Genomic DNA, 56,634 nt, shown 5'->3' with positions numbered 1-56,634 from the left:
GACAGGGCGTAGGCGAGTCCCAGACCCGTGTAGCGCACGGTAGTGGGGAACATCTCCGCCAGCATCGCCGGTCCCGGCCCGGCCATCAGCCCGACCACGGCACCGGCACCGAGCACCGCCGCGCCCTTCGCCGCGTTCGAAGTCCCCGCGTCCTGCAGGAGGTTGAGCAGCGGCACCGCGAGGACCACCACCAGCACCGCCCCCGTCAGCATCACCGCCCGCCGCCCGATCCGGTCGCTGAGCAGTCCCGCCGGGACGATCGTGAGCGCGAATCCCAGATTGGCCAGCACCGTGGCGATCAGCGCCTGCTGGAAGGTCGCGTCCAGCGTGCTCTGCAGATACGAGGGCAGCACGACCAGGAAGGTGTAGCCGGCCGCCGCCCAGCCCATGATCCGCCCGGCACCCAGCGCGACGGCCCGCGCCACCTCGCGCGGAGGCGGACTCGTCCGCTCCACCGCCTCCCGGAACGCCGGCGTCTCGTCCAGCCGCAGCCTCAGCCACAGCGCCCCGAGACCCAGCGGCAGCGTCAGCAGGAACGGCAGCCGCCACCCCCAGTCGCCCAGCTGGTCCTCCGTCAGCACCGTCGCCAGCAGAGCCGCCGCACCCGCCCCGCCCAGCAGCCCCAACGCCACCGTGAACGACTGCCACGACCCGTACAGCCCGCGCCGACCCGGCGGCGCGAACTCCGTCATCACCGACACCGCACCCCCGAACTCCCCGCCCGCCGACAGCCCCTGAAGCACCCTCAGAAAGGTGAGCAGCCACGGCGCCAGCGCCCCGACCGTGGCATACGTCGGCAGCACACCGATCAGCGTCGTCGCCCCCGTCATCAGGACGATCACCAGGATCAGCACCGGACGCCGCCCGATCCGGTCACCGAGCCGGCCGAACAGGGCCGCGCCGACCGGCCGGAAGAAGAACGCCAGCGCGAAGGAGGCGTACGTCTTCACCAGCGCCTCGGCCTCGCTGCCGCCCTCCGGGGTGAAGAAGCGTGCCGCGATGATCGTCGCGAAGTAGCCGTAGACCCCGAACTCGTACCACTCGATGAAATTGCCCACCGAGCCCGCCACCAGGGCTCGCCGGGACCGACCGGTGCCCCGCTCCTCGAAAGTCACCTTCATTCCCACGAGTATTGACGGTCCGTTACCTTCACAACAGCAGGTGGCACGCCGTTCGCGTCGCCCGCGGGCCCGCACTGTCACCCGTCCCGGGAACAGCTCCCCGGACCCGCCCGCACCGCGACGACCGGAGGGCTACGCTCGGGTTCGGTACGTCGTTCGGGCGACTTGGGGAGGTAGCGGGATGACGGAGGTACGGCCCACGCCGGCCGCCTCGGCTTCCCTGTGGGAGCGCGACCGGGAGGTCGCCGCCGTGGAGGAGGCGATCGCCACCCTGCGCGCGGACCGCTCGTCCTCGGGCAGCCTCCTGGTGTTCCGGGGCGAGGCCGGACTCGGCAAGACCGCGCTGCTGGCCGAGACCCGCCGCATCGCCGAGGCACGCGGCTGCACGGTCTGGTCGGCCCGCGGCGGCGAGACCCTGAAGTCCGTCCCCTTCAATGTCGTACGACAACTCCTCCAGCCCGCGCTGGTGTCGCTGATGCCGGAGGAGGCACGCGAATACCTCGGCGACTGGTACGACATCGCCGGCCCCGCCCTCGGCATCACGGACCCCGGCGACCGGCAGGCCGACCCGCAGGGCGTGTGCGACGGCCTGGTCGCCGCGGTGCGCCGGCTGGCCCGGCGCGACTGGCCGCTCGTGCTGCTGATCGACGACGCCCACTGGGCCGACCAGGAGACCCTGCGCTGGCTCGCCGCCTTCGCCGAACGCCTCGACGACCTGTCCGTCCTGGTCGTGGTGGCCCGCCGCCCCGGCGAGGTCGGCGCCGACAGCGCCCGCTACCTCGACGCGGTCGCCGCGGCGGCGGGCGCACCGGTCACCAACCTGAGCGCCCTGACACCGGACGCGACCGCGGGCCTCACCCGCGTCACCGTCGGCCCGCACGCCGACGCCCCGTTCTGCCGCGAGGTATGGGCCGTCACCGGCGGCAACCCGTACGAGACCGTCGAACTCCTCGCCAAGGTCCAGGACAGCGAACTCGAACCCGTCGAGGCACAGGCCGCCGAACTGCGCGCCCTGAACCGCTCGGCCCGCGGCGGCGGCCTCGTCGCCCGCCTGGAGGGACTCGGCGTCGACGCCACCCGGTTCGCCTGGGCCGCCGCGATCCTCGGCGCGGACATCTCCGTGGACCTGGTCGCCCGGCTCGCCACCATGAGCCACGACCAAGCCGTGCGCTGCGCCGAACTGCTGTGCAACGCCCGCATCCTCACCGAACCCGACCCGGCGACCGCCCGCACCGGCGACAGCGGCCTGGAGTTCGTGCATCCGCTGATCGCGACCGCCGTCTACAACTCCATCCCGCCCGCCCTGTGCACGGCGATGCACGGCATCGCCGCCCAGGTCGTCACCGACTCCGGCCGGGGCGCCGCGGCGGCCTCCCGGCATCTCCTCCAGGTCCACCCGGACGACGACGAGGAAGTCGTCGAGCAGCTGCGCGAGGCGGCCCGCGAACACCTCGCCGTCGGTGCCCCCGACGCGGCCCGCCGCTGTCTGGATCGCGCCCTGGTGGAACCGCCGCTGCCCGAGGTCCACGCGCGCGTGCTCTATGAACTGGGCTGTGCCACCCTGCTCACCGCGCCCGCCACCACCATCGACCACCTCCAGTCCGCGCTCGCCATGCCCGGCCTCGACGGCGCCGAACGCGTGGACGCCGTCTTCCGGCTCTCCCAGGCGCTCCTCCACAACGACCAGCTGGAGGAGGCCGTCCGCACGGTCGAGGCAGAAGCCGCTCGGCACGAGGAGGGCCCGGCCAAGCTGCGCCTGCAAGCCGTGCAGTACATGTGGGAGGGCATCTACGCGGGCGAGACGACCACCCCGGGCCGCTCCGAGCGGCTCGCCGGGCTCGCCGCGACGTGCACCGGCAAGGACAACTCCGAGCGTGCGCTGCTGATGCTGCGCGGCTTCGACGCCATGACCCACGGCGAGAACGCCGAGGAGGTCGTCGAAATGTGCGACCGCTCCCTCGTCAACGGCCGTCTCGCCCCCGGACTCGGCTGGACCGACACCGAGTGGGGCCTCGAACTGCTGCTGATGCTGGCCAACGCGTACGCCTACACCGACCGCCTCGACCGTGCCGACGCCCTGTACACAGAGGCCCTGCGCGCCTACGAGTCCGCGGGCTGGAGCGGCGGCCACCTCGCCCTGGCGCACGCCTACGTCGGTCTCGGCCATCGCAGAAGGGGCCGGCTCAGGGAGGCGGAGACATCGCTGCGCGAGGGGTTGCGGCTGGCCGAGCGCGTGGGCCGTGGTCTTCCCCTGTACTGGACGGCGACCTGCAACCTCGTCGACACACTGCTCGCCCGCGGGCATGTCGACGAGGCCTGGTCGATCGCCGAGCAGCACGGCTTCGGGCCGCCCTACCCGTCCACCATCGTCATCCCCGAACCGCGCTCCGTACGCGGCCGTCTCCTCCTGGCGACCGGCCGCACGAAGGACGGCATCAACGAGCTGGAGGCCGCGGAGAAGGCCGCGAGCGCGCGGGGCCACCACAACCCGGTGATGGTCCCCTGGGCGGTCGACCTGGCCCGGGCCCTCGCCACCGAGGACCCGGCCCGCGCCGCCCGGCTCGCCTCCGAGGCGCGCCGCCAGGCCGAGCGGTTCGGCACGGACACCGCCATCGGCGAGGCCCTGCGCTGCGCCGCCGCCCTGGAGACCGGCCAGCGCGCGGTCCGGCTGGCCGCCCAGGCGGTCGCCTACCTGGAGGCTTCGCCCTGCCAGTACGAGCATGCCGCCGCCCGCGTCGAGTACGGCATCGCCGCGCGGTCCGTCGCCGAGCTGAACCGGGGTCTGGCGCTGGCGCGTTCCTGCGGCGCCGATGGATTGGTGGCCCAGGCGCGCGAGGTGCTGGAGACGGGACGCGGGTTGCGCTGAGCGCGCCGCGGAAAGTGCGGCGAACGGCTGTCGAGCGTCTGCGGCACCATCGTGGCTGGTCGCGCAGTTCCCCGCGCCCCTTTGGGGCGCGAGTCAGGTGCGCAGCAATTGGTCGGTGACCGCCGCCAAGCGCTTGCGTACCTCGTGGTCGTACGTCGCCGCGTTCGCCCTTGCCGGGCGCGTTCCGTCGAAGTAGCCGCCCGTGCCCAGGTCGCGGGTGGCGAGGGCCAGCACGCCGGGTGCGCCGTCGGCGATCGAGGTCATCGGTGCGATGCCGCCCTCGCGGACCATCGCCGTGTCCATGAAGGTCGCGGGGTGCAGCACGTTGACGGACACGCCGGTTCCGTCGAGTTCCTCGGCGAGCGTGAACGTATGGGCGGCGAGCGCGAACTTGGCGCGGCAGTACGCGGCGAAACCGTCGTAGCCGCGGGTGAACTCGGGATCGTCGCAGTCGAGCGGCTCCTGGCCGGCCGATCCGACGTTGACGATCCGGGCAGGCGGGTTCGCACGCAGCACCGGCAGCAGGGCGCGGGTCAGCTCGACCGGCGCCAAGTAGTCGACCGCCAGCCGCAGTTCGTGGCCGTCGGCGCTCAGCACCCGTCCGGAGCCGCGCGGCCCTGAGCCCACACCCGCGTTGTTGATCAGCACGTCCAGCTCGGGGTGGGAGGCGGCGACCCGGGCGCCCAGGTCGCGCACCTGGGCCAGCGAGGCAAGATCGGCGACGAAGCCCTCGGCGGTGCCCTCCGTGCGCAACTCGGCGACCAGCCGCTCCGTACGGCCCGGATCGCGGCCGTGGGCGAGGACCAGGTGTCCGGAGCGGACCAGTTCGAAGGCGATGTACCGGCCGAGACCCGAGGTGGCGCCGGTGATCAGGATGGTGGACATGCCTCCACCGTAAGCACACGGGCCGGGCATCTGCTTGGTGCCGTTGAAGCTACGACCGGCAGGGTCACCCTCAGCCGGTCTCGTCCTCCTCGGCCAGCGCCCGCTGGGCCGCCGCGAAGGCCGAGTTCGCCGCCGGCACCCCGCAGTACACCGCCGTCTGCAGCAGCACCGCGCCGATCTCCTCCGGGGTCAGCCCGTTGCGCCGCGCCGCCCGCACATGCATGGCCAGCTCGTCGTAGTGCCCGTGGGCGATCAGCGCCGTCAGCGTGATCATGCTGCGCTCGCGGCGCGAGAGCGTCGGGTCGGTCCAGATCTCGCCCCAGGCGTAGCGCGAGATGAAATCCTGGAAGCGGGCGGTGAAGGGGGTCTGGCGGTCCTGCGCCCGGTCGACGTGCGCATCGCCGAGCACCTCGCGCCGTACCTCCATGCCACGCGGGGCGGAACCGCCGAAGTGCGCCCGCAGGGCGGTGAGCACCGCCTCGGGGCATTGGGCGGGCGCCAGATGCGAGGCGCCGGGGATCTCCACCAGCGCGGCACCCGGCACCGCGTCCGCGATCTCCCGCAGATCCGCGGGTGGCGTCGCCGTGTCCTCGCGCCCGGCGATCAGCAGCGTGGGCGCGGAGATCTCGGGCAGCCGGTCGCGGATGTCGAAGGCGGCGAGCGCGTCACAGAGGGCGGCATACGCGCCCGGATCGCTCTCCCGCATGTCCTGGACCAGCCGGGGCACGGTGAACCCCGCCGTGAACCACCGCTCGTTCGCGCTCTCCGCGAGCCCCGCCACCCCTTCGGCCCGCACCAGCGCGGCCCGTTCCTCCCACGGCTTGGAGCCGCCGTAGTGGGAGGACGAGCAGATCACCGCGAGGGACTCCACCCGCTCGGGGTGGTGCACCGCGAGATGCAGCCCCACCGAACCGCCGATCGAGACACCGGCGTAACGGAACCGCTCGATGCCGAGCGAGTCGGCGAGGGCCAGCACCAGGTCGGCGAGATCACCTATGGTCGCCCCTGCCGAGATGAGATCGGCCGCCGAGCCGCCCTGCCCCGGCAGATCCCAGCGGATCACCCGATGCGTGACGGACAGCTCGGGCGCGACCTTGTCCCACAGGGCGTACGAGGTGCCGACCGAGGGTCCGAGGAGCAGTGGGGGTGCGGAAGCGGGGCCTTCGACAAGGTGGTTGAGGAGATTCAACGTCGCTCCAAAGCGCGGTCGGTGAGGGCTCCGGCGGAGCCGGTGTAGTGGGTCGGGTCCAGGTCGACGTCCCGCAACTCCGGTGCCTCGGCGAGCGGGCGCCCCTCGGACGCCAGCCGGGTGAGCAGTTCCTTGGCACGGGCCCGGCCCAGCACCGGGGCCAGCTCGGCGGACAGCCGTTCCGAGACGATCAACCCATGGGTGAGATCAAGGTGTTCGCGCATGACATCGTGCCTGACCCGCAGCCCCTCGGCCAGCTCCACGGCATCCCGGGCGGCCCCGCCGACCCATCGCAGCAGCTCCCTGAGCGGCTCCCACTCGGCGTGCCAGGCCCCGGCCGGCCGCTCGTCCTCCGCCGCCAGCGACCCGTACAGCGTGGCGGCGAGCTGAGGTGCCTGGCGCGCGGCGGCGGCGATGAGGGTGGACCGTACCGGATTGGACTTGTGCGGCATGGCGGACGAGCCCCCGCCACTGCCCTCCGCGACCTCGGCGATCTCGGTGCGGGAGAGGGTGAGGACATCGACGGCGACCTTGCCGAGCGCGCCCGCCGTGAAGGCGAGACAACCGGCGAGGTCGGCGATGGGCGTCCGCAGGGTGTGCCAGGGCAACAGGGGCGCCCGCAGGCCGAGTTCGCGCGCGTAGGCCTCCGGGAGAGACACGGAGTCCTCGGCTCCGTACGCCCCGAAGGCCGCCAACGTCCCGGCGGCGCCCCCGAGTTGCGCGGGCAGCCCGTCCCGTACGGCGGTCACCCGGTCCCGTGCGTCGAGCACCAGCGACCGCCACCCGGCCGCCTTCAGCCCGAACGTCGTCGGTACGGCGTGCTGCGTGAGCGTCCGGCCCGGCATCGCGCTGTCGCGGTGCTCGGTGGCCAGCCGGGCCAGCGCGCGCTCCGTGCGGCCGAGGTCGGTGAGGAGGAGGTCCAGGGTGCGGGAGGCGACCAGCATCGTCGCCGTGTCCATGATGTCCTGGCTGGTCGCGCCCCGGTGGACGTAGGGGCCGTACTCCTCGCCGACCGCCTTGGTCAGATCCGCGACCAGGGGGATGACCGGATTCCCGCCGCCCCGCGCGCGCTCGGCGATCGAGGCCACGTCGAAGTGCCGGGCATCCGCCGCCTCCGTCACCGCGCCGGCGGCCTCGGCCGGGGCGAGCCCCAGTGCGGCCTGGGCGCGCGTCAGCGCGGCCTCCGCGTCGAGCAGCGCCGTCAGATAGGCGCCGTCGCCGGTGGCCGCGGCGGCGGGGGAGCCTGCCCACCCGGGGGCGAGCAGGCCGGTGTCGGGTTCGGCAGCTGTCACTGGAACTCCAGGAAGACCGTTTCGCCTTCGCCTTGAAGGCGGATGTCGAAACGGTATGTGCCATTGCCCCCGTCCGTGGCGATCAGCGTGTCGCGTCGGTCCTGGTCCAACCGTGCCAGCAGCGGGTCGGCGGCCAGCGCGGCCTCGTCGCCCGGCAGATAGATCCGGGTGAACAGATGCACCAGCAGCCCGCGCGCGAAGACGCACACACTGATGTACGGCGCACTCTGCCCACGCGCCCCGGGCCGCAGCGTCCGCGCGCTCCAGTGGCCATTGGCGTCCGTCTGGATCCGCCCCCAGCCGGTGAACTCCACGCCGTTGCGGCCCAGGAAGCCACCGCTCGCCGGGTCGCGCCGCATCGAACCGTCGACCCGCGGCACATGGCCGTCCGGATCGGCGCCCCACAGCTCCACGAACGCGTCGGGCAGCGGCTTGCCCTCCCCGTCCAGGACGTACCCCTGCAGCGCGATCGTGTCCGGGTGGCCGATCGGCGCGATGTCGCCGCCGCCCGGGAATGGCAGGGCATGACCGTAGAAGGGGCCGACCGTGTGCGACGGGGTCGGGAGCACGGCCTCGGGATTGCTCGTGTCGATCTTCGTCATCGTGGGTCAGCGTCCCTCTTCGATCCAGGTGGCGTTCGGCCCGTCGAGCACGATGTCCCAGTGGTAGCCCATCGAGAACTCCGGCACCGACAGACTGTGGTCGTACGTCGCCACCAGCCGCTGCCGGGCCGCGTCGTCCGTCACCGACTGGATGATCGGGTCGTACGGGAACAGCGGATCGCTCGGGAAGTACATCTGCGTCACCAGCCGCTGCGTGAACGCCGACCCGAAGATCGAGAAGTGGATGTGCGCCGGCCGCCAGGCGTTGACGTGCTGCCGCCACGGGTACGGGCCCGGCTGGATGGTGGTGAACGAGTAGAAGCCGCTGTCGTCGGACAGCGTGCGGCCCACACCCGTGAAGTTCGGATCCAGCGGCGCGTCGTGCTGCTCACGCTGATGCGCGTACCGGCCCGCCGAGTTGGCCTGCCAGATCTCGATCAGCTGCCCCCGGATCGCGTGCCCGTCCCGGTCCAGCAGACGCCCGGAGACGGTGATCCGCTCCCCGATCGGCTCACCGTTGTGCTGCCGTGTGAGGTCATTGTCGATCTCGGTGATGTCCCGCTCGCCGAAGGCGGGGGAGGCCAGCTCCACCAGCTCCGGGTCCTTGGACACGTCGATGGCGACCGGCGGCTGCTTCGGATGCCGGAGAACCGAGGACCGGTACGGGGCATAGCCGCGGCGCGGCTGGTGCTCGACGGGAGCACCGTCGGCGACACGCTTCTCGTAGGCGGCGTGCTCGGCGGCGATTTCAAGGTCGATGTCGTGCTGGGTGAGAGTCATGGGGGAGTTCCTGAAGCTTCCTGACGGTCCAGTGAAAACGGGAGGCGAGGGGTACGCCCCTTTAGGGGCGCGGGGAACTGCGCGACCAGCCACAACGGGCCCGCAGCCTCCGGACAACCAGAGGACCCTCTACCGTTCGAGGACGAGGGCAAGACCCTGGCCCACGCCGATACAGAGCGTGGCGACACCAACCCCACTCCCCGCGCGCGCAAGCTGATGGGCAACGGTCCCCGCGAGCCGCGCCCCCGACGCCCCCAGCGGATGACCCAGCGCGATCGCCCCACCCTGCGGATTGAGAATCGCCGGATCGAACTCGGGCCACTCGGCGACACACCCCAACACCTGCGCGGCGAACGCCTCGTTCAACTCCAGCACCGACAGATCATCAAACCCCCTGCCCGCCTTGGCCAGCGCCCGCGCAACCGCCTCGACGGGGGCGAGTCCGAAGTAGTGCGGATCGAGGGCGTTGACACCGGTCGCGGAAATCCGGGCGAGCGGCTCACGCCCCGTGGCCTTCAGGCCCTCCTCGTCCACGAGAAGCAGCGCCGCGGCACCGTCGTTCAGCGGCGACGCGTTGCCTGCGGTGACCGTGCCCTCGGAGGTGCGGAAGGACGGCTTCAGCTTCGCCATCGCGGCCAGGGAGGCGTCCGCGCGGACGCACTCGTCGGTGCCGAAGACGATCGGGTCGCCCTTGCGCTGCGGGACCGGCACCGGCGCCAGCTCGGCGTCGAACAGCCCCGCCTGCTGGGCGCGCGCGGCCTTCTGATGGGAGGCCAGCGCGAACTCGTCCTGCTGCTCACGGCTGATCTTGTGCTTCTCGGCGATCAGCTCCGCGCTCTCACCCAGCGGCACCGTCCACTGCGGCTCCATCTTCGGGTTGACCATGCGCCATCCGAGCGTGGTGGAGTACAGCTCGGCGTGCCCGGCCGGGAACGGCTTGTCGGACTTCGGCAGCACATAGGGCGCCCGGGTCATCGACTCCACACCACCGGCCACGGCGATGGACGCGTCCCCGACGGCGATCGCCCGGGCCGCCTGGATCACGGCTTCCAGACCCGACGCGCACAGCCGGTTCACGGTGACGCCCGGCACGGACGTCGGCAGTCCGGCCAGCAGCGCGGCCATGCGGCCCACGTTGCGGTTCTCCTCACCCGCGCCGTTGGCGTTGCCGAAGTAGACGTCCTCGATCCGGGAGGGGTCCAACTGCGGTGTGCGGGCGAGGAGTTCGCGGATGGCGTGGGCGCCCAGGTCGTCCGGGCGCACGCTCGCCAGACCGCCGTTGTAGCGGCCGACCGGCGTGCGCACCGCGTCGACGATGTAGACGTTCTTGACTGCGGACTTCACTTCAGGCCCTCCGCTACGGTCAGCTTGGCGTCGGTCTTGCCGGTGATCTCGTCGACGCTCACACCGGGCGCCGTCTCGACGAGCACCAGGCCGTCGTCGGTCACGTCCAGCACACCGAGGTCGGTGATGATCCGGTTCACACACGCCTTCCCGGTGAGCGGCAGCGCGCACTCCTCAAGGATCTTCGGGGAGCCGTCCTTGGCGGTGTGCGTCATCACCACGATCACCGTACGCGCGCCGTGCACCAGGTCCATCGCGCCGCCGATCCCGGTGATCATCTTGCCGGGGATGGCCCAGTTGGCAAGGTCCCCGCGGGCGGAGACCTGCATCGCGCCGAGCACCGCGACGTCGATGTGCCCGCCGCGGATCATTGAGAAGGACAGTGCCGAGTCGAAGTAGGAGGCGCCGGGCAGGACCGTGACGGTCTCCTTGCCCGCGTTGATCAGGTCGGGGTCGACCTGGTCCTCGGTGGGGTAGGGGCCGGTGCCGAGGATGCCGTTCTCCGACTCCAGGATCACCTCCACGCCCGGCGGGAGGTAGTTGGGGATCAGGGTCGGCAGGCCGATGCCGAGATTGACGTACTGGCCGTCCTGAAGTTCGCGCGCGGCGCGGGCGGCCATCTGTTGCCGGGTCCAGGCCATCAGATGCTCACCGTCCGCTGCTCGATCTTCTTGTCCGCCGCCTGCTCCGGGGTCAGGGCGAGGACCCGCTGCACGAAGATGCCGGGCAGATGCACGGCGTCCGGGTCGATCTCGCCGGGCTCGACGAGTTCCTCGACCTCGGCGATCGTCACCCGGCCCGCCATCGCCGCGAGGGGGTTGAAGTTCCGCGAGGACTTGTTGAAGACCAGGTTCCCGTGCCGGTCGCCCTTCGCCGCCCGCACCAGCGCGAAGTCGGTGCGGATGCCGCGCTCCAGCACGTACTCGGTGCCGTCGAACTCCCGCACCTCCTTCGCCGGGGAGGCCAGAGCGACGCCGCCGGAGCCGTCGTAGCGCCAGGGCAGCCCGCCCTCGGCGACCTGGGTCCCGACACCGGCGGGGGTGTAGAAGGCGGGGATGCCGGCGCCGCCGGCCCGCAGCCGCTCGGCGAGGGTGCCCTGCGGGATCATCTCGACTTCCAGCTCGCCGGCCAGGTACTGCCGGGCGAACTCCTTGTTCGCGCCGATGTAGGAGCCGGTCACCCGGGCGATCCGGCCCGCGGCGAGCAGCACGGCGAGACCGGACTCCATCGCCCCGCAGTTGTTGGACACGACGCCCAGACCGCTCACGCCCCGCTCGTACAGCGCCTGTATCAGTACGTTCGGCACACCGCTCAGCCCGAATCCGCCGACCGCGAGGGTCGCGCCGTCCGGCACATCGGCCACCGCCTCCAGGGCTGTGGCGACCACCTTGTCCATCCGCGCAGCCTCAACTTCCATTTGCTCAGTACACTGAGTATTTCGGCGAGCTTTCTCTTAAGCTGCCACTATGGGAGTCTGACGTCAAGGCTCGCTGGTCTTCAGTGCACCAACCAATACGACTCGGGAGCGCACATGGCCGCGGTGGACCTCACCACCCACCCCGGGCACCTGGCCCGGCGCCTCCAGCAGGCTCACTACCTGCTGTGGAACACCATGGTCTCCGAGGAGATCACGTCACCGCAGTTCGCCGTCCTGAACGCGCTCGTCGCCGAGCCGGGCCTCGACCAGCGCACGGTGGGGGAGCGTGTGGGGCTCGACCGGTCCACCATCGCCGAGGTGATCAGCCGGCTCGGCCGCCGGGGTCTGCTCGACAAGGTGCGCGACCCGCAGGACGGCCGGCGCTTCCTGCTGCGGCTGACGGACGAGGGCACCCGGACCCACCGCAAGCTCACGGTCCGTACGGCCCGGATGAACCAGGTCTTCCTGGCCCCGCTCTCCGCCGAGGAGCAGACCGTCTTCTTCGACCTCCTCCGCCGTGTCTCGGACGCGGCGGAGGGGCTGCGCAATCCGACGGAACCTCTTACGGCGTCGAAGGCGGGGTAGAGGCGTCTCTTCGAGGGTCGGCTACGAGGGTCAGGCCCCCGTGAAGACCACCCACACCTGGCCTTCGGCGAAGTTGACCGGCATGTCGTTGCCGGTGGTGAATTCCGTGCCGTCGGTGGCGCTCGCGCGCTTCCAGTCGGCGTCGAAGGCCTTGCCGTCGCGCAACACCTCCGCCCTGCCCGCGCCGACCGTCTCGGTGTACGGCGTGGTGTTGCCGAGGGAGTCGTGGAAATCGGACTCGCGCACGTTCACGTGCTGGATCACGACCGTCGCCGGTGCCACCCGCGCTCCGTCGGTGGTCACCGTCGGCGAACCGTCCATCGACACCAGCCAGCGGTCGCGGCTCTCGGACCAGGTGAAGGTGAACCGGGCGGCCGGGTAGCGCACGGTCAGGGACGTCTCGGGTGTGCCGCCCGAGGGTGCGGCGCCGTAGCGGAATCCGGTCGTCAGCGCGTCCGCCCCGGGCGCGGAGGTCATCAGCCGGTCGGGCCGCAGATAGAGGTTGTGCGGGGCGGGCGTGGCCGTGCCCCGGTAGTAGGCGTCGGACGCCTTGCCGGGCGGCTGGGCGTTCACCGGCTCCTCGTCGATCAGCGGGAGCAGCCTGCGCTGGGCCCCCGAGAAGGCGAGCGTGGGCCGGTCGAACTGGCGCAGCAGCTCCAGGTCGGACTCGCGGGCGCTGCGCACCGGGCCGATCACCGGCGGCAGCTTGGTCGCGTACACCACCATCAGCCGGCTCAGGCCGCCCTCGACCTGCTCGACGTACACGATGTCCGCGGAGTCGAGCCCCGTGTGGGGGCGGGCCGAGCGGACGTTGTCGATCTTCACGGCGAGCACCGAGCCCTCGGCCGCCCGGCTCTGCGACGGCCGCTCGCTCTGCTCCTGGCCCGGTCCGCGTCCGTCGTCGCCCGACGAGGTGCAGCCTGCCGCCAGGGAGAGCGTCATCAGGGCGGCCAGGACCGCCACCCCCGTTGTGGCGCGTCGCGTGCGCGCCTTGCGTCCCATGCCCACCGTTGCCACCTGTCTCGTGTCAACGATTGTGCACGTATAGGTCGATTGTTAGCCATACCTGATCGGATCTGATCGGGGTTACAGGCCGTCTGGGGTTGGGCGCGTCGGGGTTTCAGTCCGTCGAGGTTTCCGTCATGGGGCCGAAGATCTCCGCCAGGTCATAGCTCACCGGCTCCTCCAGCTGCGCGTAGGTGCAGCTGTGCGGCTCCCGGTCCGGGCGCCAGCGGCGGAACCGGGCCGTGTGCCGGAAGCGGACCCCGTTCTCCATGTGGTCGTACGCCACCTCGACGACCCGCTCCGGCCGCAGCGGCACCCAGGACAGGTCCTTCTTGCCGGACCAGCGGCTGGGCGCACCGGGCAGCCGCGCCGACTCGTGCGCCGCCTCCTCGGCCCAGGCCGCCCAGGGGTGCCCGGCGACATCGTCCATCCGCAACGGCTCCAGTTCCTCGACGAGTTCGGCCCGGCGCTTCATCGAGAAGGCGGCGGAGACGCCCACGTGCTGGAGGGTGCCCTGATCGTCGTAGAGGCCGAGCAGCAGCGAGCCCACGACCGGACCGCTCTTGTGGAAGCGGTAGCCGGCGACGACGACATCCGCCGTGCGCTCGTGCTTGATCTTGAACATCGCCCGCTCGTCCTGGAGGTAGTGCACCGCGAGCGGCTTGGCGATGACGCCGTCGAGGCCCGCCCCCTCGTACTGGTCGAACCACTGCCGCGCCACCTCGATGTCGGTCGTCGCCGGGGCCAGGTGCACGGGTGCCGTCACCCCGTCCAGCGCCCTGGTCAGCAGGGCCCGGCGGTCGCTCAGCGGGACGTCCAGCAGCGACTCGTCGTCCAGGGCCAGCAGGTCGAAGGCGACGAAGGAGGCCGGGGTCTTCTCGGCGAGCATCCGCACCCGGGAGTCCGCCGGGTGGATGCGCTCGGTCAGCGCGTCGAAATCGAGCCGCCCTTCACGGGCGATCACGATCTCGCCGTCCACGACACAGCGCTTCGGCAGCCTCTCCCGCAACGCCACCACCAGCTCCGGAAAGTACCTGGTCAGCGGCTTGCCGGTGCGGCTGCCGAGCTCCACGTCGGTCCCGTCGCGGAACACGATGGCCCGGAAGCCGTCCCACTTCGCCTCGTAGTGCATGTCCGGCGGGATCTTCGCGACCGACTTGGCGAGCATCGGCTTCACGGGTGGCATCACAGGGAGGTCCATGTTCTGATTCTGCGCGCGTGAAGCCGCGAACGCCCGGTGTGCGAGGGACGGGTGTTGGGCCTACCGTGGCTCGCATGGGTGAAGCGGTGCAACTGGAGGCGGGCGGCCGGACGGTACGGCTGTCCAGCCCGGGCAAGATCTTCTTTCCGGAGCGCGGTTTCACCAAGCTGGACCTCGCCCAGTACTACATCGCCGTCGGCCCTGGCATCCTGCGCGCCCTGCGCAGCCGCCCCACCACCCTGGAGCGCTACCCGGACGGCGTGACCGGCGAGAACTTCTTCCAGAAACGGGCCCCGAAGAACATGCCCGACTGGATCCCCACCGCCCACATCACCTTCCCCAGCGGCCGCAGCGCCGATGAGATGTGCCCCACGGAGGAGGCCGCCGTCCTGTGGGCCGCCCAGTTCGGCACCCTCACCTTCCACCCCTGGCCGGTGCGCCGCGACGATGTCGACCACCCCGACGAACTCCGTATCGACCTCGACCCGCAGCCCGGCACCGACTTCGACGACGCCGTCCGCGCCGCCCATGAACTGCGCGCGCTCCTGGACGAGTTCGGCGGCCTGCGCGGCTTCCCCAAGACCTCCGGCGGACGCGGCCTGCATGTCTTCGTGCCCATCGAACCCCGCTGGACCTTCACCCAGGTCCGCCGCGCCGCGATCGCGGTCGGCCGCGAACTGGAACGGCGCATGCCGGACCACGTGACCATCAAGTGGTGGAAGGAGGAGCGGGGGCAGAAGATCTTCGTGGACTACAACCAGACCGCCCGGGACCGCACCATCGCCTCCGCCTATTCCGTACGCCCCCGCCCGCACGCCCCCGTCTCGGCGCCCCTGCGCTGGGACGAGGTCGGCGTGGCGCACCCCCGGGACTTCGACCTGGCGACGATGCCGGTGCGCTTCGCCGAAGTGGGCGACGTCCACGCGGACATGGACGACCACCGCTACTCCCTGGAGGCCCTGCTGGACCTGGCCGCCAAGGACGAACACGACCACGGGCTGGGCGACCTGCCCTACCCGCCCGAGTATCCGAAGATGCCGGGTGAGCCGACGCGGGTGCAGCCGAGCCGGGCCAAGAAGAAGGCGGCGCCCCCTGAGGAGGCGCCGCCGGAGCCTACGGCTCCTTGATATCTACAACTCCTTGATCCTGATGTCGCGGTACGAGACCACATCCGTCGTGCCGTGCACCTGGAGCCCGACGTAGCCGGAGGCGAACCGCCGTCCGTCCGTGCCCGGGTCGTCCGAGCGGGGCGGGACGAAGTCCTGGCCGCCGTTGTTGTCGAACTCGTTGATCAGCACGCCGTTGCGGTAGACCGAGTAGTGCTGGTCGACCACGCGGATCTCGTAGTCGTTCCACGTGCCCTTCTGGGTGACGCCCGCACCGGCGAGCCCCACCCGGTCGAAGCCGTAGACCGACCCGGTCTTGTACATGTCCCCACTGGGACTGTCGAAGACCTGCACCTCGTGCCCGTACTTGATGGCGGCCCACTCCGGCCGCGGCTCCTCCGGATGGTCGAGGATCCACGGGAACCGCACGAACACACCGGAGTTGGCGTTGCCCGTGCCGGGTGCGTCGTCCCGCCACTGGAGCCGGAGCGAGAAGTCGCCGTACTTGCGCTCCGGGAACCACAGCATGCCGAGGCCCGCCTTCGTGGTGCCGCTGGTCATCGTTCCGTCGGGGTTGAGCCCGAACGAACCGCCGCCCACGTGCGCCCACTTGGCGAAGGAGCCCGCCGTGCCGTCGAAGATCGTGCGGTAGCCCTCGGTCTGGCCGGGCTTGCCGATCCCGGACTCACGGGCGGCCTTGAGGATCCTGTTGTGCTCCCGCTGATCGATGACGCCTTCACTGAGGAGCTTGGTCAGGACCGTCCGTACGTGCTTCAGGAACAGCGCGTGGGACGTCCACTCCTTCTCGTCCTCGATCAACTCGTTGATGCGGCACCGGTTGTTGGTGACCCGGTTCGGCACACCCGAGTCGACCGTGCCGACGAGAACCGTCAACCGCTCGTCGTACTCCGGGCAGTTGGGCGCGGGCACTCCGCCCCCGGCCACCACCGTGAAGCTCACCGTCCGCGGCTCGGAGGTGTTGCCCGCCTTGTCGCTGGCCCGGTAGGCCACGGTGTGCGGGCCCACGCGGTCGACGATCACGGGCGTGGTGTAGGCCAGGTACGGCCCGCCGTCGAGCGAGTACTCGATGCTCGTGACCTCGCCGCCGTGGTCGGTCGCGCTGACGGTGACCTTGGCGTTGTTCACATACGCCCCGTCGGAGTTCCGCGTGCCGTCGACGCTCACGCCGGTGACGGGCGGAGTGGTGTCCTGCGGGGGCGCCGAGACGACCGTGAACTGCACGCTCTTCTCGGCGGCCACATTGCCCGCCTTGTCGGTGGCGCGGTAGCGCACGGTGTGCGTGCCGACCTGGTGCACCATCACCGGGGCGGTGTACGGCTGCCAGGCGCCGTCGCCGACGGCGTACTCGATGGTGTTGACCCCGGTACCGGTGTCGGACGCGGAGACCGTGACCGTGGCCATGTCGATATAGGCCCCGTCCGCGTTCTGCTCGCCGGTCACCGTCGCCGAGGTCTCGGGCGGTGTCTTGTCGTCGGTCGGCGGCGCCACGACGGTGAACTGCACGCTCTTCTCGGCGGCCACGTTCCCCGCCTTGTCCAGGGCGCGATAGCGGACCTTGTGGCTGCCGACCTGGTCGACGACGACCGGGGTGGTGTACGGCTGCCAGGCGCCCGTGTCACCGATCGCGTACTCGACGCGGTCCACACCGGAGCCGCCGTCCTCGTCGGTGGCGTTGACCGTCACGCTCGCCGAACCGACGTACTGGCCCTGCGAGTTCTGCGTGCCGGTCACCTGGGCCGAGGTCTCCGGCGGGGTGGTGTCCTCGCCGGTGCCCTCGGTCACCACGAGGATGCCCTGCATCTGGCCGTGTCCCGGGATGGTGCAGTAGTAGCGGTAGCGGCCGGGGGTGAGCGTGACCTCGGCGGTGTGCTTGCCGCCCTGGTCGTCGTTCGGGTTGGCGAGGATGTTCAGCGGGACGTCGTTGTTGTACTCCGGGTCGGAGACGTCGAACGTCAGGGTGTGCGGCATGCCGGTCGTGTTGCCGGTCGCCACGCTGTTCTCGAAGACGATCGTCGTCGTGCCCGCCACGGCCGTGGCCGGTGCGGACGCGTACTTGTTGATGTCGTCGCCCGCGGTCCAGGTGAGGGTCTGGGCGGCCGCCGCCTGAGGCTCCGACTGCCCTGCGGCGGGCAGGGACTGGAGCCCCAGGATCATCAGGAGCGCGGCCAACAGGGCCGTCAGGATTCTTCGTTGGCGTATCACTGCGCTCCCCTCGCCAGCTGGCCGGCGGCCGGTGTCGGCCCGCCGCCCGTGTACGTGACCCGCCACAGCGCCGACTTGGGGTCCGAGGTGAAGAAGCCGCGGCCGTAGTCGAGGACGTACATGGCTCCGTCCGGACCGAATTTCCAGTCCATGAGGTTCTTGATGCCGTCGTTGCCTATCGGCACGATCTTCTTCAGCGACTCCGAGTGGATCGGCAGACCGCCGTCACCGTGGGTCTTCGGGTCGGTGATGACGGCGTTGCGCGGCTGGTCGGCGTCGTAGAAGTCGCCGACGAACCACTTGCCGTCCCAGTAGGAGGGCCACTGCGTCGCGCTCGTGCTCTGGGCGTCGTACCGGTAGACCGGCCCGTTCATCGCGGCCTGGCCGCCGCCCTTGAGCCACGGCAGCAGGTACTTGGCGTCCTCCTGCTTGTACGAGGGGATGCCGTTCGCGTCCCGCGGGTAGTCCGGGGCGCCGCCCTGGGGCGAGTACCAGATGTTGTTGCCGGTGACCGGCGGCAGGTTGACCAGGCCGTCGTTGTTCGGCGACTCGTTCTTCGGGTGGTCGCAGTCGTACCAGCCCAGCGGCTGCGACGGATCGGGCAGATTGCGGTCGCGGTAGGGCTGCTTGTTGCCCATGCAGTAGGGCCAACCCCGGTTGCTCGCCTTGGTGATGACGGCGAAGGTGTCGTACTTCGCCGGGCCCCATGTCGTGGAGGGCGCCGAAGCGTCCGGGCCGACCCAGCCGGCGTAGAGGATGTCGGTCTTCTGGTCGACGAAGATGCGGGCCGGGTTCCTGACCCCCATCACATAGATCTCGCCGCGCGTCTTGCCGCCGCCCTCGTCGGTCTCCTTGCCGGTGAACAGGTTGCCCTCGGGGAGTGTGTACGTGCCGTCGGGCTCCGGGTGGATGCGCAGGATCTTGCCGTTGAGGTTGTTGGTGTTGCCGGCGGTGCGGCGCGCGTCGGCGAAGGAGACGCCCTTGTAGTTGGGCTGCGGGTTGTTGCCCGAGTAGCCGCCGCTGAAGCCGCTGGAGTTGTTGTCGCCCGTCGCGATGTACAGGTTGCCCTTCGAGTCCCAGGACATCCCGCCGCCCGAGTGGCAGCAACTGTGGATCTGCACCTGCCACTTGAGCAGTATCTTCTCGCTGCTCAGGTCCAGCTTGTTGGTGGCGAGGTCGAGCGTGAAGCGGGAGACGCGGCGCTCGGCCATCCGCGTGTCGCGGTTGATCTGCGAGTGCGGGGTGTAGTGCAGATACACCCAGCCGTTCTCCTCGAAGCGCGGGTCCAGCTCGATGCCGAGCAGCCCCTCTTCGACCTTGGTCAGCTCGTCGCCGCCGCCCTTGTTGCCGAAGACGCTCAACGCACCCGCCAGGGTGACCTTCTTGGTCTTCGGGTCGTAGACGTGGATCTCGCCCTTGCCCTTGCCGATGTCCGGGTTGTTCCAGTCGGTGATCACCGGCTGGGAGGAGTCGGCACCGCCCCGGCCGATGTAGAGCACGCGTCCGTCGGGCGCGGTGACCAGGCCGTGCGGCTCGCCGATCTGGTCGTTCTGACCGGGCTGGTTGGGCTGGGTGAGGCGCTCCGCCTTGTAGTTCGCGTTGATCGTGGCCTTGCAGTCGGCCTGCGCGAGGCGGGTGGTCCAGAGCAGCGCACCGCGCAGATGGGCGCGGAAGTCCGTCTCGTCGTACGACGACACCGTGCCGCCCATGCCGGTGTAGAAGGAGCGTCCACCGTCGTAGTCACGGCACCAGCTCACCGGGTGGTCCCACCCGTTGGCGGTGGCTCCCGGCTGGTACGTCGACTCGCGCACCCGCGCGACGGTGTGCACGTCGCCTGACGGGTTCTTCACCCAGTTGAACCACTGGTCCGGCCGCTTCCACTGGACCGGCAGGTCCTTGGTGGCGGGGTGCTGCCGGTCGCCGACCTCAACCGTCGCTCGCTGTACGGCCGTTGGGCTGGAGGCCGCCGGGCGGGCGCCCACCAGACCCGTGAACCAGTCCGAGTACGGCTCCGCACGTGCCGCGTCATGGACGCCGACGAAACCGCCGCCCGCCTCCATGTAGGCCTCCAGGCCCGCCTCCTGCTCGGGTTCGAGGACGTCGCCGCCACCGGTCAGGAACACGATCGCGTTGAAACGGCCCAGCCGGGTCTCGTCGGTGAAGACCGAGGCGTCGTCCGAGGCCACCACCTTGAAGCGCTGGTTCTCCGGTCCGGACAGGCCGATCTTCTCGATGGCCTCGATCCCGGCGTTCACGACCGGCGACTCCTCCCCGGCCGCCGCGGAGCCGTAGAAGACCAGCACCCGTACATTCGCGCCGCCCGGCGGCGACTTGATGGACATCGTTGTCAAGGGCGATCCCGGGTCGGGACGCGCGTTCGCGGCGGGACCCGACATGAGTCCGGCGGCGACGACGCCGGCGGTCACGGTGGCCGCCCAGACCCGTCTTCTTCTTGTGCTCAACCCTCGTAAGTGCATGGGCACCTCCTCGGTCACAGCGACAACGCCAAGGAAGCTAGACCTCTTTGCACGACCCGCCAATACCTATGACCGCAATGACACGAACTTTGTCCAGGGTGTGGAGAAACGGGAGTGTGGCCGGTACCGTCTCACAAGTTCATCACAGGTGCGCCTCCGCAAGTTCCGTATCAGGGTGGGGAGTTCCGCATGGACAGACGCGGGTTCAACAGACGGCTGCTGCTGGGCGGCGCGGCCGTCGCGACATCGTTGTCCGTGGCCTCCGAGGCCGTCAGTGTCGACGCCTCGGCGAAGAGCGCCGCGGCGAGGACGGCTCCGGCCGGCGGCGCGGTCAAGCACATCAAGCTGTACGCCGAGAAGTTCGCCGACGGACAGCTGGGCTACGGCTTCGAGAAGGGGAAGGCGACGATCCCCGGGCCACTGATCGAACTCAACGAGGGCGACACCCTGCACATCGAGTTCGAGAACACGACCGATGTGCGGGCGAGCCTGCACGTCCACGGCCTGGACTACGAAATCACCAGCGACGGCACCAAGTTGAACAAGAGCGACGTCGAACCGGGCGGCACCCGCACCTACACCTGGCGCACCCACAAGCCCGGCCGCCGCACCGACGGGACCTGGCGGGCGGGCAGCGCGGGCTACTGGCACTACCACGACCACGTCGTCGGCACCGAGCACGGCACCGGCGGCATCCGCAAGGGCCTGTACGGTCCGGTGATCGTGCGCCGGCAGGGCGACGTCCTGCCCGACGCGACCCACACGGTCGTCTTCAACGACATGCTGATCAACAACAAGCCGGCGCACTCGGGGCCCAACTTCGAGGCCACGGTGGGCGATCGGGTCGAGTTCGTGGTGATCACGCACGGCGAGTACTACCACACCTTCCATATGCACGGTCACCGCTGGGCGGACAACCGCACCGGCATGCTCACCGGCCCCGAGGACCCGAGCCAGGTCATCGACAACAAGATCACCGGTCCGGCGGACTCCTTCGGCTTCCAGGTGATCGCGGGGGAGGGGGTGGGAGCGGGCGCGTGGATGTACCACTGCCACGTCCAGAGCCACTCCGACATGGGGATGGTGGGCCTGTTCCTGGTGAAGAAGAAGGACGGAACGATCCCCGGGTATGAGCCGCACGAGCACTGACGGGCGTGCGGAGAGCGCTCTCACCTCGGCACGTGGCGCGGGCTATCCTGATCGGCACCCGCCGAGGAGGAGCCCACGTGACCGAAACCGCCCCTCGTCCCACCCTGGAGGCCGTGGCCGCCCGGGCCGGGGTGTCACGGGCCACCGTGTCCCGTGTGGTGAACGGCGGTGACGGAGTGCGGGAACCTCTGGTGGAGCGGGTGCGGCGGGCGGTGGAGGAACTGGGGTACGTCCCCAATCAGGCCGCCCGCAGTCTGGTCACCCGGCGGCACGACGCCATCGCCGTCGTCGTCGCCGAACCGGAGACACGGGTCTTCGCCGACCCCTTCTTCGCGCTGCAACTCCGCGGAATCAGCAAGGAGCTGACGGCCCACGACAACCAGCTCGTACTCCTGCTGACCGAGGGCCGCGACGACCACGCGCGCGTGGGGCGCTATCTCGCCGGCGGCCATGTCGACGGCGCGCTCGTCTTCTCCCTGCACCTGGACGATCCCCTGCCCGAGTTGATCCAGCGCGCCGGGGTCCCGACCGTGTTCGGCGGCCGGCCCGGCTGGAGCGACGGCACGAGCGGCGTGGTCTACGTCGACAGCGACAACCGCGGCGGCGCCCGCGAGGCCGTACGCCATCTCGTCGGCCTCGGCCGCACCCGCGTAGCGCACATCACCGGCGCCCTCGACCAGACCTCCGCGGTGGACCGGCTCGACGGGTTCCGGGACGTCATGACCGACGTCGATCCGCGGCTCGTCGTGGAGGGCGACTTCACGCCGGCCGGCGGTGAGCGGGCGATGCGGGAACTCCTGGACCAGTGCCCCGACGTGGACGCCGTCTTCGCCGCGAACGACCTGACCGCCGCGGGCGCCCTGCGGGTGCTGCGCGAGAGCGGGCGACGCGTGCCGGACGACGTCGCCGTGATCGGCTTCGACGACATGCTGCCGGTCGCCGAACAGACCGACCCGCCGCTGACGACGGTTCGTCAGGACATCGAGGAGATGGGCCGGTTGATGGCGCGGCTGCTGTTGCAGGGCCCGGCGCCGGGCGGTGTGGTGCTGCCCACGACGCTGGTGCGACGGGTCTCGGCGTAACGCCAGGACGCGCACGCGCCGCCGGGCGGAACATCCGGCCCGCCCGGGACGGACGCGTTCCGACGGCGATTGTCAGTGGGCGGTGCAAGACTCGGCAGAGCAGGCAACGGGACAACGGGACCCCTCGAGGAGGGCACCATGCTCAGCACCCGTTTTGTGAACGGCGCTCCCAACTGGGTCGATGTCGGTACGTCCGACATCGGCGGCGCCGCATCCTTCTACGGCGCCCTGTTCGGCTGGGAGTTCCAGTCGGCGGGGCCGGAGGGCGGCGGTTACGGCTTCTTCCAGCTCGGTGACAGGATCGCCGCGGGCGGTATGCAGACCACGCCGGAGCAGGGCCCGCCGGCCTGGACGGTGTACTTCCAGAGCCCGGACGCGGACGCCACGGCCAAGGCGGTGGAGCAGGCCCACGGCAGCGTGCCCGTGGCGCCGGTGGACGTCATGGCGCAGGGCCGGAGCGCGATCCTCGCCGATGACACGGGCGTGCCCTTCGGCATCTGGCAGCCCGCCGCCCGGAAGGGGCTCGACGTGGCGGGCGACCCAGGCTCGCTGTGCTGGGTCGAGCTCTACACACCGGACATCGCCCGGGCCGCCGCCTTCTACGACGCCGTGTTCGGCTGGGAGACCTCGGCCATGCCCTTCCCCGGCGGCACGTACACCTGCATCAACCCGGCGGGGACGGACGAGAACGCCATGTTCGGCGGCCTGGTGCCGCTGGCGGACGACCCGGCCGAGGCGGAGTCCGGTCCGTACTGGCTGCCGTACTTCGAGGTCGAGGACACCGACGCCGTGGTCGCCAAGGCGCGGGAGCTGGGCGGCGGAGTGCGGATGCCCGCCACCGACGCGGCGGGCGTCGGCCGGATGGCCAAGCTCGTCGACCCTTACGGTGCGCGCTTCGCGGTGATCAAGAGCGTGCCGCAGGAGAGCTGAAAACACGTCGGCCGTGCCGCGCGCCGCCGTGCGGCGGCCTGCCCGGCGAGGCCATCATCGAGTTGGCTGAGGGCCCGCGCGCCGCGTTGATCCGGCGTTGATCGAACGTTTTTCGCCGCCCGGCACGCTGCTGGCCATGCACACCGAAACAATCACCCCGGCCGACCTCGCCTGGCAGGAGGACGCGTTGTGCGCCCAGACCGGGGCGGACTTCTTCTTCCCCGAGCCCGGCAGCTCCGTACGGGAGGCGAAGCGGATCTGCGGTCTGTGCCCGATCCGCTCCGCCTGCCTGGAGTACGCGCTGGACAACGACGAGCGCTTCGGCGTCTGGGGCGGCCTGTCGGAGAAGGAACGCCTGGAACTCAGGCGTACGTCCCACTGAACCGCCGCGCCCGGACGTTTCAGCCCGCGGCCCGGGCCGCCATCCGCGCCTTGCGCGCCGCCAGCTTCTCGTCGAACTTCGACGCCTCCGAGTCCAGCCCGCCCATGTACAGGCCGAGCTCGTCCTGCGCCTTCTGCCCCTCCGGGCCGAGGCCGTCGATCTCCATGACCTTCAGGAAGCGCAGCACGGGCTGGAGCACGTCGTCGTGGTGGATGCGCATGTTGTAGATCTCGCCGATCGCCATCTGCGCGGCCGCCCGCTCGAAGCCGGGCATGCCGTGACCGGGCATGCGGAAGTTCACGATCACGTCGCGCACCGCCATCATCGTCAGGTCGGGCGCGAGCTCGAAGGCGGCCTTCAGCAGGTTCCGGTAGAAGACCATGTGCAGGTTCTCGTCGGTCGCGATGCGCGCCAGCATGCGGTCGCAGACCGGGTCGCCGGACTGGTGGCCGGTGTTGCGGTGCGAGACGCGGGTCGCCAGCTCCTGGAAGGACACGTAGGCCACCGAGTGCAGCATCGAGTGGCGGTTGTCCGACTCGAAGCCCTCGCTCATGTGGGCCATCCGGAACTGCTCCAGCTTGTCCGGGTCCACCGCGCGCGAGGCGAGCAGGTAGTCACGCATCACGATGCCGTGGCGGCCCTCCTCGGCGGTCCAGCGGTGCACCCAGGTGCCCCAGGCGCCGTCGCGGCCGAACAGCGAGGCGATCTCGTGGTGGTAGCTGGGGAGGTTGTCCTCGGTGAGCAGGTTCACGACCAGGGCGATCCGGCCGATCTCGGTGACCTTGGACTGCCCCTTCTCCCAGGCCTCGCCGTCCTCGAAGAAGCCGGGGAAGTTGCGGCCGTCGCTCCACGGCACGTACTCGTGGGGCATCCAGTCCTTGGTGACCTTCAGATGCCGGTTCAGCTCCTGCTCGACGACTTCCTCCAACGCGTACAGCAGCTTGGCGTCGGTCCAGACGGAAGGGCTGCCGAGGTGAGGGGAAGTAATCGTCACGGGAACTCCAGGGGACGTAAGAGAAACCGGCGAGCGGTGCCGGGTAACTTACGGAATCGTAGGCTACGAAACCGTAGGTTACGAAGCCGTAGGTTAAGAGCGCCGTAAAGACCGCTGATCAGCCAACATTCCCAAGGAAGACGGAGCAGCCCCGGGACCCGCAGGTCCCGGGGCTTTTGAGGCGATTCGGCACCAGGTCAGGCGTACAGCTCACGCAGTCTGACCGAGAGGCATGTCACACATCCCTCGAGCTTCTCGAACTCGCTGATGTCCACGACGACCGGGTCGTGACCGAGGTCGGCCAGCAGTTCCGCCGTCTTCGGCGCACTGGCCGCCATGAGCAGCTTGCTGCCGCCCAGCAGGACCACATGGGCGCCGGCCTCCTCGGGCACCGACAGGAAGCGCGGGAACAGCGACGGCCGGTCCACCTTGGGGATGTGCCCGATGACCGTCCCGTCGGGCAGGGCCGTCACCGCCGACTTCAGGTGCAGCACCCTGCTCACCGGTACGGCGACGACACGCGCCCCCAGCGGTTCGAAGGTGGCCCGCAGCTGCTGGACGCCGGCCGCGTTGGTACGGCCGCCCCGGCCGACGTAGATGGTGTCGCCGACCTTGAGGACGTCGCCGCCGTCCAGCGTGCCGGGATCCCAGATCCAGTTGACCGAGCAGCCGAGCCGGGCCACGGCCTCCTCGACGCCGAGGGTCTCCTCACGCCGGGACTCGGCGCCGGACCGGGCGATCAGGGCGACGTTCTTGTACATGACGACCGTGTCCTCGACGAACACCGAGTCGGGGCAGTCGTCGGCCGGATCCACCTCGACCGTCTCCCAGCCGTGCTCCCGCAAGGCCTCCGCATACGCCTCCCATTGCTCGAGCGCGAGATCGGTGTCGACCTTCTCCCGCTCGATGTGGGTCACCAGCCCTTCGGCGAGGCGCGGGCTGGGGCGGCGGATGAGGGCCTTCTTGCTGGGCACGTCCAGGACTCCGAATCGGGTGAGAGTGTCGGCGCCGGTGACGCAGCGCCGGTCCGCCATCATGCAGGGCCGGTCCGGGCGCACGAAACCCCCGACATCAGGCTGTGGCCTCCCCGAGATGATCGTCTCCGGTGATCTCGCGCAGCTCGCCGTCCAGGAGCAGCCACCGGGTGATGCCGATCGACTCCAGGAACGGCACGTCGTGGCTGGCCACGATCAGCGCCCCCTCGTACGACTCCAGCGCCGTGGTGAGCTGGCGCACGCTCGCCATGTCGAGGTTGTTCGTGGGCTCGTCCAGCATCAGCAGCTGCGGTGCCGGTTCCGCCAGCATCAGCGCGGCCAGCGCCGCCCGGAAGCGCTCGCCGCCGGACAGCGTCGCCGCCTGCTGGTCGGCCCGGCCGCCCCGGAACAGGAAGCGGGCCAGCCGGGCCCGGATCCGGTTGTTGGTGGCGCCCGGCGCGAACCTGGCCACGTTCTCGACGACCGTGCGACTGCCGTCGAGGACGTCGAGCCGCTGCGGCAGGAACCGCAGGGGCACATGCGCCGTCGCCTCGCCCGACACCGGCGCCAGCTCTCCGGTGATCGTCCGCAGCAGCGTCGTCTTGCCCGCGCCGTTGCGCCCGATCAGCGCGACGCGCTCGGGACCGCGCAGCTCGAAACCGCCGGCCACCCGCGCGCCGTAGGCGAGCTCCAGGTCCTGGAGGGTGAGGACGGTACGGCCCGGCGGTACGGCCGTGTGCGGCAGGTCGACGCGGATCTCGTCGTCGTCCCGTACGGCCTCCACCGCCTCGTCGAGACGTTCCCTGGCCTCGGCGAGTTTCTCCTGGTGCATGATGCGGTGCTTGCCCGCGGACTCCTGCGCCGCGCGCTTGCGCGCCCCCATGATGATCTTCGGTTCGCGCTTCTGGTCCCACATCTTCTGGCCGTACCGCTTGCGGCGGGCCAGCTTGACCTGGGCGTCCACCAGCTCGCGCTTCTGCTTCTTCAGGTCGGCCTCGGCGACCCGCACCATGCGCTCGGCCGCCTCCTGTTCGGTGGCGAGGATCTCCTCGTACGCCGAGAAGTTGCCGCCGTACCAGGTGATCTCCCCGGAGCGCAGATCGGCGATCTGGTCGACCAGGTCCAGCAGTTCACGGTCGTGACTGACCACGACCATCACCCCGGGCCAGGCGGCGACGGCCGCGTACAGCCGCTTGCGGGCGTAGATGTCGAGGTTGTTGGTCGGCTCGTCGAGCAGCAGCACGTCCGGCCGGCGCAGCAGCAGTGCGGCCAGCCGCAGCAGTACCGACTCGCCGCCCGAGACCTCGCCGATCCCGCGGTCCAACTCGATGTGTCCGAGCCCGAGTTCGCCGAGGGTGGCGAGCGCGCGCTCCTCCACGTCCCAGTCGTCGCCGACGGTCTCGAAGTGCTCCTCGGTCACATCGCCCGCCTCGATGGCGTGCAACGCGGCCCGCTGTGCGGCGATGCCGAGCGCCTCGTCGACCCGGAGTGCGGTGTCGAGCGTGACGTTCTGCGGGAGACAGCCGATCTCGCCGGCGACCCGGACGGTGCCGTCGGCCGGTGCGAGATCACCGGCGATCAGCTTCAACAGGGTTGACTTCCCTGACCCGTTGACGCCGACGAGCCCGGTCCTGCCCGGACCGAAAGCGGTGTCGAGGCCCTCGAAGACGGCGGTGCCGTCGGGCCAGGCGAAGGACAGGGACGTAACGGTGATGGACATGGACATGCGGGCCTCCGCGGTTGCTCGAAAGGATCAGGGGCAAACGCGTATCGAGACACCGGCGACCAACGGGGAAGAGGTCCCGGGAGGCATGAGAAAAGCCCTGCCCGTCGAGGACGGCTCGAATGCCGAGGTCGCACGCAGCGCCCACGCCCAAGGGGTGTGACGCGGTGTCTCAGGACCTCAGACGAGCAACGTCCCTCTCCCATCGACGGCAACAGAACCGCTGTACACCGTACGAGGGGGCTCATCGGCTGTCAACGGATTAACGTGAACCCCGACCTCACCGCGCGAAGGAGGCCCCGTGCCCAACGGCTCGCTGTCGCTGCCGGCCCGGCTCTACCTGCTGGCCTGGGACACCACGAGGAACGAGGTCACCGGCGCCGCCCACCTCCACCATGTGGTGCGGGCCGGCGCCCTCACCGAATTGGCCCAGCGCGGCCTGCTCATCGATGCCGACGGCATCGCGACCCCGGTCGACATGGACTCCCTCACCGGGGACGCCGTGCTCGACGGGCTCCTGGAACTCGTCAGGGAGTCCCGACCGCACCGGTGGCGGACCTGGGTGACGCTGCACGCGCGCGTCACGCTCGACGCCGTACAGGCGAAGCTCGCCGCCGACGGGTACCTGCAGGTGACGAAGAAGCGGGTCCTCGGGGTGTTCCCGACCGTCGAGTACGGCGTGGACTGCAGCGGCGTCGTGGAGGCGCTGCGTGAGGAGGCGCGGCAGATCCTCGAAGGGCCGCTGCCCGTCGCGGAGATCGCGGACCGGGACGCGGCCGTCGTCGCGCTCGCTGTCGCGGGCCGGGTGCGCACGCTGGTGCCGTCCAAGGAGCGGGACCGCCACGAGGATCGGGTGGCGGCGCTGACGGAGCGGAGCGGGGCTGCGGCGCCGGGACTGCGGGCGGTGATCCGCGAGGTGCGTGCCGGGGTGGTCGCGGCGGTGTCGGCGCCGTCGGTGGCGACGGGCGGCTGAGGCGGCCCGCGCGCAGGGCGCCGTCGTCACGGTCGTGTCGGATTTCTGCCAGCCTCCGCACGGCCAGGGCTGGTTGAGTGACCCGCATGACGAACCAGAACACTCTCCGCGACCAGGCGCGGGCCTTCCGGGCCCTGCACGTCCCCGGCCGGCCGCTGGTCCTGCCGAACGCCTGGGACACGGCGAGCGCCTGTCTCGTCGAGGACGCCGGCGCCGCGGCGGTGGCAACCACGAGTGCCGGGCTGGCGTGGGAGCTGGGCGCCCCGGACGGCGACCGGCTGGAGCGCGACGCCGCGATCGAGGCCGTCGCGCGTATCGCCGCCGCGGTGGACGTACCTGTCAGCGCGGACATCGAGAGCGGCTACGCGCAGGATCCGGCGGGCGTCGCCGACACCGTCCGCGCGGTGCTCGCGGCGGGCGCCGTGGGCGTGAACATCGAGGACGCGCTGTACGGCGCCGGAGAGGGCCCGCTGCGGCCGGTCGCCGAGCAGGCGGAGCGTATCGCCGCCGCCCGCGAGGCCGCCGACACCGCGGGCGTGCCGCTGTACGTCAACGCCCGCATCGACACGTTCCTGCGCGGCGCCGGGGGAGTGGACTTCACCCTGGAGCGGGCCGCCGCCTTCCTGGCCGCGGGCGCCGACGGGATCTTCGTCCCCGGCGCCGTCGAACCGGGAACCGTGAAGCTGCTCGCCGACGGGATCGACGGACCGCTGAACGTGATGGCCGGTCCCGGTGCGCCGCCGGTGCCCGAGCTGGCCGCACTCGGGGTCGCCCGCGTGAGCGTCGGCTCGGGCCTGGCCCAGGCCGCACACGCCCTGATCCGCCGCGCCGCTCGGGAACTGCTGACGGCAGGGACGTACGAGTCGCTGGCGGACGGCCTCGACTACGGCGAACTCAACGAGCTGCTGGGACGAACGCGCTAAGCAAAGCGCCCTGTAGGGGCGCGGGGAACTGCGCGACCAGCCACAACGAGCCCGCAGACGACCGACGGCCAAACGCGGCACTACCAGCGCATCGCTTACGCCGCGTCGCGCATCAGCTCGGCAAGGTCCTGATCCAGGTCGATCTGCAGAGCCTCCAGCCCGATGGGAACAAGCGCACTCGTGGCCGCCAGGAAGGACCGCAGCTCCTCCGAGCGGACGTGCACGACAGCCGTGCCCTCGGGGGCGTGGAACTCCAGAACGGTGCGGTCGTAGCCGTACGGCCGTATCCGTACGTCGCCGTGGCCCTCCGCGTCCTGCATGCCGGCCGCGAGGAGTTCGCGGGAGAAGGTCCAGCAGACGTCGACGCCTTCCAGCGTCGCCGGAGCCGGGAAGGTCATGCGGATGGCGAACGGATCGCGTCGGTCGTACTGCAGGGTGGCGGGAATGCTCGGCATCCGCGGTGCTGCGGCGACGAGACGGGCCTCGACAGGCTGCTCGATGATGGACAACGCCTTGCTCCCTTATGACGACGGGACGGATTTCCGGGGATGAGGCCGGGCACTGGGAGAGACGACGGAATCAGCCAATCCGTGCACACGAATGCCGAGTGACCTCGGTCACTGCCTTCATGCACGGGAGCGGCCCGGCGCACCTCATGTGCCCCTTGGGGAACATGAGGCGGTATGCGACGCCATCTGGACGGCACCGGGGCGGTGGACTAGCTTCGCCCGCCATGAGGCGCTTGGGGATCACGCGACCGGTCGGGGCAAGGGGACGTACGAGACGAGCGGTGTCCGTGGGGGTGGTGTGCGGAGCGGCGCTGGCGGTGCTGACGTGCGCCGGGCCCACGCAGGCCGGCGAGGACCGGGCACCGCACTGGGAGCTCAAGGACAGCGGCACGACCGACGTACGGTTCCGGGGGCTCGCGGCCGTCAACCGGGGCACCGCCTGGCTCGCCGGGTCCAAGGGCACCGTCCTGCGCACCACGGACGGCGGCGCGAGCTGGCGGAACGTCTCGCCGCCGGGCGCCGCGGAGCTGGAGTTCCGGGACGTCGAGGCGTTCGACGCGCGGCGCGCGGTGGTGCTGGCCATCGGTGAGGGCGAGGCGTCCCGCGTCTACCGCACCGAAGACGGCGGGGCGACCTGGACCGAGTCCTTCCGCAACACCGACGCCAGGGCCTTCTACGACTGCATGACCTTCTTCGACCGCCGCCATGGCCTCGCGCTGAGTGACCCGGTGGACGGAAAGTTCCGCATCCTGTCGACGAGCGACGGCGGCCGCTCCTGGACGGTGCTGCCCGACACCGGCATGCCCGCGGCGCTGGACGGCGAGTTCGGGTTCGCGGCCAGTGGCCAGTGCCTGGTCGCCGCCGGCCCGAAGGACGTCTGGCTGGCCACCGGCGGCGGTGCCCACGCGCGCGTGCTGCACTCGGCCGACCGCGGACGGACCTGGACGGCCACCGACACCCCGATCCCGGCGGGCGATCCGGCCCGCGGCGTCTTCGCGCTCGCCTTCCGCGACCGCACCCACGGCCTCGCGGTCGGCGGCGACTACCGCGCCGACCAGGCCTCCCCGCAGGCCGCCGCACGCACCGCCGACGGTGGCCGCAGCTGGCAGCCCGCAGCCCAGCCACCGCCCGCCTACCGCTCCGGCGCCACCTGGCTCCCGTACAGCCGCACCGCCGCCCTCGCGGTCGGCCCCACCGGCACGGACCTCACGACGGACGCCGGCCGCACCTGGCGGACCGTCGACACCGGCTCGTACGACACCGTGGACTGCACCTCCGACCTTGGCTGCTGGGCCGCCGGGGAGAAGGGGCGGGTGGCCCGGCTGGAGGGCTGACGCCGAATTGTGGGTACCCGGTCGCCGAGTGCGAGAGGAGTGACCGTCCATGCCACGCGGTTCGAGCGAGAAGCGGGAACGCCAGTACGAGCACATCAAGGAGAGCGCCCGGGAACGCGGGGAGAGCCCCGAGCGGGCCAAGGAGATCGCCTCCCGGACGGTGAACAAGGAACGCGCCCGGTCCGGCGAGTCGAAGCAGGCCAGCCGTACCTCGACCCAGGACATGTCGTCCGGCAAACGCGGCGGCCAGCGGTCCGGCAAGGGTTCCCAGGGCCCCACCTACGACCAGCTCTACGAGGAGGCCAAGCAACGCAACATCCACGGCCGTTCGGACATGAACAAGAGCGAGCTGAAGCGGGCACTGGGCGGCAAGTGAACCGGGGCCGGCGGGCGGCCGTACCCTCGTCCTCACCATGACGACCGTACGCATCCCCGCCGGCTGGCCCGTGACCGAGGAACAGGCCCGTGCCGTCCAGGACGAGTTGCGCGAGCGGGTGGTGCTCGACGAGCCCGGGCCGCCGCCCGGATCGGGGCGGGTGACCGGGGTCGACGTGGCCTACGACGACGAGCGGGACGTCGTAGCGGCCGCGGCCGTCGTCCTGGACGCGGCGCGTCTCGACGTCGTCGCCGAGGCCACGGCCGTCGGGCGGATCTCCTTCCCGTACGTGCCCGGCCTGCTCGCCTTCCGCGAGATCCCCACGGTCCTCGCCGCCCTCGACGCGCTGCCGTGCCCGCCGGGCCTCGTGGTCTGCGACGGCTACGGCCTCGCCCACCCCCGCCGCTTCGGCCTCGCCAGCCACCTCGGCGTCCTCACCGGCCTGCCGACGATCGGCGTCGCCAAGAACCCGTTCACCTTCGCGTACGACGACCCGGACGCCCCGCGCGGCAGTACGTCGCCGCTGCTCGCGGGTACCGAGGAGGTCGGCCGTGCCCTGCGCACCCGGGACGCGGTCAAGCCCGTCTTCGTCTCCGTAGGCCACCGGGTGAGCCTCGACAACGCCTGCGCGCACACCCTCGCGCTCAGCCCCGCATACCGTCTCCCGGAGACGACACGCAGGGCCGACGCGCTGTGCCGGAGGGCGCTGCGGGACGCGACGGCCTGAAGGGAACCCGGCCCAGTACCGCGGGATCTGAGTACCCGGACTGAGTACCCGTACGGATGTGGCCGCACCGTCCTGGTCGGCAGGGTGGGGCGCATGACGACACACCGTGCCGCCCACCGTTCCCCCAAGCCCCTCGCCGACCCGAACCGACCGGTCGAGCGTGCCGTGAACGCCGCACTGATCCTTGCCGTGCTGTCCGGGCTCGGCTGGATCGGCGGCATGATCTACACCCTGTTGGGATGGTCGCTCTAGGACCCGTTCAGCGGGTCGCGGCCACCCGGAAGGTGATCCCCGCGTCGCGCAGCCGTTCGGTCAGCGCGTCGCCCATCGCCACCGCCGTCGTGACCTGCCCGGCCGTCGGCGGGAGTTCGTCGAACGCAAGGCACAGGGCCGACTCGGCGAACATCTTCGCCGTCTCGCCGTACCCCGGGTCGCCGCCCGCGACCTCGGTGAACACCCGTCGGCCGCCGCCCTCGCCGACGAAGCGCACGGAGAACCAGCTCTTAGCCCGCTTCTCGGGGCCGGGTCCGTCCCCGGGCTCCAGCCGGGAGGACAACCAGCGCCGCGCGGCGGGGAGTTGGGCCGCCGCCATCATCGCGCCCGCGAAGGCGACCCCGCCCAGCGCGACCGGCAGATGCCGGACGGCCGCGTACTCGCGGTAGCGGAAGTCGGGTCCGTACCGCTCCAGGGCGCGCGCGGACCGCCGTACGATCTGCGCGTCGATGGTGGGCAGCGGGACCGCCCAGGCGCCGACCTCCCCGGCGAACCGGGGCGCACCCGTCGGCGCGGTCGCGCGACGGCCCACCAGGCGCGGCTCGTGCCGGCTCCGGTCGCGTGCGGCGGCCACCATCTGGCGCGCACGGGCGAACTGGTTGAGTGCCGAGGCGAAGGTGCCGCCGGAGAACATGGCGTCGGCGGTCACGAACCCGTCGACGGTCAGCGGCACCCCCTCCGGCAGCTGCCGGACCGTGAAGTACGCGCCCAGGTCGTACGGGATCGAGTCGAAACCGCAGGCGTGCACCAGTCGCGCGCCCGTCTCACGCGCGCGTGCGTCATGGCGGACGTACGTCAGGTCCACGAACTCCGGCTCACCGCTCAGGTCGATGTAGTCGGTGCCGGTGTCCGCGCAGGCGGCGACCAGTTCCTCGCCGTACGTCACATACGGGCCGACCGTCGTCGCCACCACGCGCGCGTGCCCGGCGAGTTCGCGCAGCGCCGCCGCGTCGGACACGTCCGCCTGGACCAGGCCGACCTCGCCGGTCAGCCGCTCCCTGAGCCGCTCCAGCTTCTCGCGGTCGCGCCCGGCGATCGCCCAGCGCAGACCCTCGGGAGCGTGCGCGTCGAGGTACTCGGCGGTGAGGACTCCGACGAAGCCGGTGGCGCCGTAGAGCACGATGTCGTAGGGGCGGTCCGCCCCGTTCAGCCTGGTCATGACACTCCTGGAGTCCGCCGCACGCGCCGTTGTCGGTGGCCGAGGCTAGCGTGAGGAGTGCGCAGCTCGATGACCAGCCCGGAGGTGTGGACGGTGGCCGTGCCCAAGAACGCCCTGAAGAAGTGGGAAAAAGTGCGTGAGTTCGCGCTCGGCCTGCCCGGCGCCGCCGAGGACTTCCCCTGGGGCGAGACCGTCGCGAAGGTGAACAAGAAGGTCTTCGTCTTCATGGGCGTCGCCGACGGCAGCTATCCGATGGGCATCACGGTGAAGCTCAAGGACGACGAGGCCCACGCCCATGCCCTGACCTGCCCCGGCGCCGAGCCCGCCGGGTACGGCCTGGGCAAGGCGGGCTGGGTGAGCGTCCCCCTGGAGCAGCAGGGCGCCCCGGCGGCGGAGCTGCTGTGCGACTGGGTGGAGGAGAGCTATCGGACGATCGCACCCAAGAAGCTCATAGCGGAGCTGGACGCGCGCTGACCGGCACCTTGGCTAAGCGCTTGCTCGCCCAGGTCTTGTGTCCGCTGGAACACGTTCTTAGCATCACTGGTGTTACATCGGTTGTGTCATAGCGCAGGGGGCTGGATGACGACGGCGTCACACACACCCGCACCGGGCCCGCTCGGCGGCGTCCGCGTGGTCGAGCTGGCCGGGATCGGGCCGGGCCCCTTCGCCGCCATGCTCCTGGCCGACCTGGGCGCCGACGTGGTCCGCGTGGACCGGCCCGGCGGCTCGGGACTCGCGATCAACCCGGCGTACGACATCACCAACCGCAACAAGCGCTCGGTGATCGTCGACCTGAAGTCCCCGGACGGCCCCGCCTGCGTCCTCGACCTCGCCGCGCGCGCCGACATCCTCATCGAGGGCTACCGCCCCGGGGTCGCCGAGCGCCTCGGCGTCGGCCCCGAGGCCTGCCGGGCCCGCAACCCGAAGCTCGTCTACGGCCGCATGACCGGCTGGGGCCAGGAGGGCCCCCTTGCCGACCGCGCCGGCCATGACATCGCGTACATCGCGCTCACCGGCACCCTCGGCATGATCGGCGACGCGGACCAGCCCCCGGCCGTCCCCGCCAACCTGGTCGGCGACTACGCGGGCGGCTCGCTCTACCTCGTCGTCGGTGTCCTCGCGGCCCTGCACCACGCGCGCGTGACCGGCACCGGCCAGGTCGTGGACGCGGCGATCGTGGACGGCGCCGCCCACCTCGCCTCGATGATCCACGGCATGTTCGCCGCGGGCGGCTGGCAGGACCGGCGCGGGGCCAACCTGCTGGACGGCGGCTGTCCCTACTACGGGACGTACGAGACCGCGGACGGGAAGGCCATGGCGGTCGGCGCCCTGGAACCGCAGTTCTACGCCGAGTTCCTTGACCTGCTCGGCATCGAGGGGCATGCCGACTCCCGCAAGGACATCGCGCGCTGGGGCGAGCTGCGCGAGGCGGTCGCCGAGCGCTTCAAGTCCCGTACGCGGGACGAGTGGGCGGCCGTCTTCGAGGGTTCCGACGCGTGTGTGGCGCCGGTCCTGTCGCTGGGCGAGGCCCCGCACCACCCCCACCTCGCCGCCCGCGGCACCTTCACCGACCACGGCGGCATCACCCAGCCCGCCCCCGCGCCCCGCTTCTCGGCGACACCGACCGGCGTCCGCACCGGCCCCGCCCGACCGGGCGCCGACACGCCCGACGTGGCCCGCGACTGGGACGTACCCGACCTCATGAAGGGCCAGGAATGAAGCGGAAGATCTTCGCCCCCGAGCACGAGGAGTTCCGCGCGACCGTGCGCAGCTTCCTGGCCAAGGAGGTGCTGCCGTACTACGAGCAGTGGGAGAAGGACGGCATCGTCTCCCGGGACGCCTGGCGCGCGGCCGGAAAGCAGGGCCTCCTCGGGTTCGCCGTGCCGGAGGAGTACGGAGGCGGCGGCACGCCCGACTTCCGCTACAGCGCCGTCCTGGCCGAGGAGTTCACGCGCGCGGGCGCACCCGGGCTCGCGCTCGGACTGCACAACGACATCATCGGCCCGTATCTGACCGGCCTGGCCACCGAGGAACAGAAGCGGCGCTGGCTGCCCGGCTTCTGCGACGGCTCGCTGATCACCGCCATCGCGATGACCGAGCCCGGCGCCGGATCCGACCTCCAGGGCATCCGGACGCACGCCGAGGACCGCGGGGACCACTGGCTGCTGAACGGCTCCAAGACGTTCATTTCCAGCGGCATCCTCGCCGACCTGGTGATCGTCGTGGCGAAGACGACACCCGAGGGCGGTGCCCGCGGGCTGTCGCTGCTCGTCGTCGAGCGGGGCATGGACGGCTTCGAACGCGGCCGCAACCTCGACAAGATCGGCCAGAAGGCCCAGGACACGGCCGAGCTGTTCTTCCACGACGTCCGCGTGCCCAAGGAGAACCTGCTCGGCGACCTCAACGGCGCCTTCGGGCACCTGATGACGAACCTCGCGCAGGAGCGCCTGAGCATCGCCGTCTCCGGGATCGCCGCCGCCGAGCACGTCCTGGAGCTCACCACGGGGTACGTCAGGGAGCGCGAGGCCTTCGGACGGCCGCTCGCCAAGCTCCAGCACATCCGCTTCGAGATCGCGGAGATGGCCACCGAGTGCGCCGTCACCCGCACCTTCCTCGACCGCTGCATAGAGGACCACGCGCGCGGTGAGCTCGACGCCGTGCACGCCTCCATGGCCAAGTGGTGGGCGACCGAGCTGCAGAAGCGCGTCGCCGACCGCTGCCTCCAACTGCACGGCGGGTACGGCTACATGGCCGAGTACCCCGTCGCCCGGGCCTTCACCGACGGCCGTATCCAGACCATCTACGGCGGGACCACCGAGATCATGAAAGAGATCATCGGTCGTGCCGTCCTCGGCTGACCCTCACCGAAAGGCTTACCAGTGAGCACCGAAGCGTACGTGTACGACGCGATCCGTACCCCGCGCGGCCGCGGCAAGGCGAACGGCGCCCTGCACGGCACCAAGCCCATCGACCTCGTCGTCGGACTCATCCACGAGATCCAGGGCCGCTTCCCGGACCTGGACCCGGCGGCCATCGACGACATCGTGCTCGGCGTCGTGGGCCCCGTCGGCGACCAGGGCTCCGACATCGCCCGGATCGCGGCGGTCGCCGCGGGACTCCCGGACACGGTCGCGGGCGTACAGGAGAACCGCTTCTGTGCGTCGGGCCTGGAGGCCGTCAACATGGCCGCCATGAAGGTGCGTTCCGGCTGGGAGGACCTCGTCCTCGCCGGCGGCGTCGAGTCGATGTCCCGGGTGCCGATGGCCTCGGACGGCGGCGCCTGGTTCAACGACCCGATGACGAACCTGGCCGTGAACTTCGTGCCGCAGGGCATCGGAGCCGACCTGATCGCCACCATCGAGGGCTTCTCGCGGCGGGACGTCGACGAGTACGCCGCCCTCTCGCAGGAGCGGGCGGCCACGGCCTGGAAGGAGGGCCGCTTCGCGCGGTCCGTCGTGCCCGTGAAGGACCGCAGCGGCCTCGTCGTCCTCGACCACGACGAGCATCTGCGCCCCGGCACCACCGCCGACTCCCTCGCGGGGCTGAAGCCGTCCTTCGCGGACATCGGCGACCTGGGCGGCTTCGACGCCGTGGCGCTGCAGAAGTACCACTGGGTCGAGAAGATCGACCACGTCCACCACGCGGGCAACTCCTCCGGCATCGTCGACGGCGCCTCCCTGGTCGCGATCGGCTCCAAGGAGGTCGGCGAGCGCCACGGGCTCACCCCGCGCGCCCGCATCGTCTCCGCCGCCGTCTCCGGCTCGGAGCCCACCATCATGCTCACCGGTCCCGCGCCCGCCACCCGCAAGGCCCTGGCGAAGGCGGGCCTGACGATCGACGACATCGACCTGGTCGAGATCAACGAAGCCTTCGCGGCGGTCGTCCTGCGCTTCGTGCGCGACATGGGCCTGTCCCTCGACAAGGTCAACGTCAACGGCGGCGCGATCGCCCTCGGCCATCCGCTCGGCGCGACCGGCGCGATGATCCTCGGCACGCTCGTCGACGAACTGGAGCGCCAGGACAAGCGGTACGGCCTCGCCACGCTGTGCGTGGGCGGCGGCATGGGCATCGCGACCATCGTCGAGCGCGTCTGATTCCCGGCGGAATCAGCGGAATCAACAGACTTCAACGGCTTCTACGGAGACCCGTCATGACACAGAGCACCACCATCCGCTGGGAACAGGACCGCACCGGCGTCGTCACCCTCGTCCTCGACGACCCCGACCAGTCCGCGAACACCATGAACCAGGCGTTCCGCGACTCCCTCGCCGTCATCACCGACCGCCTGGAGGCCGAGAAGGACTCCATCCGCGGCATCATCTTCACCTCCGCCAAGAAGACCTTCTTCGCGGGCGGCGACCTGCGCGACCTGATCCGCGTCACCCCCGAGACGGCACAGGAGCTGTTCGACGGCGGCATGGCGATCAAGCGCCAGCTGCGCCGCATCGAGACCCTCGGCAAGCCGGTCGTCGCGGCGATGAACGGCGCGGCCCTCGGCGGCGGTTACGAGATCGCGCTCGCCTGCCACCACCGCATCGCCCTCGACGCCCCCGGCTCCAAGATCGGCTGCCCCGAGGTCACCCTCGGCCTGCTCCCCGGAGGCGGCGGCGTCGTCCGCACCGTACGCCTCCTGGGCATCGCCGACGCGCTGCTGAAGGTGCTGCTCCAGGGCACCCAGTACAGCCCGCAGCGTGCCCTGGAGAACGGCCTGATCCACGAAGTGGCCGCCACCCAGGACGAGTTGATGGCCAAGGCCCGCGCCTTCATCGAGGCCAACCCCGAGTCGCAGCAGCCCTGGGACAAGCCCGGCTACCGCATCCCGGGCGGAACCCCGGCGAACCCCAAGTTCGCTGCCAACCTGCCCGCTTTCCCCGCCACCCTGCGCAAGCAGACGAACGGCGCTCCCTACCCGGCCCCGCGCAACATCCTCGCCGCCGCCGTCGAGGGCTCCCAGGTCGACTTCGAGAACGCGCAGGTCATCGAGGCCCGCTACTTCGTGGAGCTGGCCGCGGGACAGACGTCGAAGAACATGATCCAGGCGTTCTTCTTCGACCTCCAGGCCGTCAACTCCGGCGCCAACCGCCCCAAGGGCATCGAACCGCGCAAGGTGAGCAAGGTGGCCGTCCTCGGCGCCGGGATGATGGGCGCGGGCATTGCCTACTCGTGCGCCCGCGCGGGCATCGAGGTGGTCCTGAAGGACGTATCGGCCGAAGCCGCCGCCAAGGGCAAGGGCTACTCCGAGAAGCTGTGCGCGAAGGCCGTCTCCCGGGGCCGTACGACCCAGGAGAAGGTGGACGCGCTGCTGGCCCGCATCACGCCGACCGCGGACCCGCAGGACGTGGCCGGCTGCGACGCGGTCATCGAGGCCGTCTTCGAGGACCCGGCCCTCAAGCACAAGGTGTTCCAGGAGATCCAGCACATCGTCGCGCCGGACGCGCTGCTGTGCTCCAACACCTCCACGCTCCCGATCACCGCCCTCGCCGAAGGCGTGGAGCGGCAGGGCGACTTCATCGGGCTGCACTTCTTCTCGCCCGTCGACAAGATGCCCCTCGTCGAGATCATCAAGGGCGAGCGGACGGGGGAGGAGGCACTCGCCCGCGCCTTCGACCTGGTCCGGCAGATCAAGAAGACCCCGATCGTCGTCAACGACTCGCGCGGCTTCTTCACCTCCCGGGTCATCGGCCACTTCATCAACGAGGGCGTGGCCATGGTCGGCGAGGGCGTCGAGCCCGCGTCGGTCGAGCAGGCCGCCGCCCAGGCGGGCTACCCGGCCAAGGTGCTGTCCCTCATGGACGAGCTGACGCTCACGCTGCCGCGCAAGATCCGCAGCGAGTCCAAGCGAGCCGTGGAGGAATCCGGCGGCACCTGGAAGACCCACCCCGCCGAGGCCGTCATCGACCGCATGATCGACGAGTTCGAGCGCACGGGCCGCAGCGGCGGCGCGGGCTTCTACGACTACGTGGACGGCAAGCGCGCGGGCCTGTGGCCCGGCCTGCGGGAGCACTTCACGCGAGAGGGCGCGGAGATCCCGTTCCGCGACATGCAGGAACGCATGCTGTTCTCCGAGGCGCTCGACACGGTGAAGCTCCTGGAGGAGGGCGTGCTGACGTCCGTCGCCGACGCCAACATCGGCTCCATCTTCGGTATCGGCTTCCCTGGCTGGACGGGTGGCGTCCTGCAGTACATCAACGGCTACGAGGGCGGCCTGCCCGGCTTCGTGGCACGCGCGCGTGAACTCACCGAGCGGTACGGGGAGCGGTTCACGCCGCCCGCGCTGCTGGTGGAGAAGGCGGAGAAGGGCGAGAAGTTCACCGACGCGATGTGACATGTCAGATGTGACATAGCACTGAGCGGCGCGCTCACCTTGCGAGGGCGTGGACGGGCAGCGGCTTCCTCACCGGGCAGCCGCTGCCCGTCTCAGGCGGATCCGCCTGCTTCTGACATCCCGTCCAGCCACTCCCGCAGCTCCTCCCTGAGGGAGCGCTGAAACGTCGTCAGCAGAGCCTGCACCACCAGCGGATGCATGTGCGCGGACAGCGACTTCACATCCTCCGCGGCCCGCTCGGCCACGGCTTCGCGCAGCAGCCGCGACAACTCGTGCGCCGCCGCGCGCGAGTGCTCGATCAGCGCCGTGCGGGCCGCCATGATCGTCTCCTGGGACAGCGGTACGTCAAGCAGCTCGACGCCGAGGCGCAGCAGACCGGAGTCGACGCGGAACGCGCCGTCCTCGTGCGCGACCACGTTCATCGCCACCAGCCGCTCCACGTCCTGATCGCTCAGCGTCCGCCCGGCCCGCCGCTGCAACTCCTCGCGCGTCACCGTCTCCACCGAATCCGGGGCCCAGCTCGCCACCACGGCACGGTGGATGGCGAGGTCGTGCGCGCTCAGGTCCGGCGGCAGCTGCCGCAGATAGCGTTCGATCGCGGCGAGGGTCATGCCCTGTGTCTGGAGTTCCTCGATCAGCGCGAGGCGCGCGAGATGCTCCTGGCCGTAGTGACCGACCCGGCGTGGACCGATCACCGGTGGTGGCAGCAGGCCCTTGGTGCTGTAGAAGCGGACCGTGCGGACCGTGACGCCCGCCCGTGCGGCCAGCTCGTCGATCGTGAGGGTCGGCTCCGCCACGTCGGTGGGTTCGGTCGTCATGTGCAGCAGTATCGCTGTCTCACCAACACTGTGAAACCTCGGGCGCCCACCGAATGACCTTGTGAGAAGCAACGCTCTGTGACATGAGCCACCGCATACGGGGCGAGCTCCTGGGAAGGTGCTGCCTTGGTCTGTACCGCGTCCAGACGCGGTGCGGGCCACACCTTTGCACGGAAACCCGGGCCCACCCCTGCCCGGGCGCACCAGAGAGTGGTACCACCTGTGAGCAAGGACGCCGTGGACACGGCACAGGTCGCCGACCGTCCCGAGGCGACCGGGACCCCCGCGGACGCGGGCGACGCCGGCTACAGCAAGGATCTCAAGGCCCGCCACGTCAACATGATCGCCATCGGCGGCGCGATCGGCACCGGACTCTTCCTGGGCGCGGGCGGCCGCCTGCACAACGCCGGCCCCGCCCTCGCACTGGCCTACCTCGTCTGCGGCGTCTTCGCCTTCTTCGTGGTCCGCGCCCTCGGCGAGCTGGTCCTCTACCGCCCGTCCTCCGGTTCCTTCGTGTCGTACGCGCGCGAGTTCCTCGGCGAGAAGGGCGCGTACGTCGCCGGCTGGATGTACTTCCTCAACTGGTCGACGACCGGTATCGCCGACATCACCGCGATCGCGCTCTACACGCACTACTGGAGCATGTTCACCGACATCCCCCAGTGGGTGCTGGCGCTGATCGCCCTGGCCGTCGTCCTGGCGGTGAACCTGATCTCGGTGAAGATCTTCGGCGAGATGGAGTTCTGGTTCGCGATCATCAAGGTCGCCACGCTGGTGGGCTTCATGCTGATCGGCATCTTCCTGCTGGCCACCCAGCACGAGGTGGGCGGCACGACACCCGGCCTGGCCGTGATCACCGACAACGGCGGCATCTTCCCGCACGGCCTGATGCCGGTCGTCCTCGTCATGCAGGGCGTGATCTTCGCGTACGCGGCGCTGGAACTGGTCGGCGTCGCCGCGGGCGAGACCGCCGAGCCGGAGAAGATCGTCCCGCGCGCGGTGAACTCGATCATGTGGCGCGTGGGCCTGTTCTACGTCGGCTCGGTCGTCCTCCTCGCCCTCCTCCTCCCCGGCTCGGTGTACTCGGCCGACCAGAGCCCCTTCGTCACGGTCCTGTCGAAGATCGGCGTACCGGCGGCGGGCGACGTGATGAACCTGGTGGTGCTGACGGCGGCGATGTCGTCGCTGAACTCCGGCCTGTACTCGACGGGCCGCATCCTGCGCTCCATGGCGATGGCGGGCTCGGCCCCCAAGTTCACCGCCCGCATGAACCGCAGCCAGGTCCCCTACGGCGGCATCCTGCTCACCTGCGCGGTATGCGTGCTCGGCGTCGGCCTGAACTTCCTCGTGCCGAGCCAGGCCTTCGAGATCGTGCTGAACGTCGCCTCCCTCGGCATCATCAGCACCTGGGTGATCATCATGGTCTGCCACCTGGTCTTCGTCCGCCGCGCCAAGGCGGGCCTGGTCACCCGACCGCACTTCCGGCTCCCCGGCAGCCCCGTCACCGAGATCACCACGATCGCCTTCCTGCTGGCCTGCCTCGCCATGATGTGGAACGACCCCGAGGTCGGCCGCAAGACGCTCCTCCTCATCCCGCTGATCGCCGCAATGCTGACCGCCGGCTGGTACGCCCTCCGCCGCCGCACGGCAACGAAATAACACACGGTCAGCGATGCGCCCCATAGGGGCACGGGGAACTGCGCGACCAGCCACACTCAACCCGCAGATACCCACCGCCGGAGGGCCTACGGCGACCCACTCAGTGGGTAAAGGAGCGGCATGGACCTAATTCCGGTGGAGATCGGCCCGCTGAACCCCCAGGTACTGGACCTGGCCGTCGGCCTCGTGCTGTTCGCCGTCTGCTACCTCAGCATGGTCCCGCTGCTCCGCCGCGCCCGCCGCATCATGGACGCGCGTGACCAGGCGACGGACGGAGTCGCCCAGCACGCCGAGCAGGTCCGCGCCCTCGCCGAGGAGAAGCGCGACGAGGCGCAGACCCTGCTCGCCGAGGCCCGGCACGACGCGGCGCGCACGCGCCAGCAGGCGGAGGCAGAGGGCGCTTCACTCATCGCCGAGGCCCGCGCCGACGGCATACGCGAGCGCGACGCACTCCTCGCCCGTGCCGCCACCCGCCTTGAGGCCGACCGTGCCGCCGCGGAAGCCGAACTCCACACGCACATCCCGGAGTTGGCGGCAGAGCTGGCGAGCCGCGTGCTGGGCGAGCCGGTCAGCCCCGGGACGCGAACGCCCGCAGCAGACACTCGGTGAGCCGTGCCGCGATGGTGCCGTCGGGGTCGAGGCGTGGGTTGAAGATCGCGACGTCGAGGCCCATCGCACCCGGCCCGGAGAGGGCAGTGCCGAGCACCGCCTCCAACTCCTCCCAGGACAGCCCGCCGGACAGCCGGTAGTCCACCGCGGGCATGACCGCGTCGTCCAGTACGTCGACGTCGAGATGCACCCAGTACCCCGCGGTGCCACCGCCCGTGAGGAGATCCACCGCACGCCGTGCCGCCTCGGCCGCGCCCAACTCCCGTACCGCGTCGAGGTCCATCGCGTGCAGTGCGTCCGGCAGCGGCTGCATCCCGAACACCGAGGCCTCCGCCTGGTCCCGGAAGCCCAGGGCGACCGCGTCCGCGTCCTGCACCAGCGGCCCCCGCCCCTCCAGATCGGCCAGGACGGCGGGCCCGCGCCCGGTGGCCAGGGCCAGCTCCATGGAGGCCACCTCGCCGACCGGTTCCGCCGCCGGCTGGTAGAAGTCGGTGTGGCCGTCGAGGAACAGCAGCCCGTGCCGCCCCCGTCGCCGCAGCGCCAGCAGATTGCCGAGCAGCACGCTGCAGTCGCCGCCCAGCACCACCGGGAACCGGCCCTCGTCGAGCACCCCGCCCACCACGTCGGCAAGCCGTACGGAGTAGTCGGCGATCCCCGCCGGATTGAGGACCTCGGTCTCCGTGTCCCGCTCAGGGTCGTACGGCCCCGGTTCGACCCTGCCCGCCCGCACCGCGCCGAGGCCGTCGGCCAGACCCGCGTCGAGCAGTGCCCCGGGCAGCTCCTCGACGCCGGTCGGCCGCAGCCCCAGCACGGACGGTGCCTCGATGATCGCGACGTCCCGCACTGGAAGACTCCCTCGTCAGGCGGCGCCGGCCGGCCCACGCGTGTCCGGCGCGTGGGCCCACCGTAAACCGCGGGAGGGCGCGGAGCGCGTCAGTGCTGGTGTCGCGGGGCGTCCCGGTCCGCGTCTTCGTGGTCGTGCACCCCGTTCGTCGCGGCGATCTTCTTCCATGACTTCGGCGGCGCTTCAGGTGCCGCCTCCCGGGTGATGGACGCGGACCGTGCCGCGGGCGCGCTCGGCTTGGACGGCTGGTACAGCCAGGTGTCGAAGAGCGCGGCCAGCGGCTTGCCCGACACCTGTTCGGCGTACACCCGGAAGTCGGCCACCGACGCGTTGCCGTGCGCGTACTTCTTCGGCCAGCCCTTGAGGACGGCGAAGAACGCCTCGTCCCCGATCTCGTTCCGCAGCGCCTGCAGGGCCAGCGCGCCCCGGTCGTAGACCGCGAGGTGGAACTGGTTCTCCGGCCCCGGGTCGCCCGGCTTCACCGTCCAGAACGCATCGTCCGCCGGATGCGACGCGTACACGTAGTCCGCGATCTCCTGCGCCGTGCCCTCGCCCTCGTGCTCGGACCACAGCCACTGCGCGTACCGGGCGAAGCCCTCGTTGATCCAGATGTCCTTCCAGCCGGCCACGGACACCAGGTCGCCGTACCACTGGTGGGCCAGCTCATGGACGACGACGGAGGTGTTCGAGCCGCTCGCGAACTGGCGCGGGCTGTAGAAGGGCCGGGTCTGGGTCTCCAGCGCGTACCCGGTGTCGGTGTTCGGCACGTATCCGCCGAGCGCGTTGTACGGGTACGGCCCGAAGTACCCGGTCAGCCAGTCGGCGATCTCCCCGGTCCGCTCCACGCTCGCGCGCGCCGCGCCGGCGTTTGCGCCCAGGTCCTTGCTGTAGGCGTTGATGACCGGAATGCCGCTCTCGGTCGTGCCCGTCGTGACGTCGAACTTCCCGGCCGCGAGCGTGGCGAGGTAGGTCGCCTGCGGCTTGTCGGAGCGCCAGTTGTAGCGGGTCCAGCCGGCGCGTGAACTCGACGACTGGAGCGTGCCGTTGGAGATGGCCTGGGTACCGTCGGGCACGGCGACCGACACGTCGTAGGTGGCCTTGTCGAGCGGGTGGTCGTTGCTCGGGAACCACCACCAGGCCGCCTCGGGCTCGTTCGCGGCGACTCCGCCGTCCGGTGTGCGGTGCCAGCTGGTGAAGCCGTACGCCTGCTTGGACGACGGCACTCCGCTGTACCGCACGACGACGGTGACCGAGGTGCCCTTGGGCAGGGGCTTGCTGGGCGTGATCTCCAGCTCGTGCTCGCCGGACGTCGTGAAGGACGCCCTGGCTCCGTTGACCCGCACTTCGCTCACGTCCAGCAGGAAGTCCAGGTTGAACCGGGACAGGTCCTGCGTGGTGCGGGCCAGCAGGGTCGCGGTGCCCGACAGTTCGTCGGTGGCCGGCTGGTACTTCAGCCGCAGGTCGTAGTGGGAGACGTCGTATCCGCCGTTGCCGTAGGCCGGGTAGTAGGGGTCGCCGATACCCGGCGCGCCAGGGGACACGCTCGCGGCCGATGCCGGGATCGCCAGCAGCAGCCAGGCCGCGGCGAGCGAGCCCGGCGCGATGAATCTGCGGTGCACGAAAGCTCCAAGTCGTAGGGGACCGAAGTCTGTTCGGAGCCTATTCATTCGCTGTGTTCCCTGGCGTGTCCATGGTGGCCCCTGTCACACGATCGCCATTCGGCCGTCATGAGCCGAATGGCGCAACCGTCTCGTCCGCACCGGATGGCCCTCTTCTGCACGGGAGTTGACCGATGTACCGTCCGGCGCATGCCGATACGCATGCGCTTGACGACCTGGAGACCGCTCGTGCGCTTCACGACCTGGAGATCGCTCGCCGCCGTCGCCGTAGCCGCCCTGATGGCCGCGCTCCTCACCCCGGCCGCGGCCCACGGCGCCCCGCGCGAGAGCAGGCCGGTGTACTCGTACGAGAAAGCCGTCCGCGAGGCCGTATGGGTGGACACCGGACTCGACGGCGACAGCGACGGAAGGACGGACCGCGTCGCCGTCGACATCGTCCGCCCGCGCGAACCCGCCCAGCAGGGCCGGAAGATCCCGGTCATCATGGACGCCAGCCCCTACTACTCCTGCTGCGGACGCGGCAACGAGAGCCAGCTGAAGACGTACGACGCGGACGGCGACGTCGTCCAGATGCCGCTCTTCTACGACAACTACTTCGTGCCGCGCGGCTACGCGTTCGTCGGCGTCGACCTCACCGGCACCAACCGCTCCGACGGCTGCGTGGACATCGGCGGCCGCTCCGACATCCAGTCCGCCAAAGCGGTCGTCGACTGGCTGAACGGCCGTGCCAAGGCCTACACCACCCGCACCGGCACGACCCGCGCCAAGGCCACCTGGACCAACGGCAGGACGGGGATGATCGGCAAGAGCTGGGACGGCACGATCGCCAACGGCGTCGCTGCCACCGGCGTTCGGGGCCTCGAGACCATCGTCCCGATCGCCGCCATCTCCACTTGGTACGACTACTACTTCACCAAGGGTGCCCCGCTCTACGACTCCGGCCCCGACGCGCTGTCCAACGCCGTCGAGAGCGCCGACGCCCGCGCCAAGTGCGCGGCCGTCCAGCAGAAGCTCGTCGACGGCGCCCCGCGTACGGGCGACCGGACACCGCTGTGGACCGAGCGCGACTACGTCAAGGACGCCGCGAACGTGAAGGCGAGCGTCTTCCTGATCCACGGCATGCAGGACCTCAACGTCCGTATGCAGCACGTCGGTCCGTGGTGGGACGCCCTTGCGAAGAACGGCGTCGAGCGCAAGATCTGGCTCTCCCAGACCGGCCATGTCGACCCCTTCGACTTCCGCCGCGCCGACTGGGTCGACACCCTGCACCGCTGGTTCGACCACGAACTCCTCGGCTACGACAACGGCATCGACGACGAGCCCATGGCCGACATCGAACGCCACCCCGACCAGTGGGTCACCTCGGACACCTGGCCGCCGAGCGGCACCCGGACCACCACCCTGCGCCCCGACTCGGGTGCCCAGCCCGGCGTCGGCACCCTGGGCCTCGGCAAGGGCCGCGGCACCGAGACCTTCACCGACGACCCCCAGCTGGGCGAGACCGACTGGGCCGCGCAGATCGGCACCTCGACCCCCGGCAAGACGGGCTTCGTCACAGGGCCGCTCACCCGCGATCTGCGCTTGTCCGGCTCCTCCGGGGTGACCGTCACCGCGACCCCGACCACCTCGACGGCCCACCTCTCCGCCGTTCTCGTGGACCTCGGCCCCGACACCATCCGCGACTACGCGGCGCGCGGCGAGGGCATCACCACCCTCACCGACCGCACCTGCTGGGGCGCGAGCACCAGCGGCGACAGCGCCTGCTTCAAGGAGACGAAGGCGACGACGGCGGACGTCGACTACACGATCGTCAGCCGCGGCTGGGCCGACCTCGGCAACCACGCCTCCGACGAGACGGGCAGCCCGCTCACCCCGGGCAAGGCGTACCGCATCACCCTCGACCTGGGCGCGACCGACCATGTGATCCCGGCCGGACACCGGCTGGCGCTGATTGTCGCGGGCACCGACAGGGACCTCATCGAGCCGCCGTCGACCAAGCCGACGCTGGCCCTCGACCTGTCCCGCACCTCGGCCCAGGTCCCGCTGGTCGGCGGCGCCAAGGCCTTCGTCCGCGCCACCGCGGGCTCCGCGCCGCTCGCCCCTGAGGCCATCACCCTCGACGGCGTCCAGGCGCCGCGCACCGTCCAGCGCATTCCGGGAGGCAATCGGTGATCCGCGCACTGACCGTCATCACGGCGGCCCTCGCCGCATCCCTGGTCGCCGGGCCGGCGCAGGCGGCGGACTCTCCGCCGCGCACCGGATTCGAGCAGTCGAACGGCGCCCGCTGGACCACCCAGCCGGAGGAGCAGGACTTCCTGGCCGCCGTCGACAAGGCGAGCGACCGCGTCTCGATCGCCCGCATCGGTACGACGAAGCAGGGCCGCCCGCTCCAACTCGCCCGCCTCGGCGCACCCCACGCGCCCACCAAGGTCCTGCTCATCTGCACCCAGCACGGCGACGAACCGTCCGGCCGCGAGGCCTGTCTGACCACCATCCGCGATCTCACCTACGCGACCGACCACCAAACCCGCCGCTTCCTGGACCGCACCACCCTGCTCGTCGTGCCCACCGCCAACCCCGACGGCCGGGCCGCCGACACCCGCGGCAACAGCGACGGCGTCGACATCAACCGCGACCACCTCGCCCTGCAGACGGCCGAGGCACGCACCCTGGCCACGGTCATCCGCGACCAACGCCCCGACCTTGTCTACGACTTGCACGAGTACGGCGCCACACCGCCGTACTACGACAAGGACCTCTTCGACCTCTGGCCCCGCAACCTCAACGCGGCCACCGCCGTCCACGACGAGGGCGAGACCCTCTCCCAGGCCTACGTCCGCCCCGCCGCACAGAACGCCGGGTACACGGCGGGCACCTACGGCATCTGGACCGACCCCGTCACCGGTGACCCGATCAAGCAGGTCGCCGGCGACGGCCAGGAACGCATCCTGCGGAACATGTCCGGCGTCAAGCACTCGATCGGCCTGCTCATCGAGAGCCGCGTCGATCCCCTGACCGACGCCGAGAAGGCGGACGAGTCGCTGAACAACCGGCGCCGGGTCGACTCCCAACTCGCCGCGCTGAAGGGCTTGTTCGAGTACATCGACGAGCGTCGCAGGCAGGTCGAGGTCGCGACGGGCAGCGCGCGCCTCGCGGGCTACGCCGACAGAGGCCCCGTCTACGTCGGCGGCGCCGACAACGACCCGCCCGAACCGGCCGAGGTGATCCAGGACCCGCCCTGCGGCTACCGGCTCACCCGGGACCAGTACACGGAGTTCAAGGACGAACTCGCCCTGCACGGAGTGCGGACGCAGGGCACCTACGTCCCGCTCCGCCAGTCCCTGCGCGCCCTCGTCCCGCTGCTGCTCGACGAGCGCGCGCCGTACCACCTCACGGCCGGTGAGCCCGACACCGACTGCTGAGGCGGTCTGGATCGGCGGCACCTGTGGTAGGCCGTGAGGCACAACACAGAACAGGCGTACCTCACGGTTTCTCAGGGAAGGTGCCGCAGATGACTGAAGATCTGAAGAAGAGGGGAGGCGGCCGGGAAGGTCCCTCGGACATTCCCGGCGGCCCGGGCCACCAGACGGACCGAGTGGTGTTCGGCGTCACCGCCGTCATCACCGTGGCCTTCGTGATCTGGGGCGCGGTGGGGACGGACTCACTGGAGAGCGCCTCCACGAAGATGCTCAACGGCTTGATCCACAACGGTGGCTGGGCCTTCATACTGGCGGCCTCGGCCTTCGTCGTCTTCGCGTTGTGGCTCGCGATGAGCCGCTACGGCCGGATCCACCTCGGCGCCGAGGGCGAAGAGCCCGAGTTCCGCACCGTGTCCTGGGTCGCGATGATGTTCAGCGCCGGCATGGGCATCGGCCTGATGTTCTACGGCGTGAGCGAGCCGCTCTCGCACTACACGACACCGCCTCCGGGCACCGACCCCGCCGACTCCGCGGAACGCATGGAGACGGCGATGGCCACCACCCTCTTCCACTGGACCCTGCACCCCTGGGCGATCTACGCGGTGGTCGGCCTCGCCATCGCCTACAGCACCTTCCGCAAACGCCGGCGCCAGACCATCAGCGCGGTCTTCACCCCGCTCATCGGGGAGAAGCACGCGAACGGTACCGGCGGCCGGGTGATCGACATCCTCGCGATCATCGCCACCGTCTTCGGCTCCGCCGCCTCGCTGGGCCTGGGAGCGCTCCAGATCGGCTCCGGTTTCCAGGAGCTGGACTGGATGGACGACGTGAGCACCGGACTGCTCGTCGCCATCATCGCCGTGCTGACCCTGGCCTTCGTCGCCTCGGCGGTCTCCGGCATCGAGCGGGGCATCCAGTGGCTGTCCAACACCAACATGGTGCTCGCCCTGATCCTCGCCCTGTTCGTGTTCGTCGCGGGTCCCACGATCATCGTGCTCGACCTGCTGCCCACCTCCGTCTTCTCCTATCTGGGTGATCTGCCGCAGCTCGCGGGCCGCACCGAGGCCAGCACCGGCGAGGGCGTCGCGGACTGGCTCGGCAGCTGGACCGTCTTCTACTGGGCGTGGTGGATCTCCTGGACGCCGTTCGTCGGCATGTTCATCGCGCGCATCAGCCGGGGCCGCACCATCCGGCAGTTCGTCGGCGGCGTGATCCTCGTGCCCAGCACCGTCAGCCTCGTCTGGTTCGCGGTCTTCGGCGGTTCGGCGATGAGGCTGAAGGAGGGCGGCGCGCTCGGCGAGGAGTCGACCCCCGAGGGCCAGCTCTTCGGCCTCCTCCAGGAGTTCCCCATCGCGACCGTCACCAGCCTGCTGGTGATGATCCTGGTCGGCATCTTCTTCGTCTCGGGTGCCGACGCCGCGTCCATCGTGATGGGCACGCTCTCCCAGAAGGGCGCCCTCGAACCCGGCCGCTTCGTCGTCGTGTTCTGGGGCGTGGTGACCGGAGCCGTCGCCGCCATCATGCTGCTCGTCGGCAGCGGCCAGGGCGATGCGCTCACCGGCCTGCAGAACCTGACGATCCTGGCCGCCGCGCCGTTCGTCCTCGTGATGATCGGGATGTGCGTCGCCCTCATGCGCGACCTGCGCCACGACCCCATCATCGTGCGCGGCGCGATGGGCTCCGAGGCCGTCGAACTCGCCGTGATCGAGGGTCACCAGAAGTACGACGGCGACTTCGGGATCAGGGTCGGACCAGGCCCCGGCACGGAGACGGAGGGCGACCCACTGGGGCACGACTACCGCTGAGCGTCGAGGAGTTCGCCCGCCTCCTCTCGGGCACGGCCGATCGGGTCGGGGAAGATGCGCAGGCCGTGGGCGACCAGCGCGCCCTCGTGGAGCAGCATCAGGGCGGGGGCCAGCTGGTCGGCCCGGCCGGGCGCGATTTCCCGGACCAGATCGGTGAAGAGCTCCAGCATCCATTGCTTCTGCCCGATGATGATCGCGTAGGCCGGGTGGGCGGGATCGCTGATCTCGGCGTGGGCGTTGACCATGCTGCACCCCTTCGGGCTGCCCTCGGTCATCCAGGACCGGGATGCGTCGAACACCGTGAGAACGCGGTCGACGGATCCCGGTTCCACGCGATCCAGCCGTTCGGCGACGAAGCGCCGCCAGCGCTCGTCGCGGTCGGCGAGGTATTCGACGACGATCTGGTCCTTGGACCCGAACCGGTCGTAGAGCGTCTTCTTCGTCACCCCGGCCTCGGCGGCGATCAGGTCCACCCCGACCGCGTGGATGCCGCGGTCGTAGAACAGCCGGGACGCCGCCGCGAGAACGCGGTGCGCACCGGGCGTCATCGTGATCCGCCTGGTACTCATGGCACCTGACTATACCGATCTGTATAGTGGTCTGAGTAGGTAGACCGATCTGTATAGCCACAGTGAGTGGTGGACCATGAACATCCTGCTGTCGGTCGCCTTCGTGCTCTGCTGGAGCTCGGGGTTCGTCGGCGCCAAGCTGGGCACGGAGCACGCGGGCGCGGTGACGCTCCTGATGTGGCGCTTTCTGCCGCTGGCCGTCATCCTCATCGCGGTCGCCATCGGCCGCGGGCGGGCCTCATGGCAGGGACTGACCGCGCGTGACATCGCACGGCAGAGCGCGATCGGGCTGCTCTCCCAGAGCGGCTATCTGCTCACCGTCTACTACGCCATCCAGCTCGGCGTCTCCAGCGGCACGACCGCCCTGATCGACGGCACGCAGCCCCTCGTAGCGGGCGCGCTCGCCGGCCCGCTGCTGCGTCAGTACGTCTCCGCGCGGCAGTGGCTCGGCCTGTGCCTGGGCCTCGCCGGTGTCGCCGTCGTCACCACGGCCGACGCCTCGGCGACCACCGCCGTCGCCTGGTGGGTCTATCTCGTCCCGTTCGCCGGGATGCTCTCGCTGGTGGCGGCCACCTTCCTCGAAGAGCGTTCCCGGGCACAGGCGACGCCGATGGTGTCGATGACCGTCCACTGCACCACCAGCGCACTCGTCTTCACGGTCGCCGCCTCCGCGGCCGGGGCCGCGGCTCCCTCCTCCGCACCGTCGTTCTGGCTGGCCACCGTGTGGCTCGTGACGCTGTCGACGTTCGGCGGCTACGGGCTGTACTGGCTGGTGCTGCAGCGCTCCGGGGTGACCAAGGTCAACACGCTGATGTTCCTGATGGCCCCCGTCACGGCCGTCTGGGGTGCCGCCATGTTCGGTGAGCCGTTCACCGCGCAGACCGCCGTCGGCCTGGCGGTCGCTCTCTCGGCGGTGGCCGTCGTGCACCGCGCGAGCCCACGGGAGGGGCAGGAGCGGGTCACAGCCGCTCGTTGACGACCCGGGCCACCTCGTCCGCGCAGCCCCAGGCCACGGTGACACCCGCACCGCCATGGCCGTAGTTGTGCACCAACAGCCGCCCGTCCGGCAGCAGTTCGCGCTCCAGCCGGACCGTGTCCCGCGCGGGCCGCAGCCCGACCCGATGGTCCAGCACCCGCGCCCCGGCGATCTCCGGCCGCAGCGCCGCACACCGCCGTACGATCGCCTCCGCCACCGCCGGGTCCGGCTCGGTCGAGAAGTCGTCCTCGTCCGCCGTGCCGCCCAGCAGCAACCGGCCGGGCTGCGGAAAGAAGTACGCCATCGCCCCGGCGGCGTCGGTGGAGACGAGCCAGGTCCGGATGCCGGGGTTCTCCACGACGACCAACTGCCCGCGCACAGGACGTACGGACGCATCCGGCACCAGCTCCCGCGCCCCCAGCCCGGTGCAGTTGACCACGACGGGCGCGTCGACCTCCGCGAAGGCGGACACCGTACGCACCTCGAGCGCACCGCCCGCGCCGAGGAACCGCTCCCGCAGCCACGGCAGATGGACCGCCATGTCGATCAGCGGCAGCCGCGCCCACAAGCCCGTGCCCGGGTACTCCTCGGCGGTCGCCGGACGCAGCCCCGGCAGCCGGTCGGCGGCCCAGGCATCGTCGAGACCGGTCTCGCCCAGTACCCCTTCGACCATGCGTACGCCGGTGACCTCGGGCCGTCCCGCCAACTCCTCGTACACATCGAGCGACCGCAGCGCCCACCTGCGCGCCTGCGCGACCGGCTCGATCCGGTACGGCCACCACAGCGCGCCCGCAACCGCCGAGGTGGTCCGCTCCACCGGATCCCGCGACCACATCCGCACCCGGCGGCCCCGCTCGGCGAGGACGACGGCCGTGGTCAGCCCGATGACCCCGCCGCCGACCACGATGATCTCGTCGTTCGGCTCATTGCTCACCCGGGGACGGTAGCGGAATGTGTCATGCCGTGCTCAGAGAGCGTTCTCTCTGGGGATACTCACAGCATGTCTGCCGAGTACGCGACCTTCGGCCTGGCACCGGCGATGCGTGCCGGTGGAGTTCTCGCCAACGGTGACTACCAAGTACACCGGGATTTCGTGGACTTCATCGTGAACGACCGTCCGCTGCTGTTCCAGCTCTCCGACCTCGACGCCGTCTCCCCACTCGCCTCGGACGTCCCACCCGCGATCTTCACCGCCCAGGTCCGCAGCCTGATGCTGGAGACCGACGCACCCCTGCCCGGTGGCCGGTACGTCATCTACGGCTGTCCCGAATGCGAGGACCTGGGGTGCGGGGCGGTCACCGCGGTCATCGAGAAGGAAGGCGACGACTACATCTGGCGCGACTTCGCCTGGCAGACCGAGGAGTACGCCGACCTGGAGCTCAACGGCTACCACGGCATAGGGCCGTTCCGCTTCCATGGTGCCGAGTACCGGACGGCGCTCAACTCACTGCTGGACGGCTCCGGCAGCGCCCGCCGCCGCGTCCTGCTCATCGGCGCCCGCGTCGCCCTGCTGGCCAAGCTCGCCGCCGCGCTGCGCACCATCGGCATCGGCGCCGACATCACCCGCGACGCGGCCGACGTCCCCGCCGACGAACTGCGCGGCTACGGCGCCGTCGCCTTCGGCCGCGCGGTCACCCAGCAGGAACGTGCCGCCGTACGCGCCGCCTTCGACCGCGCCGGTGTCGATGTCGCCTACGTCGACGGACTCGCCCCGATCGTCCCGCTGCTCGTCGCCCAGATCGAACACGCCCTGGACCGCAGCCCCGCCGACCGGCGCCGGCTGACCCGGCTGGTCGCCGCCGACGGCGAAGCGGGCATCGAGGTCACCTCGCCCTGCCGGGTCCAGCTCACCGCGTACCGCCTCGACCGCCTCTACCGCACCCACGCCCACGAGGTCTTCGACGGAATCCTGGAACCCGGCCGGCATCGCATCGCCCTGGACGCCAAGGCGGTGAAGGGGGAGTCCTTCGTGGTGGCGCGGACGTCGGGAAGCGTGCTGGTGGAGGCGATGGCGCACGGATGATCCGGGCGCGATCCGCTCCGTACGGCCACTAGGATCTACGGTCTGATGACTGCCACCCTCGTCGCCAAGAACCTCGCCGCCGGCCACGGCGACCGCGCGCTGTTCACCGGGCTCGACCTCGTCGTCGCGCCCGGCGATGTGATCGGCCTGGTCGGGGCCAACGGCGCCGGCAAGTCCACGCTGCTGCGGATCCTCGCCGGACTCGCCACGCCGGAGGACGGCGAGCTGCGCCTCTCGCCGCCCACGGCGACCGTGGGCCACCTCCCGCAGGAGCCCGAGCGCCGCCCGGGCGAGACCGTACGGGAGTTCCTGGCCCGCCGCACCGGCGTGGCCGAGGCCCAGCGCACGATGGACGAGGCCACCCAGGCGCTCGTCGACGGAGCACCGGGCGCCGACGACGCGTACGCGACGAGCCTGGAGCGCTGGCTCGACCTCGGCGGCGCCGACCTGGACGAACGGGCGGAGGAGGTCACCGACTCACTGGGCCTGGCCGTGGACCTCGACCAGGCGATGACCTCCCTCTCCGGCGGCCAGGCGGCGCGCGCGGGCCTTGCCTCCCTCCTGCTGTCCCGCTACGACGTCTTCCTGCTCGACGAGCCGACCAACGACCTCGACCTGGACGGCCTGGAACGCCTCGAACGCTTTGTGAGCGGCCTGCGCGCCGGCACGGTCGTCGTCAGCCACGACCGCGAGTTCCTCGCCCGCACCGTCACCAAGGTCCTCGAACTCGACCTCGTACAGGGACAGATCAATCTCTACGGCGGCGGCTACGAGGCCTATCTGGAGGAACGCGAGACGGCCCGGCGGCACGCCCGCGAGGACTACGAGGAGTACGCCGACAAGAAGGCGGCCCTCCAGGACCGGGCGCAGATGCAGCGCACCTGGATGGACAAGGGCGTGAAGAACGCACGCCGCAAGGCCAGCGACAACGACAAGATCGGCCGCAAGTTCCGCAGCGAGGCCAGCGAGAAACAGGCCGCGAAGGCCCGCCAGACGCAACGCATGATCGAACGCCTTGACGTCGTCGACGAGCCGCGCAAGGAGTGGGAGCTGCGGATGGAGATCGCGGCGGCCCCGCGTTCCGGCGCCGTGGTCGCCACCCTGCGGGACGCCGAGGTGCGGCGCGGTGACTTCGTCCTCGGCCCGGTGTCCCTGCAGATCGACTGGGCGGACCGGGTGGCCGTGACCGGCGCGAACGGGGCGGGCAAGTCGACCCTGCTCGGCGCCCTGCTCGGCCGGGTCCCCGTGGACGCGGGCCAGGCCTCCCTCGGCTCCGGCGTCCTCGTCGGCGAGGTCGACCAGGCCCGCAAGGTGTTCCACGGCCCGGAGTCCCTGCTGGACGCCTTCAGCGCGGCCGTTCCCGACACCGAACCGGCCGAAGTGCGCACGCTGCTCGCCAAGTTCGGCCTGAAGTCGGACCACGTACTGCGCCCGGCGGCGACGCTGTCACCGGGCGAGCGGACCAGAGCCGCGCTCGCCCTGCTCCAGGGCCGAGGCGTCAACCTTCTCGTCCTCGACGAGCCGACCAACCACCTCGACCTCCCGGCCATCGAGCAACTGGAGTCGGCTCTGGATTCGTACGAGGGCACGCTGCTCCTGGTTACTCACGACCGCCGCATGCTGGACGCGGTGCATGTGACGCGCCGCTTGGAGGTCGCGGACGGCAAGGTGACGGAGCGCTAGCGCTCCGCTGGTGGTGCCGCTGTCTGTCGTCTGTTGTCTGCGGCGCCGTCGTGGCTGGTCGCGCAGTTCCCCGCGCCCCTTCGGGGCGCCAGACGCGTCGCCAGTCCCGGGTAGTCGACGACGCAGCCGTCCACGTCGAACACCAGGTCGCTGCGGAAGTCGCCCGAGGTGAAGCGGACGCGTCCGCCGTCGTCGGTGTGGTCGAGGTGGGTGTACCGCTGCGGCGACGGCTGGACGGTCAGGTCCGGCACCGAGACCCAGGCCATGAGGAAGTCCTCTTCACCCGGCGTGCGATGGAGCCCGTGCCGCAGTACCGGCATGGTGTTGGTCAGCGGGCACAGGCCGAGGTCGCAGTCGAGGGCGCCGTCGATGCCGGGCAGCCGCTCGCCGTCCGCGGTCCACCGGCCCTCGCCGTCATGGCGCAGATCGAGGTCCCGTGTGCCGGAGTGGGTCTCGGCGGTGACCCGCAGCCGCCGGGTCACGAAGCCCTCGGTGGTGTCGAGTTCGTACGCGATCCAGTACGGCTGCGGAACCGTCCCCACCGCACGGCCACGGGCCCGCATGGCATCGCCGGTCAGCTCGATCCAGGCGGTCTCGGTCCCCTTGCTCTCGAACACTTCCCAGGTGATGACGCGTGACGTCGACATGCCGTCACCCTAGGGGCGAACGGGCCCGGGGCCCAAG

Annotated in this window: 50 protein-coding genes (1 of these 50 only partly in view); 26 read left to right on the top strand and 24 right to left on the bottom strand. The window is 70.8% G+C overall.

Annotated features, from left to right (window positions below; translation table 11 throughout):
- Positions 1–1,121, bottom strand: the 5' portion of a protein-coding gene (locus ACTWQO_RS11665) for an MFS transporter (protein ID WP_443237168.1). It extends 151 nt beyond the left edge of the window; 1,121 of the gene's 1,272 nt are visible here — the first part of the coding sequence; the start codon lies at positions 1,119–1,121; its stop codon lies beyond the left edge, outside the window.
- A gap of 181 nt (positions 1,122–1,302) precedes the next feature.
- On the opposite strand from ACTWQO_RS11665, the gene ACTWQO_RS11660 reads away from it, so the two are divergent.
- Entirely contained in the window at positions 1,303–3,987 is a 2,685-nt protein-coding gene (locus ACTWQO_RS11660) for an ATP-binding protein (RefSeq protein WP_443237167.1), read from the top strand.
- 93 nt (positions 3,988–4,080) lie between these two features.
- Here ACTWQO_RS11660 and ACTWQO_RS11655 read toward each other — a convergent pair whose 3' ends face one another.
- From ACTWQO_RS11655 to ACTWQO_RS11620, 8 genes are all read right to left on the bottom strand, one after another.
- Positions 4,081–4,872 carry an SDR family NAD(P)-dependent oxidoreductase gene (locus ACTWQO_RS11655; protein WP_443237166.1) on the bottom strand — a complete coding sequence of 264 codons (792 nt, stop codon included), beginning with the start codon at positions 4,870–4,872 and terminating at the stop codon, positions 4,081–4,083.
- A 70-nt stretch (positions 4,873–4,942) separates the two neighbouring features.
- Positions 4,943–6,061: a bifunctional 3-oxoadipate enol-lactonase/4-carboxymuconolactone decarboxylase PcaDC gene (gene pcaDC, locus ACTWQO_RS11650; RefSeq protein WP_443237165.1), complete on the bottom strand. Its 1,119-nt coding sequence runs from the start codon at positions 6,059–6,061 to the stop codon at positions 4,943–4,945.
- Positions 6,058–7,353 (bottom strand): 3-carboxy-cis,cis-muconate cycloisomerase, encoded by a 1,296-nt coding sequence (gene pcaB, locus ACTWQO_RS11645; RefSeq protein WP_443237164.1) that lies wholly within the window; start codon positions 7,351–7,353, stop codon positions 6,058–6,060. The genes pcaDC and pcaB overlap by 4 nt, the downstream gene beginning before the upstream one ends.
- Positions 7,350–7,955 carry a protocatechuate 3,4-dioxygenase subunit alpha gene (gene pcaG, locus ACTWQO_RS11640; protein WP_443237163.1) on the bottom strand — a complete coding sequence of 202 codons (606 nt, stop codon included), beginning with the start codon at positions 7,953–7,955 and terminating at the stop codon, positions 7,350–7,352. Before pcaG ends, pcaB begins: the two co-directional genes overlap by 4 nt.
- Before the next feature lie 6 nt (positions 7,956–7,961).
- Positions 7,962–8,735 (bottom strand): protocatechuate 3,4-dioxygenase subunit beta, encoded by a 774-nt coding sequence (gene pcaH / locus ACTWQO_RS11635; RefSeq protein WP_443237162.1) that lies wholly within the window; start codon positions 8,733–8,735, stop codon positions 7,962–7,964.
- Between the two features lie 129 nt (positions 8,736–8,864).
- Positions 8,865–10,079 carry a thiolase family protein gene (locus tag ACTWQO_RS11630; protein ID WP_443237161.1) on the bottom strand — a complete coding sequence of 405 codons (1,215 nt, stop codon included), beginning with the start codon at positions 10,077–10,079 and terminating at the stop codon, positions 8,865–8,867.
- The gene (locus ACTWQO_RS11625; RefSeq protein WP_443237160.1) at positions 10,076–10,720 is read right to left on the bottom strand and encodes a CoA transferase subunit B; all 645 of its coding nucleotides are present in this window, start codon (positions 10,718–10,720) and stop codon (positions 10,076–10,078) included. Before ACTWQO_RS11625 ends, ACTWQO_RS11630 begins: the two co-directional genes overlap by 4 nt.
- Positions 10,720–11,475: a CoA transferase subunit A gene (locus ACTWQO_RS11620; protein WP_443237324.1), complete on the bottom strand. Its 756-nt coding sequence runs from the start codon at positions 11,473–11,475 to the stop codon at positions 10,720–10,722. Before ACTWQO_RS11620 ends, ACTWQO_RS11625 begins: the two co-directional genes overlap by 1 nt.
- Before the next feature lie 135 nt (positions 11,476–11,610).
- On the opposite strand from ACTWQO_RS11620, the gene ACTWQO_RS11615 reads away from it, so the two are divergent.
- Positions 11,611–12,081: a MarR family winged helix-turn-helix transcriptional regulator gene (locus ACTWQO_RS11615; protein WP_443237159.1), complete on the top strand. Its 471-nt coding sequence runs from the start codon at positions 11,611–11,613 to the stop codon at positions 12,079–12,081.
- A gap of 30 nt (positions 12,082–12,111) precedes the next feature.
- Here the strand turns inward: ACTWQO_RS11615 and ACTWQO_RS11610 are convergent, their stop codons facing one another.
- Positions 12,112–13,083, bottom strand: coding sequence for a DUF3048 domain-containing protein (locus ACTWQO_RS11610; protein WP_443237158.1), 972 nt, complete (start codon positions 13,081–13,083; stop codon positions 12,112–12,114).
- Between the two features lie 118 nt (positions 13,084–13,201).
- Positions 13,202–14,287, bottom strand: coding sequence for an ATP-dependent DNA ligase (locus ACTWQO_RS11605; protein WP_443237157.1), 1,086 nt, complete (start codon positions 14,285–14,287; stop codon positions 13,202–13,204).
- 74 nt (positions 14,288–14,361) lie between these two features.
- Between ACTWQO_RS11605 and ligD the strand changes: the two genes are divergently transcribed.
- Positions 14,362–15,414 (top strand): non-homologous end-joining DNA ligase, encoded by a 1,053-nt coding sequence (ligD, locus tag ACTWQO_RS11600; protein WP_443237156.1) that lies wholly within the window; start codon positions 14,362–14,364, stop codon positions 15,412–15,414.
- A 3-nt stretch (positions 15,415–15,417) separates the two neighbouring features.
- On the opposite strand, the gene ACTWQO_RS11595 is transcribed toward ligD, so the two are convergent.
- Together ACTWQO_RS11595 and ACTWQO_RS11590 are read right to left on the bottom strand one after the other, a co-directional pair.
- Entirely contained in the window at positions 15,418–17,568 is a 2,151-nt protein-coding gene (locus ACTWQO_RS11595) for an OmpL47-type beta-barrel domain-containing protein (RefSeq protein ID WP_443237323.1), read from the bottom strand.
- Between the two features lie 44 nt (positions 17,569–17,612).
- Positions 17,613–20,093, bottom strand: a complete 2,481-nt coding sequence (locus ACTWQO_RS11590) for a ThuA domain-containing protein (protein WP_443237155.1) — start codon at positions 20,091–20,093, stop codon at positions 17,613–17,615.
- Between the two features lie 189 nt (positions 20,094–20,282).
- On the opposite strand from ACTWQO_RS11590, the gene ACTWQO_RS11585 reads away from it, so the two are divergent.
- The 4 genes from ACTWQO_RS11585 to ACTWQO_RS11570 all read left to right on the top strand — a co-directional run bounded on the left by ACTWQO_RS11585 (position 20,283) and on the right by ACTWQO_RS11570 (position 23,636).
- Positions 20,283–21,242: a multicopper oxidase domain-containing protein gene (locus ACTWQO_RS11585; RefSeq protein ID WP_443237154.1), complete on the top strand. Its 960-nt coding sequence runs from the start codon at positions 20,283–20,285 to the stop codon at positions 21,240–21,242.
- A gap of 77 nt (positions 21,243–21,319) precedes the next feature.
- Complete coding sequence (locus ACTWQO_RS11580) at positions 21,320–22,324, top strand: LacI family DNA-binding transcriptional regulator (RefSeq protein ID WP_443237153.1); 1,005 nt, start codon at positions 21,320–21,322, stop codon at positions 22,322–22,324.
- 138 nt (positions 22,325–22,462) lie between these two features.
- The gene (locus tag ACTWQO_RS11575) at positions 22,463–23,254 is read left to right on the top strand and encodes a VOC family protein (RefSeq protein ID WP_443237152.1); all 792 of its coding nucleotides are present in this window, start codon (positions 22,463–22,465) and stop codon (positions 23,252–23,254) included.
- 136 nt (positions 23,255–23,390) lie between these two features.
- Positions 23,391–23,636 carry a WhiB family transcriptional regulator gene (locus ACTWQO_RS11570; RefSeq protein ID WP_443237151.1) on the top strand — a complete coding sequence of 82 codons (246 nt, stop codon included), beginning with the start codon at positions 23,391–23,393 and terminating at the stop codon, positions 23,634–23,636.
- Positions 23,637–23,655: 19 nt separating this feature from the next.
- Here the strand turns inward: ACTWQO_RS11570 and ACTWQO_RS11565 are convergent, their stop codons facing one another.
- The 3 genes from ACTWQO_RS11565 to ACTWQO_RS11555 all read right to left on the bottom strand — a co-directional run bounded on the left by ACTWQO_RS11565 (position 23,656) and on the right by ACTWQO_RS11555 (position 27,330).
- A complete protein-coding gene (locus ACTWQO_RS11565; RefSeq protein ID WP_443237150.1) occupies positions 23,656–24,630 on the bottom strand; it encodes an acyl-ACP desaturase in 975 nt (324 codons plus the stop codon).
- 197 nt (positions 24,631–24,827) lie between these two features.
- A complete protein-coding gene (ddaH, locus tag ACTWQO_RS11560) occupies positions 24,828–25,604 on the bottom strand; it encodes a dimethylargininase (RefSeq protein WP_443237322.1) in 777 nt (258 codons plus the stop codon).
- Positions 25,605–25,701: 97 nt separating this feature from the next.
- Complete coding sequence (locus ACTWQO_RS11555; RefSeq protein ID WP_443237149.1) at positions 25,702–27,330, bottom strand: ABC-F family ATP-binding cassette domain-containing protein; 1,629 nt, start codon at positions 27,328–27,330, stop codon at positions 25,702–25,704.
- A 298-nt stretch (positions 27,331–27,628) separates the two neighbouring features.
- Here ACTWQO_RS11555 and ACTWQO_RS11550 point away from each other — a divergent pair, with 298 nt between their 5' ends.
- Positions 27,629–28,300 (top strand): GOLPH3/VPS74 family protein, encoded by a 672-nt coding sequence (locus ACTWQO_RS11550; RefSeq protein WP_443237148.1) that lies wholly within the window; start codon positions 27,629–27,631, stop codon positions 28,298–28,300.
- A gap of 86 nt (positions 28,301–28,386) precedes the next feature.
- Positions 28,387–29,223: an isocitrate lyase/PEP mutase family protein gene (locus ACTWQO_RS11545; RefSeq protein WP_443237147.1), complete on the top strand. Its 837-nt coding sequence runs from the start codon at positions 28,387–28,389 to the stop codon at positions 29,221–29,223.
- A gap of 95 nt (positions 29,224–29,318) precedes the next feature.
- Here ACTWQO_RS11545 and ACTWQO_RS11540 read toward each other — a convergent pair whose 3' ends face one another.
- A complete protein-coding gene (locus tag ACTWQO_RS11540; protein WP_443237321.1) occupies positions 29,319–29,678 on the bottom strand; it encodes an SsgA family sporulation/cell division regulator in 360 nt (119 codons plus the stop codon).
- 278 nt (positions 29,679–29,956) lie between these two features.
- Between ACTWQO_RS11540 and ACTWQO_RS11535 the strand changes: the two genes are divergently transcribed.
- From ACTWQO_RS11535 to mmpA, 4 genes are all read left to right on the top strand, one after another.
- Positions 29,957–31,066 (top strand): WD40/YVTN/BNR-like repeat-containing protein, encoded by a 1,110-nt coding sequence (locus ACTWQO_RS11535; protein WP_443237146.1) that lies wholly within the window; start codon positions 29,957–29,959, stop codon positions 31,064–31,066.
- A 49-nt stretch (positions 31,067–31,115) separates the two neighbouring features.
- Positions 31,116–31,442, top strand: a complete 327-nt coding sequence (locus tag ACTWQO_RS11530) for a plasmid stabilization protein (RefSeq protein ID WP_443237145.1) — start codon at positions 31,116–31,118, stop codon at positions 31,440–31,442.
- 37 nt (positions 31,443–31,479) lie between these two features.
- Positions 31,480–32,169 carry an endonuclease V gene (locus ACTWQO_RS11525; RefSeq protein ID WP_443237144.1) on the top strand — a complete coding sequence of 230 codons (690 nt, stop codon included), beginning with the start codon at positions 31,480–31,482 and terminating at the stop codon, positions 32,167–32,169.
- Between the two features lie 93 nt (positions 32,170–32,262).
- On the top strand, positions 32,263–32,421 hold the full coding sequence (mmpA, locus tag ACTWQO_RS11520) for a morphogenic membrane protein MmpA (protein WP_443237143.1): 159 nt from the start codon (positions 32,263–32,265) through the stop codon (positions 32,419–32,421).
- A gap of 7 nt (positions 32,422–32,428) precedes the next feature.
- On the opposite strand, the gene ACTWQO_RS11515 is transcribed toward mmpA, so the two are convergent.
- Positions 32,429–33,601 carry a saccharopine dehydrogenase family protein gene (locus tag ACTWQO_RS11515; protein WP_443237142.1) on the bottom strand — a complete coding sequence of 391 codons (1,173 nt, stop codon included), beginning with the start codon at positions 33,599–33,601 and terminating at the stop codon, positions 32,429–32,431.
- Between the two features lie 69 nt (positions 33,602–33,670).
- Here ACTWQO_RS11515 and ACTWQO_RS11510 point away from each other — a divergent pair, with 69 nt between their 5' ends.
- The 5 genes from ACTWQO_RS11510 (at position 33,671) to ACTWQO_RS11490 (ending at position 39,926) form a co-directional block, all read left to right on the top strand.
- Positions 33,671–34,075: an MmcQ/YjbR family DNA-binding protein gene (locus ACTWQO_RS11510; RefSeq protein ID WP_443237141.1), complete on the top strand. Its 405-nt coding sequence runs from the start codon at positions 33,671–33,673 to the stop codon at positions 34,073–34,075.
- 105 nt (positions 34,076–34,180) lie between these two features.
- Entirely contained in the window at positions 34,181–35,320 is a 1,140-nt protein-coding gene (locus ACTWQO_RS11505; protein ID WP_443237140.1) for a CaiB/BaiF CoA transferase family protein, read from the top strand.
- Positions 35,317–36,459: an acyl-CoA dehydrogenase family protein gene (locus ACTWQO_RS11500; protein ID WP_443237139.1), complete on the top strand. Its 1,143-nt coding sequence runs from the start codon at positions 35,317–35,319 to the stop codon at positions 36,457–36,459. Before ACTWQO_RS11505 ends, ACTWQO_RS11500 begins: the two co-directional genes overlap by 4 nt.
- Positions 36,460–36,480: 21 nt before the next feature.
- Positions 36,481–37,695 (top strand): acetyl-CoA C-acetyltransferase, encoded by a 1,215-nt coding sequence (locus tag ACTWQO_RS11495; protein WP_443237138.1) that lies wholly within the window; start codon positions 36,481–36,483, stop codon positions 37,693–37,695.
- Positions 37,696–37,751: 56 nt separating this feature from the next.
- Entirely contained in the window at positions 37,752–39,926 is a 2,175-nt protein-coding gene (locus ACTWQO_RS11490) for a 3-hydroxyacyl-CoA dehydrogenase NAD-binding domain-containing protein (RefSeq protein ID WP_443237137.1), read from the top strand.
- Positions 39,927–40,018: 92 nt separating this feature from the next.
- Here ACTWQO_RS11490 and ACTWQO_RS11485 read toward each other — a convergent pair whose 3' ends face one another.
- Positions 40,019–40,744 carry a MerR family transcriptional regulator gene (locus tag ACTWQO_RS11485; RefSeq protein WP_443237136.1) on the bottom strand — a complete coding sequence of 242 codons (726 nt, stop codon included), beginning with the start codon at positions 40,742–40,744 and terminating at the stop codon, positions 40,019–40,021.
- A 222-nt stretch (positions 40,745–40,966) separates the two neighbouring features.
- Between ACTWQO_RS11485 and ACTWQO_RS11480 the strand changes: the two genes are divergently transcribed.
- Together ACTWQO_RS11480 and ACTWQO_RS11475 are read left to right on the top strand one after the other, a co-directional pair.
- Entirely contained in the window at positions 40,967–42,403 is a 1,437-nt protein-coding gene (locus ACTWQO_RS11480) for an amino acid permease (protein ID WP_443237135.1), read from the top strand.
- 120 nt (positions 42,404–42,523) lie between these two features.
- Complete coding sequence (locus ACTWQO_RS11475) at positions 42,524–43,012, top strand: F0F1 ATP synthase subunit B family protein (RefSeq protein WP_443237134.1); 489 nt, start codon at positions 42,524–42,526, stop codon at positions 43,010–43,012.
- Here ACTWQO_RS11475 and ACTWQO_RS11470 read toward each other — a convergent pair.
- Positions 42,972–43,856 carry an arginase family protein gene (locus tag ACTWQO_RS11470; protein WP_443237133.1) on the bottom strand — a complete coding sequence of 295 codons (885 nt, stop codon included), beginning with the start codon at positions 43,854–43,856 and terminating at the stop codon, positions 42,972–42,974. The genes ACTWQO_RS11475 and ACTWQO_RS11470 overlap by 41 nt on opposite strands.
- Before the next feature lie 89 nt (positions 43,857–43,945).
- Positions 43,946–45,475, bottom strand: a complete 1,530-nt coding sequence (locus tag ACTWQO_RS11465; RefSeq protein WP_443237132.1) for a M1 family metallopeptidase — start codon at positions 45,473–45,475, stop codon at positions 43,946–43,948.
- 189 nt (positions 45,476–45,664) lie between these two features.
- Between ACTWQO_RS11465 and ACTWQO_RS11460 the strand changes: the two genes are divergently transcribed.
- The 3 genes from ACTWQO_RS11460 to ACTWQO_RS11450 all read left to right on the top strand — a co-directional run bounded on the left by ACTWQO_RS11460 (position 45,665) and on the right by ACTWQO_RS11450 (position 50,699).
- Entirely contained in the window at positions 45,665–47,647 is a 1,983-nt protein-coding gene (locus ACTWQO_RS11460; RefSeq protein ID WP_443237131.1) for a Xaa-Pro dipeptidyl-peptidase, read from the top strand.
- The gene (locus ACTWQO_RS11455; RefSeq protein WP_443237130.1) at positions 47,644–48,897 is read left to right on the top strand and encodes a M14 family metallopeptidase; all 1,254 of its coding nucleotides are present in this window, start codon (positions 47,644–47,646) and stop codon (positions 48,895–48,897) included. The genes ACTWQO_RS11460 and ACTWQO_RS11455 overlap by 4 nt, the downstream gene beginning before the upstream one ends.
- Before the next feature lie 89 nt (positions 48,898–48,986).
- Positions 48,987–50,699 (top strand): BCCT family transporter, encoded by a 1,713-nt coding sequence (locus ACTWQO_RS11450; protein ID WP_443237129.1) that lies wholly within the window; start codon positions 48,987–48,989, stop codon positions 50,697–50,699.
- On the opposite strand, the gene ACTWQO_RS11445 is transcribed toward ACTWQO_RS11450, so the two are convergent.
- Entirely contained in the window at positions 50,690–51,268 is a 579-nt protein-coding gene (locus tag ACTWQO_RS11445; RefSeq protein ID WP_443237128.1) for a TetR/AcrR family transcriptional regulator, read from the bottom strand. The genes ACTWQO_RS11450 and ACTWQO_RS11445 overlap by 10 nt on opposite strands.
- Before the next feature lie 76 nt (positions 51,269–51,344).
- On the opposite strand from ACTWQO_RS11445, the gene ACTWQO_RS11440 reads away from it, so the two are divergent.
- Positions 51,345–52,244, top strand: a complete 900-nt coding sequence (locus ACTWQO_RS11440) for a DMT family transporter (protein WP_443237127.1) — start codon at positions 51,345–51,347, stop codon at positions 52,242–52,244.
- Here ACTWQO_RS11440 and ACTWQO_RS11435 read toward each other — a convergent pair.
- The gene (locus ACTWQO_RS11435) at positions 52,228–53,178 is read right to left on the bottom strand and encodes an FAD-dependent oxidoreductase (RefSeq protein WP_443237126.1); all 951 of its coding nucleotides are present in this window, start codon (positions 53,176–53,178) and stop codon (positions 52,228–52,230) included. The genes ACTWQO_RS11440 and ACTWQO_RS11435 overlap by 17 nt on opposite strands.
- Before the next feature lie 66 nt (positions 53,179–53,244).
- Between ACTWQO_RS11435 and ACTWQO_RS11430 the strand changes: the two genes are divergently transcribed.
- Both ACTWQO_RS11430 and ACTWQO_RS11425 read left to right on the top strand, forming a co-directional pair.
- Positions 53,245–54,267 carry an oxidoreductase gene (locus ACTWQO_RS11430; protein WP_443237125.1) on the top strand — a complete coding sequence of 341 codons (1,023 nt, stop codon included), beginning with the start codon at positions 53,245–53,247 and terminating at the stop codon, positions 54,265–54,267.
- A 45-nt stretch (positions 54,268–54,312) separates the two neighbouring features.
- On the top strand, positions 54,313–55,950 hold the full coding sequence (locus ACTWQO_RS11425; protein ID WP_443237124.1) for an ABC-F family ATP-binding cassette domain-containing protein: 1,638 nt from the start codon (positions 54,313–54,315) through the stop codon (positions 55,948–55,950).
- On the opposite strand, the gene ACTWQO_RS11420 is transcribed toward ACTWQO_RS11425, so the two are convergent.
- Positions 55,947–56,597, bottom strand: coding sequence for a putative glycolipid-binding domain-containing protein (locus ACTWQO_RS11420; RefSeq protein WP_443237123.1), 651 nt, complete (start codon positions 56,595–56,597; stop codon positions 55,947–55,949). The two genes, ACTWQO_RS11425 and ACTWQO_RS11420, sit on opposite strands and share 4 nt — an antisense overlap.
- Positions 56,598–56,634 lie beyond the last annotated feature (37 nt).

The organism is Streptomyces sp. 4N124, assembly GCF_052245395.1.
Taxonomy (GTDB): domain Bacteria; phylum Actinomycetota; class Actinomycetes; order Streptomycetales; family Streptomycetaceae; genus Streptomyces.
The sequence above is the reverse complement of the archived record's forward strand: the minus strand, read 5'-3'. Positions and strand labels throughout refer to the sequence as shown.

Bases quoted from the DNA above. Each gene is read 5' to 3' on its own strand.
- ACTWQO_RS11625 (WP_443237160.1), bottom strand. From the start codon at position 10,720: ATGGCCTGGACCCGGCAACAGATGGCCGCCCGCGCCGCGCGCGAACTT.
- pcaH (WP_443237162.1), bottom strand. From the start codon at position 8,735: ATGACTCTCACCCAGCACGACATCGACCTTGAAATCGCCGCCGAGCAC.
- ACTWQO_RS11430 (WP_443237125.1), top strand. From the start codon at position 53,245: ATGTCTGCCGAGTACGCGACCTTCGGCCTGGCACCGGCGATGCGTGCC.
- ACTWQO_RS11590 (WP_443237155.1), bottom strand. From the start codon at position 20,093: ATGCACTTACGAGGGTTGAGCACAAGAAGAAGACGGGTCTGGGCGGCC.
- ACTWQO_RS11515 (WP_443237142.1), bottom strand. From the start codon at position 33,601: ATGACCAGGCTGAACGGGGCGGACCGCCCCTACGACATCGTGCTCTAC.
- ACTWQO_RS11450 (WP_443237129.1), top strand. From the start codon at position 48,987: ATGACTGAAGATCTGAAGAAGAGGGGAGGCGGCCGGGAAGGTCCCTCG.
- ACTWQO_RS11540 (WP_443237321.1), bottom strand. From the start codon at position 29,678: ATGCCGAGCATTCCCGCCACCCTGCAGTACGACCGACGCGATCCGTTC.
- ACTWQO_RS11445 (WP_443237128.1), bottom strand. From the start codon at position 51,268: ATGAGTACCAGGCGGATCACGATGACGCCCGGTGCGCACCGCGTTCTC.
- ACTWQO_RS11570 (WP_443237151.1), top strand. From the start codon at position 23,391: ATGCACACCGAAACAATCACCCCGGCCGACCTCGCCTGGCAGGAGGAC.
- ligD (WP_443237156.1), top strand. From the start codon at position 14,362: ATGGGTGAAGCGGTGCAACTGGAGGCGGGCGGCCGGACGGTACGGCTG.
- ACTWQO_RS11585 (WP_443237154.1), top strand. From the start codon at position 20,283: ATGGACAGACGCGGGTTCAACAGACGGCTGCTGCTGGGCGGCGCGGCC.
- ACTWQO_RS11620 (WP_443237324.1), bottom strand. From the start codon at position 11,475: ATGGACAAGGTGGTCGCCACAGCCCTGGAGGCGGTGGCCGATGTGCCG.
- ACTWQO_RS11615 (WP_443237159.1), top strand. From the start codon at position 11,611: ATGGCCGCGGTGGACCTCACCACCCACCCCGGGCACCTGGCCCGGCGC.
- ACTWQO_RS11555 (WP_443237149.1), bottom strand. From the start codon at position 27,330: ATGTCCATGTCCATCACCGTTACGTCCCTGTCCTTCGCCTGGCCCGAC.
- ACTWQO_RS11485 (WP_443237136.1), bottom strand. From the start codon at position 40,744: ATGACGACCGAACCCACCGACGTGGCGGAGCCGACCCTCACGATCGAC.
- mmpA (WP_443237143.1), top strand. From the start codon at position 32,263: ATGACGACACACCGTGCCGCCCACCGTTCCCCCAAGCCCCTCGCCGAC.
- ACTWQO_RS11475 (WP_443237134.1), top strand. From the start codon at position 42,524: ATGGACCTAATTCCGGTGGAGATCGGCCCGCTGAACCCCCAGGTACTG.
- ACTWQO_RS11660 (WP_443237167.1), top strand. From the start codon at position 1,303: ATGACGGAGGTACGGCCCACGCCGGCCGCCTCGGCTTCCCTGTGGGAG.
- ACTWQO_RS11460 (WP_443237131.1), top strand. From the start codon at position 45,665: ATGCCGATACGCATGCGCTTGACGACCTGGAGACCGCTCGTGCGCTTC.
- pcaG (WP_443237163.1), bottom strand. From the start codon at position 7,955: ATGACGAAGATCGACACGAGCAATCCCGAGGCCGTGCTCCCGACCCCG.
- ACTWQO_RS11440 (WP_443237127.1), top strand. From the start codon at position 51,345: ATGAACATCCTGCTGTCGGTCGCCTTCGTGCTCTGCTGGAGCTCGGGG.
- ACTWQO_RS11500 (WP_443237139.1), top strand. From the start codon at position 35,317: ATGAAGCGGAAGATCTTCGCCCCCGAGCACGAGGAGTTCCGCGCGACC.
- ACTWQO_RS11530 (WP_443237145.1), top strand. From the start codon at position 31,116: ATGCCACGCGGTTCGAGCGAGAAGCGGGAACGCCAGTACGAGCACATC.
- ACTWQO_RS11595 (WP_443237323.1), bottom strand. From the start codon at position 17,568: ATGATCCTGGGGCTCCAGTCCCTGCCCGCCGCAGGGCAGTCGGAGCCT.
- ACTWQO_RS11545 (WP_443237147.1), top strand. From the start codon at position 28,387: ATGACGAACCAGAACACTCTCCGCGACCAGGCGCGGGCCTTCCGGGCC.
- ACTWQO_RS11605 (WP_443237157.1), bottom strand. From the start codon at position 14,287: ATGGACCTCCCTGTGATGCCACCCGTGAAGCCGATGCTCGCCAAGTCG.
- ACTWQO_RS11575 (WP_443237152.1), top strand. From the start codon at position 22,463: ATGCTCAGCACCCGTTTTGTGAACGGCGCTCCCAACTGGGTCGATGTC.
- ACTWQO_RS11510 (WP_443237141.1), top strand. From the start codon at position 33,671: ATGACCAGCCCGGAGGTGTGGACGGTGGCCGTGCCCAAGAACGCCCTG.
- ACTWQO_RS11490 (WP_443237137.1), top strand. From the start codon at position 37,752: ATGACACAGAGCACCACCATCCGCTGGGAACAGGACCGCACCGGCGTC.
- ACTWQO_RS11610 (WP_443237158.1), bottom strand. From the start codon at position 13,083: ATGGGACGCAAGGCGCGCACGCGACGCGCCACAACGGGGGTGGCGGTC.
- ACTWQO_RS11655 (WP_443237166.1), bottom strand. From the start codon at position 4,872: ATGTCCACCATCCTGATCACCGGCGCCACCTCGGGTCTCGGCCGGTAC.
- ACTWQO_RS11425 (WP_443237124.1), top strand. From the start codon at position 54,313: ATGACTGCCACCCTCGTCGCCAAGAACCTCGCCGCCGGCCACGGCGAC.
- ACTWQO_RS11535 (WP_443237146.1), top strand. From the start codon at position 29,957: ATGAGGCGCTTGGGGATCACGCGACCGGTCGGGGCAAGGGGACGTACG.
- ACTWQO_RS11505 (WP_443237140.1), top strand. From the start codon at position 34,181: ATGACGACGGCGTCACACACACCCGCACCGGGCCCGCTCGGCGGCGTC.
- ACTWQO_RS11525 (WP_443237144.1), top strand. From the start codon at position 31,480: ATGACGACCGTACGCATCCCCGCCGGCTGGCCCGTGACCGAGGAACAG.
- ACTWQO_RS11420 (WP_443237123.1), bottom strand. From the start codon at position 56,597: ATGTCGACGTCACGCGTCATCACCTGGGAAGTGTTCGAGAGCAAGGGG.